At 69.9% G+C, this 56,237-nt stretch carries 51 protein-coding genes and 1 other RNA gene (2 of these 52 running past the window's edge); 17 read left to right on the top strand and 35 right to left on the bottom strand.

Annotated elements, in window-relative coordinates; translation table 11 throughout:
• On the top strand, window positions 1-47 hold the 3' end of the coding sequence (locus ACX9TP_RS11590; RefSeq protein WP_482979765.1) for a tyrosine-type recombinase/integrase. It extends 1,165 nt beyond the left edge of the window; 47 of the gene's 1,212 nt are visible here — the last part of the coding sequence; the start codon falls outside the window, past its left edge; its stop codon occupies window positions 45-47.
• Window positions 48-112: 65 nt separating this feature from the next.
• Here ACX9TP_RS11590 and ssrA read toward each other — a convergent pair.
• Window positions 113-478: a transfer-messenger RNA gene (gene ssrA, locus ACX9TP_RS11585) on the bottom strand.
• A gap of 220 nt (window positions 479-698) precedes the next feature.
• On the opposite strand from ssrA, the gene ACX9TP_RS11580 reads away from it, so the two are divergent.
• The 3 genes from ACX9TP_RS11580 (at window position 699) to ACX9TP_RS11570 (ending at window position 5,575) form a co-directional block, all read left to right on the top strand.
• Entirely contained in the window at window positions 699-2,057 is a 1,359-nt protein-coding gene (locus ACX9TP_RS11580) for a M16 family metallopeptidase (protein ID WP_482979764.1), read from the top strand.
• Window positions 2,057-3,682 carry a M16 family metallopeptidase gene (locus ACX9TP_RS11575; protein ID WP_482979763.1) on the top strand — a complete coding sequence of 542 codons (1,626 nt, stop codon included), beginning with the start codon at window positions 2,057-2,059 and terminating at the stop codon, window positions 3,680-3,682. Before ACX9TP_RS11580 ends, ACX9TP_RS11575 begins: the two co-directional genes overlap by 1 nt.
• 75 nt (window positions 3,683-3,757) lie before the next feature.
• Window positions 3,758-5,575: an OmpA family protein gene (locus ACX9TP_RS11570; protein WP_482979762.1), complete on the top strand. Its 1,818-nt coding sequence runs from the start codon at window positions 3,758-3,760 to the stop codon at window positions 5,573-5,575.
• A gap of 33 nt (window positions 5,576-5,608) precedes the next feature.
• Here ACX9TP_RS11570 and ACX9TP_RS11565 read toward each other — a convergent pair whose 3' ends face one another.
• Window positions 5,609-6,184, bottom strand: a complete 576-nt coding sequence (locus ACX9TP_RS11565; protein ID WP_482979761.1) for a TlpA family protein disulfide reductase — start codon at window positions 6,182-6,184, stop codon at window positions 5,609-5,611.
• Window positions 6,181-7,245, bottom strand: a complete 1,065-nt coding sequence (locus ACX9TP_RS11560; RefSeq protein ID WP_482979760.1) for a CFI-box-CTERM domain-containing protein — start codon at window positions 7,243-7,245, stop codon at window positions 6,181-6,183. The genes ACX9TP_RS11565 and ACX9TP_RS11560 overlap by 4 nt, the downstream gene beginning before the upstream one ends.
• 113 nt (window positions 7,246-7,358) lie before the next feature.
• Here ACX9TP_RS11560 and ACX9TP_RS11555 point away from each other — a divergent pair, with 113 nt between their 5' ends.
• From ACX9TP_RS11555 to ACX9TP_RS11545, 3 genes are all read left to right on the top strand, one after another.
• On the top strand, window positions 7,359-7,640 hold the full coding sequence (locus ACX9TP_RS11555) for a hypothetical protein (RefSeq protein WP_482979759.1): 282 nt from the start codon (window positions 7,359-7,361) through the stop codon (window positions 7,638-7,640).
• Between the two features lie 80 nt (window positions 7,641-7,720).
• Window positions 7,721-8,977, top strand: a complete 1,257-nt coding sequence (locus ACX9TP_RS11550) for a S1C family serine protease (RefSeq protein ID WP_482979758.1) — start codon at window positions 7,721-7,723, stop codon at window positions 8,975-8,977.
• Window positions 8,978-9,132: 155 nt separating this feature from the next.
• Window positions 9,133-9,399: a vegetative protein gene (locus ACX9TP_RS11545; protein ID WP_482979757.1), complete on the top strand. Its 267-nt coding sequence runs from the start codon at window positions 9,133-9,135 to the stop codon at window positions 9,397-9,399.
• Between the two features lie 46 nt (window positions 9,400-9,445).
• Here the strand turns inward: ACX9TP_RS11545 and ACX9TP_RS11540 are convergent, their stop codons facing one another.
• A complete protein-coding gene (locus ACX9TP_RS11540) occupies window positions 9,446-10,186 on the bottom strand; it encodes an RNA methyltransferase (RefSeq protein ID WP_482979756.1) in 741 nt (246 codons plus the stop codon).
• A gap of 53 nt (window positions 10,187-10,239) precedes the next feature.
• On the opposite strand from ACX9TP_RS11540, the gene ACX9TP_RS11535 reads away from it, so the two are divergent.
• Window positions 10,240-10,830 carry a hypothetical protein gene (locus ACX9TP_RS11535; RefSeq protein WP_482979755.1) on the top strand — a complete coding sequence of 197 codons (591 nt, stop codon included), beginning with the start codon at window positions 10,240-10,242 and terminating at the stop codon, window positions 10,828-10,830.
• Between the two features lie 72 nt (window positions 10,831-10,902).
• The gene (locus ACX9TP_RS11530) at window positions 10,903-11,862 is read left to right on the top strand and encodes a phosphoribosylaminoimidazolesuccinocarboxamide synthase (protein ID WP_482979754.1); all 960 of its coding nucleotides are present in this window, start codon (window positions 10,903-10,905) and stop codon (window positions 11,860-11,862) included.
• Window positions 11,863-11,919: 57 nt separating this feature from the next.
• Here the strand turns inward: ACX9TP_RS11530 and purB are convergent, their stop codons facing one another.
• The 21 genes from purB to ACX9TP_RS11425 form a co-directional block, all read right to left on the bottom strand.
• Window positions 11,920-13,233 carry an adenylosuccinate lyase gene (purB, locus tag ACX9TP_RS11525; protein WP_482979753.1) on the bottom strand — a complete coding sequence of 438 codons (1,314 nt, stop codon included), beginning with the start codon at window positions 13,231-13,233 and terminating at the stop codon, window positions 11,920-11,922.
• A 228-nt stretch (window positions 13,234-13,461) separates the two neighbouring features.
• Window positions 13,462-14,967: an IS66 family transposase gene (gene tnpC, locus ACX9TP_RS11520; protein WP_482979752.1), complete on the bottom strand. Its 1,506-nt coding sequence runs from the start codon at window positions 14,965-14,967 to the stop codon at window positions 13,462-13,464.
• 46 nt (window positions 14,968-15,013) lie between these two features.
• Entirely contained in the window at window positions 15,014-15,379 is a 366-nt protein-coding gene (gene tnpB / locus ACX9TP_RS11515) for an IS66 family insertion sequence element accessory protein TnpB (RefSeq protein WP_482979751.1), read from the bottom strand.
• Window positions 15,373-15,699, bottom strand: coding sequence for an IS66 family insertion sequence element accessory protein TnpA (tnpA, locus tag ACX9TP_RS11510; RefSeq protein ID WP_482979750.1), 327 nt, complete (start codon window positions 15,697-15,699; stop codon window positions 15,373-15,375). The genes tnpB and tnpA overlap by 7 nt, the downstream gene beginning before the upstream one ends.
• A gap of 179 nt (window positions 15,700-15,878) precedes the next feature.
• On the bottom strand, window positions 15,879-18,404 hold the full coding sequence (locus tag ACX9TP_RS11505; protein WP_482979749.1) for a protein kinase domain-containing protein: 2,526 nt from the start codon (window positions 18,402-18,404) through the stop codon (window positions 15,879-15,881).
• A 139-nt stretch (window positions 18,405-18,543) separates the two neighbouring features.
• Entirely contained in the window at window positions 18,544-18,957 is a 414-nt protein-coding gene (dut, locus tag ACX9TP_RS11500) for a dUTP diphosphatase (protein WP_482979748.1), read from the bottom strand.
• 137 nt (window positions 18,958-19,094) lie between these two features.
• Window positions 19,095-19,751: a hypothetical protein gene (locus tag ACX9TP_RS11495; RefSeq protein ID WP_482979747.1), complete on the bottom strand. Its 657-nt coding sequence runs from the start codon at window positions 19,749-19,751 to the stop codon at window positions 19,095-19,097.
• Window positions 19,748-20,302, bottom strand: coding sequence for a dCTP deaminase (gene dcd / locus ACX9TP_RS11490; protein WP_482979746.1), 555 nt, complete (start codon window positions 20,300-20,302; stop codon window positions 19,748-19,750). The genes ACX9TP_RS11495 and dcd overlap by 4 nt, the downstream gene beginning before the upstream one ends.
• Entirely contained in the window at window positions 20,299-20,991 is a 693-nt protein-coding gene (locus tag ACX9TP_RS11485) for a dCTP deaminase domain-containing protein (protein WP_482979745.1), read from the bottom strand. Before ACX9TP_RS11485 ends, dcd begins: the two co-directional genes overlap by 4 nt.
• Window positions 20,992-21,112: 121 nt before the next feature.
• On the bottom strand, window positions 21,113-22,123 hold the full coding sequence (locus tag ACX9TP_RS11480) for a M23 family metallopeptidase (RefSeq protein ID WP_482979744.1): 1,011 nt from the start codon (window positions 22,121-22,123) through the stop codon (window positions 21,113-21,115).
• Window positions 22,124-22,137: 14 nt separating this feature from the next.
• On the bottom strand, window positions 22,138-22,935 hold the full coding sequence (locus tag ACX9TP_RS11475; protein ID WP_482979743.1) for a hypothetical protein: 798 nt from the start codon (window positions 22,933-22,935) through the stop codon (window positions 22,138-22,140).
• A 162-nt stretch (window positions 22,936-23,097) separates the two neighbouring features.
• Window positions 23,098-25,266 carry a polyribonucleotide nucleotidyltransferase gene (gene pnp / locus ACX9TP_RS11470; RefSeq protein WP_482979742.1) on the bottom strand — a complete coding sequence of 723 codons (2,169 nt, stop codon included), beginning with the start codon at window positions 25,264-25,266 and terminating at the stop codon, window positions 23,098-23,100.
• Window positions 25,267-25,657: 391 nt separating this feature from the next.
• Window positions 25,658-25,930, bottom strand: coding sequence for a 30S ribosomal protein S15 (gene rpsO, locus ACX9TP_RS11465; protein ID WP_163995723.1), 273 nt, complete (start codon window positions 25,928-25,930; stop codon window positions 25,658-25,660).
• Between the two features lie 123 nt (window positions 25,931-26,053).
• Window positions 26,054-26,377 carry a hypothetical protein gene (locus tag ACX9TP_RS11460; protein WP_482979741.1) on the bottom strand — a complete coding sequence of 108 codons (324 nt, stop codon included), beginning with the start codon at window positions 26,375-26,377 and terminating at the stop codon, window positions 26,054-26,056.
• A 23-nt stretch (window positions 26,378-26,400) separates the two neighbouring features.
• Window positions 26,401-27,270 (bottom strand): tRNA pseudouridine(55) synthase TruB, encoded by an 870-nt coding sequence (gene truB / locus ACX9TP_RS11455; RefSeq protein WP_163995725.1) that lies wholly within the window; start codon window positions 27,268-27,270, stop codon window positions 26,401-26,403.
• Between the two features lie 32 nt (window positions 27,271-27,302).
• Window positions 27,303-27,662, bottom strand: coding sequence for a 30S ribosome-binding factor RbfA (gene rbfA / locus ACX9TP_RS11450; RefSeq protein ID WP_163995726.1), 360 nt, complete (start codon window positions 27,660-27,662; stop codon window positions 27,303-27,305).
• Window positions 27,659-28,297 (bottom strand): DUF503 domain-containing protein, encoded by a 639-nt coding sequence (locus ACX9TP_RS11445; protein WP_482979740.1) that lies wholly within the window; start codon window positions 28,295-28,297, stop codon window positions 27,659-27,661. The genes rbfA and ACX9TP_RS11445 overlap by 4 nt, the downstream gene beginning before the upstream one ends.
• 111 nt (window positions 28,298-28,408) lie before the next feature.
• Window positions 28,409-31,633 carry a translation initiation factor IF-2 gene (infB, locus tag ACX9TP_RS11440; RefSeq protein WP_482979739.1) on the bottom strand — a complete coding sequence of 1,075 codons (3,225 nt, stop codon included), beginning with the start codon at window positions 31,631-31,633 and terminating at the stop codon, window positions 28,409-28,411.
• A gap of 109 nt (window positions 31,634-31,742) precedes the next feature.
• Window positions 31,743-31,937 carry a DUF448 domain-containing protein gene (locus ACX9TP_RS11435; RefSeq protein ID WP_482979738.1) on the bottom strand — a complete coding sequence of 65 codons (195 nt, stop codon included), beginning with the start codon at window positions 31,935-31,937 and terminating at the stop codon, window positions 31,743-31,745.
• A 134-nt stretch (window positions 31,938-32,071) separates the two neighbouring features.
• Window positions 32,072-33,772: a transcription termination factor NusA gene (nusA, locus tag ACX9TP_RS11430; RefSeq protein ID WP_482979737.1), complete on the bottom strand. Its 1,701-nt coding sequence runs from the start codon at window positions 33,770-33,772 to the stop codon at window positions 32,072-32,074.
• 62 nt (window positions 33,773-33,834) lie between these two features.
• Window positions 33,835-34,320 carry a ribosome maturation factor RimP gene (locus ACX9TP_RS11425; RefSeq protein WP_482979736.1) on the bottom strand — a complete coding sequence of 162 codons (486 nt, stop codon included), beginning with the start codon at window positions 34,318-34,320 and terminating at the stop codon, window positions 33,835-33,837.
• 208 nt (window positions 34,321-34,528) lie between these two features.
• Between ACX9TP_RS11425 and ACX9TP_RS11420 the strand changes: the two genes are divergently transcribed.
• From ACX9TP_RS11420 to ACX9TP_RS11395, 6 genes are all read left to right on the top strand, one after another.
• Window positions 34,529-35,332, top strand: a complete 804-nt coding sequence (locus ACX9TP_RS11420) for a carbon-nitrogen hydrolase family protein (protein WP_482979735.1) — start codon at window positions 34,529-34,531, stop codon at window positions 35,330-35,332.
• A gap of 95 nt (window positions 35,333-35,427) precedes the next feature.
• Window positions 35,428-35,877 carry a FecR domain-containing protein gene (locus ACX9TP_RS11415; protein WP_482979734.1) on the top strand — a complete coding sequence of 150 codons (450 nt, stop codon included), beginning with the start codon at window positions 35,428-35,430 and terminating at the stop codon, window positions 35,875-35,877.
• A complete protein-coding gene (locus ACX9TP_RS11410) occupies window positions 35,874-36,767 on the top strand; it encodes a peptidoglycan-binding protein LysM (RefSeq protein WP_482979733.1) in 894 nt (297 codons plus the stop codon). Before ACX9TP_RS11415 ends, ACX9TP_RS11410 begins: the two co-directional genes overlap by 4 nt.
• A gap of 19 nt (window positions 36,768-36,786) precedes the next feature.
• Window positions 36,787-38,493, top strand: coding sequence for an HD domain-containing phosphohydrolase (locus ACX9TP_RS11405; protein WP_482979732.1), 1,707 nt, complete (start codon window positions 36,787-36,789; stop codon window positions 38,491-38,493).
• A gap of 88 nt (window positions 38,494-38,581) precedes the next feature.
• Complete coding sequence (locus tag ACX9TP_RS11400; RefSeq protein WP_482979731.1) at window positions 38,582-38,920, top strand: DUF971 domain-containing protein; 339 nt, start codon at window positions 38,582-38,584, stop codon at window positions 38,918-38,920.
• Window positions 38,921-38,932: 12 nt separating this feature from the next.
• Window positions 38,933-40,810, top strand: a complete 1,878-nt coding sequence (locus ACX9TP_RS11395; protein ID WP_482979730.1) for a protein kinase domain-containing protein — start codon at window positions 38,933-38,935, stop codon at window positions 40,808-40,810.
• Window positions 40,811-40,813: 3 nt separating this feature from the next.
• Here the strand turns inward: ACX9TP_RS11395 and ACX9TP_RS11390 are convergent, their stop codons facing one another.
• The 5 genes from ACX9TP_RS11390 to ACX9TP_RS11370 form a co-directional block, all read right to left on the bottom strand.
• Window positions 40,814-41,344 carry a ClpXP protease specificity-enhancing factor SspB gene (locus tag ACX9TP_RS11390; protein WP_482979729.1) on the bottom strand — a complete coding sequence of 177 codons (531 nt, stop codon included), beginning with the start codon at window positions 41,342-41,344 and terminating at the stop codon, window positions 40,814-40,816.
• Between the two features lie 33 nt (window positions 41,345-41,377).
• Window positions 41,378-41,866 (bottom strand): SsrA-binding protein SmpB, encoded by a 489-nt coding sequence (gene smpB, locus ACX9TP_RS11385; protein ID WP_482979728.1) that lies wholly within the window; start codon window positions 41,864-41,866, stop codon window positions 41,378-41,380.
• A gap of 16 nt (window positions 41,867-41,882) precedes the next feature.
• Entirely contained in the window at window positions 41,883-42,740 is an 858-nt protein-coding gene (gene panC / locus ACX9TP_RS11380) for a pantoate--beta-alanine ligase (protein WP_482979727.1), read from the bottom strand.
• Window positions 42,741-42,742: 2 nt separating this feature from the next.
• Window positions 42,743-43,660: a 3-methyl-2-oxobutanoate hydroxymethyltransferase gene (panB, locus tag ACX9TP_RS11375; RefSeq protein WP_482979726.1), complete on the bottom strand. Its 918-nt coding sequence runs from the start codon at window positions 43,658-43,660 to the stop codon at window positions 42,743-42,745.
• A gap of 165 nt (window positions 43,661-43,825) precedes the next feature.
• Entirely contained in the window at window positions 43,826-44,470 is a 645-nt protein-coding gene (locus tag ACX9TP_RS11370) for a deoxynucleoside kinase (protein ID WP_482979725.1), read from the bottom strand.
• 226 nt (window positions 44,471-44,696) lie between these two features.
• On the opposite strand from ACX9TP_RS11370, the gene ACX9TP_RS11365 reads away from it, so the two are divergent.
• Entirely contained in the window at window positions 44,697-44,975 is a 279-nt protein-coding gene (locus ACX9TP_RS11365; protein WP_205519662.1) for a hypothetical protein, read from the top strand.
• 42 nt (window positions 44,976-45,017) lie between these two features.
• Here the strand turns inward: ACX9TP_RS11365 and rsmA are convergent, their stop codons facing one another.
• The 5 genes from rsmA to ACX9TP_RS11340 form a co-directional block, all read right to left on the bottom strand.
• Window positions 45,018-45,878 carry a 16S rRNA (adenine(1518)-N(6)/adenine(1519)-N(6))-dimethyltransferase RsmA gene (rsmA, locus tag ACX9TP_RS11360; protein ID WP_482979724.1) on the bottom strand — a complete coding sequence of 287 codons (861 nt, stop codon included), beginning with the start codon at window positions 45,876-45,878 and terminating at the stop codon, window positions 45,018-45,020.
• A gap of 16 nt (window positions 45,879-45,894) precedes the next feature.
• Complete coding sequence (gene tsaD, locus ACX9TP_RS11355; protein WP_482979723.1) at window positions 45,895-46,890, bottom strand: tRNA (adenosine(37)-N6)-threonylcarbamoyltransferase complex transferase subunit TsaD; 996 nt, start codon at window positions 46,888-46,890, stop codon at window positions 45,895-45,897.
• Between the two features lie 45 nt (window positions 46,891-46,935).
• Window positions 46,936-49,767, bottom strand: coding sequence for a response regulator (locus ACX9TP_RS11350; RefSeq protein WP_482979722.1), 2,832 nt, complete (start codon window positions 49,765-49,767; stop codon window positions 46,936-46,938).
• A 216-nt stretch (window positions 49,768-49,983) separates the two neighbouring features.
• Complete coding sequence (locus ACX9TP_RS11345; protein WP_482979721.1) at window positions 49,984-55,650, bottom strand: J domain-containing protein; 5,667 nt, start codon at window positions 55,648-55,650, stop codon at window positions 49,984-49,986.
• Window positions 55,651-55,684: 34 nt separating this feature from the next.
• Window positions 55,685-56,188, bottom strand: a complete 504-nt coding sequence (locus tag ACX9TP_RS11340) for a tRNA (cytidine(34)-2'-O)-methyltransferase (RefSeq protein ID WP_482979720.1) — start codon at window positions 56,186-56,188, stop codon at window positions 55,685-55,687.
• Window positions 56,189-56,205: 17 nt separating this feature from the next.
• Here ACX9TP_RS11340 and ACX9TP_RS11335 point away from each other — a divergent pair, with 17 nt between their 5' ends.
• On the top strand, window positions 56,206-56,237 hold the 5' portion of the coding sequence (locus tag ACX9TP_RS11335) for a DUF192 domain-containing protein (RefSeq protein ID WP_482979719.1). 337 nt of this gene lie beyond the right edge of the window; only the first 32 of its 369 coding nucleotides appear in the window; its start codon is at window positions 56,206-56,208; the stop codon falls past the right edge of the window.

The following is a 56,237-nucleotide window of genomic DNA, read 5'->3' as shown; positions in this document are numbered from 1 at the left end:
CCCAGCTCCACGCCGCACCGGGCAGAGACGCCGGAGGGGCCCACTGAGGGCACATGAGGCACCGAGGCCAAAGAAAAAGCCCAGCAACCCGGTGAGATTGCTGGGCTTCTGAATGTGGAGGCGGCGGGAATCGAACCCGCGTCCGAAAGCCTTCTGCTCTTCGACCCTACGTGCGTAGTCCGCGATTTGCTACGTCCCGGAGGCTCCCACGGACGGGATACTCCGAGCCGGTCCTGGGAAGATCTCGCCACCTCGGGTCCAGGCCCCCTTGGCAGCCAGCCTGCATTATGACGGTCTGACCCAACCCCACAGGCCGAGGGCGGGGGGACCGCGCACTAGAAGCTGTTTTTAGGCAGCCAGCGCGAGCTCAACGTTGTCGTTGGCTTTTGTGATTCTGCCGGGTTGAATTTACGAGCTACCAGACAAGCTCGGCACGCGTCTCGAACTTCAATGCCCCCGTCGAAACCAGGTCGCCCCCGGTGGGTGGACTGCTACTGCCACTGCGACTGCCACGCGGTCGGCTTCAACCGCGCTTCCTCACATTAACCGCTGACGGGGGTCCGTCAATCCTCCTGACCGTCCCGGGCCGCACTTCGGCGCACGCCGCCGGACACTCACGTCACAACCTGCACCCCCAACGACCGAGCCGTCGTAGGGTCGCCTCCCCGCCGGGTTGTCTCCCGGCCACGAGGACCCGAATGAGACGACTGCTCCCCCTCCTGCTGCTCCTGCTGGGCTCCGCCCTGCCGGCGGCCGCCCAGTCCGGGCCGACCGCCTCCTTCCCCTACACCCTCAACACGGAAAAGCTGCCCAACGGCCTCACCGTGGTGCGCGTGCCCTACCCGTCCCAGGGCATCATCGCCTACGTCACCGTCGTGCGCGTGGGCTCGCGCAACGAGGTGGAGCCCGGCAAGACGGGCTTCGCCCACTTCTTCGAGCACATGATGTTCAAGGGCACGAAGAAGCACCCCGAAGGGGACCGTGAGAAAATCATGGGGACCTTCGGCTACGACGACAACGCCTTCACCACCGACGACGTCACCGTCTACTACTCCTACGGCCCCGCGGCCGGCCTGCCCCAGCTCATCGAAATCGAGGCGGACCGCTTCCGCAACCTCGAGTACGCGGAGCCCGCCTTCCAGACGGAGGCGCTCGCGGTGCTCGGCGAGTACCACAAGAACGCCGCCGCGCCGTACCTCAAGATGGAGGAGGAGCTGAACGCCGCCGCCTTCCAGCGCCACACCTACCGTCACACCACGCTGGGCTTCTACGACGACATCAAGGCCATGCCCCAGGCCTACCAGTACAGCCGCGACTTCTTCCAGCGCTGGTACACGCCCGACAACACCCTGCTCTTCATCATCGGTGACTTCGACGACGCGAAGGTGATGCAGCTGGTCCGCGAGAACTACGGCCCGTGGGACCGCAAGGTCGCCTCCGTGAAGGTCCCCTCCGAGCCCGCGCAGGGCGGCCCGCGCTCCGCGCACATCGACTGGCCGCAGCCCACGCAGCCCCGCCAGATTCTGGCCTGGCGCACCCCGGCCGCGTCCGCCACCACCATGGACGCCGCGCTGCAGACGGTGCTCGTGGACTACCTCACCGGCCCCACCAGCCCCGCGTACAAGTCGCTGGTGCTGGACAAGCAGCTCGTGGAGGACATCGGCAGTGACTACAACGAGCACCGAGACCCGCACCTCTTCAGCCTCACCGCCACGCTCAAGGACGAGCGTCAGCGCGAGCAGGTGCGGCTGGCCCTCCTCAAGGAGGTGAGCAACCTCGCCGCCGGCCGCGTGGACGCCGCGCGCGTGCGGGCCATCCAGGACAATGCGCGCTACGGCACGCTGATGTCGCTGCAGACGCCGCGCGACGTGGGCATCCGCCTCGCCTGGTACGCCGGCATCCTTGGCACGCCCGACGGGCTCCAGCGCCACCTGCAGAACCTGTCCAAGGTGACGCCCGCGCAGCTCCAGGACTTCACCAAGAAGTACCTCACCGCCAACAGACTCATCGAGCTCAGCCTCACCCCCAAGACGGCCGGCGCCGGAGGGACGAAGTGATGAAGACCCGTGCTCTCGTTTCGCTCGCCGCACTCGTGGGACTCGCCGGCTGCGCCACCACCCAGACGCCGCCCCCAGACACGGACGCACCGCCCCCCGCGGTGCCGTCCTCCGCCGCGCTGGAGCAGGCAAAGCCCGCCGAGCCGCAGCCTCCCGCGCGCCCGGAGTCCGTGCCCGCCGCGCCGATGCGCCAGCCCAAGCCCATGGAGCTGGTGGTGCTGGCCCGCCCGGACACGCCCATCGTCGCCTTCCGGCTCGTCTTCCGCGCGGGCTCGGTGGATGACCCGAAGGGCATGGAGGGGCTCACCGACCTCACCGCCACGCTGATGGCCCAGGGCGGCACGCAGAAGCTCACGTCGGGGCAGCTGCTGGACGCGCTCTACCCCATGGCCGCGCAGCTGGGGGCGTACACGGACAAGGAGTTCACCACCTTCTCCGGCCGCGTCCACAAGGACTTCCTGCCGCGCTTCATGGAAATCCTCACCGACGTCGTCCTCAACCCGCGCCTGGACGCCGCCGAGCTGGAGCGCCTGCGCGCCAACGCCATCAGCGACGTGGAGAACGGCCTGCGCAGCGCCAATGACGAGGCGCTCGGCAAGGTCGCGCTCGACGCGCTGCTCTACCAGGGCCACCCGTACGCGCACTACGTGGGCGGCACCGTGCAGGGGCTGAAGGCAATCAAGCTGGACGATGTGAAGGCCCACGCCAGGCGCGTCTTCACGCAGGACCGGCTCGTCATCGGCCTCGCCGGCCCCGTGGACGACGCGCTGAAGCAGGCCCTCACGCAGCGCCTGTCCGCGCTGCCCGCGCAGGGCGCCCCGCTCGTGCAGCTGCCGCCCGTGCCCACGACGGCCGGCCGCGCCGTCATCGTCCAGAAGTCCACCCTCTCCACCGCCATCAGCATGGGCTACGTCACGCCCGTGCGCCGCGGGGACCCGGACTTCTTCCCGCTCGCGCTGGCCTTCTCCCACCTGGGTGAGCACCGGCAGTTCCTCGGCGTGCTCTTCAACGAGCTGCGCGAGAAGCGCGGCCTCAACTACGGCAACTACGCCTACGCCGAGAGCTTCATCGAGGACCCCGGCTCCACGTACAACCGGACCAACATCGCCCGCACCCAGCAGTTCCACTCCATCTGGATTCGCCCGGTGGTGCCCGCCAACGGCATGTTCGCCACCCGCGGCGCGGTGTACTTCCTGGACCAGCTGGTGAAGGAGGGCATTCCGCAGGAGCGCCTCGAGCTGATGAAGGGCTACCTCCAGGGCTACACCCGCCTCTGGGAGCAGACGGACCAGCGGCGCCTCGGCTACGCCATCGACTCGCTCTACTACGGCACGCCGAACTTCCTGGAGCAGTACCGGCAGGCGCTCTCGAAGATGACGCCGCAGACGGTGCAGGACGCGCTGCGCCGCCACGTCCACCCGGAGGCGCTCAACTTCGCCTTCGTCACCCAGGACGCGGAGGGGCTCACACAGGCGCTGCGCTCCGGCCAGCCCTCCCCCATCACCTACGCCTCGCCCAAGGACGCGGCGCTGCTGAAGCAGGACGAGTCCCTGTCCACCTTCAAGCTGCCCCTGCGCCCGGACGCAATCGAAGTCATCCCCGCGCAGTCCGTCATGGAGAAATAAGACAGGACTGTATCCATACCGGAGGGTGGGTCATTTGCTTCCGCCCTCCGGTATCGAGTGCTAAGAGCCTGAGCCATGCGAGGCATCCTGAGCGGCTCAGTCATCCGACTCGCGACCCTGGGCCTGCTGCTGTTCACGGTAGCGGCCCGCGCGGAACACGACCCCTTCTCCCGTGGCTTCGACGCCGTCCCGGTCAAGCCCACCGCCGCGCAGCACAGCGGCATCGCGCTGGAGGGCGCGGCCTCGGGCGAGCCCGTCGGCAGCTTCCGGGGCGCGCTCCTCTTCGACTTCAACTGGCGCATCCTCGCGCTGAAGCTGGGCGACGAGAAGCTGGGGGACCTGCTGCCCTACCGGCTCGACGCGCACCTGCTCTTCGCGTACCAGCTGCACGAGCGGCTGGAGCTGGCGGTGGACCTGCCCTTCACGCTGTTGCAGGGGGACAACTTCGACCTCTTGCAGGACGCGCTCGACGCGCCGGACTTCCCGGGCGCCGCGGGCGTGAGCAGCACCACGCTGGGCGACATCCGCCTCCTGCCGCGCGTGCACCTGCTGGACCGCGAGAAGTTCCCCGTGGGCCTGTCCCTCGTCGCCGAGGTGCGGCTGCCCACCGGCAGCGCGTCCAGCTTCACCGGCGAGCGCGGCGTGCTCTGGGCCCCGCGCCTGGCGGTGGAGCAGCGCTTCACCTTCCTCCCCATTCCCTTCCGCGTGCTGGGCAACGTGGGCGTGCGCCTGCGGCCCCATGCGCAGTACCTCAACCTGCTCGTGGATGACGAGCTGACGCTGGGCGCGGGTGCCATCGCGGAGCTGCCCAACCTGGGCCGCCTCATGGACGTGGAGGGCGTGGCGGAGATGCACCTGGGCACGCCGCTGGTGCGCCCCTTCAACTTCGACCAGGCGGACTCGCTCAAGACGCCGTGGGAGGTGCTGGTCGGCGCCCGCGCGAAGGTGTGGGGCAACTGGGGCCTGGAGCTGAACGTGGGCCGCGGCATCAACCTCTCCAGCGGCTACGGGCGCGAGGCCCTGCGCGTCATGTTCTCGATTCGCTACGACGAGAAGTTCGTCGACTCGGACGGCGACGGCGTGCCCGACATCCGAGACCGCTGCCCGACCGAGCCCGAGGACAGGGACGGGTTCCAGGACAACGACGGCTGCATGGACCCGGACAACGACGGCGACGGCGTCGTCGACGGCGAAGACGGCTGCGTCATGGAGAAGGGCCCCAAGGAGCGCAAGGGCTGCCCGGAGAAGGACACCGACGGCGACGGCATCACCGACGACTTCGACAAGTGCCCGGACAAGCCCGGCCCCAAGGACTACGACGGCTGCCCGGACACCGACGGCGACGAGGTGCCCGACAACGAGGACGACTGCCCTGACTTGTTCGGCCCGCCGGAGAACAACGGCTGCCCGTTCGACTCGCCGCCCTACGTCTTCGTGGAGTCGGACCGCATCCGCATCAAGGGCAACGTGCTCTTCGAGACGGGCTCCGCCGTCATCCAGAAGCGCTCGTACCCGCTGCTGGACGAGGTGGCCATGGTGCTGCGGAAGAACCCCACGCTGGGCCCCGTGCTCATCGAAGGCCACACCGACAACCGCGGCTCGCGCGCCCTCAACATGGGCCTGTCCGACAAGCGCGCCCGCTCCGTGCTGGAGTACCTCGTGAGCAAGGGCATCGACCGCAAGCGCCTCAGCTCGGCGGGCTTCGGCTTCGACCGGCCCATCGCCACCAACGACACCGCGCTGGGCCGCGCGAAGAACCGCCGCGTCGACTTCCGACTCGTCCGCTCCGAGGTGGAGACCGCGCCGAAGGAGACCGTCGTCCCCGCCGGGCAGCAGCCGCCCGCGGGGAAGACGCCCGCCCCCGGGACGGCTCCGGAGAAGGACAAGAAGTAGTCGAACTGGAGGGGCGCCATGCGCCCCGGCGGCTCACTGCTGCTTCAGGGCGCGCTCGATGCGGCGGCGCAGGGCGTCCTCGGACAGGGAGCCGCGCTGCGCGTCCATCACCTTGCCCTCGCGGTCCAGGAAGTAGAGCGTGGGCAGCGCCGTCACCTGGAAGGCCTGCGCCACCTCGTCGCTCGCGTAGACGACGTAGGGCTGCAAATCAGGCAGGTGGCGATTCATGAAGGTCTCCACCAGCCTGGGCGCCCGGGGCCCGTCGTCGCGGCTGGCCGCCACGAAGACCAGCCCCTGCGGCTCGTACTCCTTGGCCAGCTTCACCAGCGCGGGCATCTCCTCGCGGCACGGCGGGCACCAGGTGGCCCAGAAGTCCAGCATCACCACCTGGCCCTTGAGCTCCTCCAGCTTCAGCGTCCCGCCGCCATGGCGCTCCATCACCAGGGCGGGCGCGGACGTCCCGTCCGGCACCAGCTTCGCGCGCTGCGCCTCCATCACCCCGAGGTACACCACGCCCCCGAGCCCCAGCCCCGCCAGCAGGCCCAGCACCACCTTCGTGCCCCGGCCCTTCTTCGGGGGCGGCGGGGCTCCAATTCCTTCCTGCGTCACGCGAGTCCACTCCTCGTCAGGCGGCCGTGCACCCGCCGCAACACCCACCGCACGCCGCCTCGGGCCATGGGACGGCGCGACACCCATGCCGCCACCCCGGGGCCCCAGCGATAGTAGCCCCGGATGAACACGCGTCCGAGCGCCCTCTTCCTGAGCACGTCGTCCCGGTACGCGCGGAACGCGACGAGCTCCGGCGCGCCCTCGCCGAAGGCCACCGTCGCCACGAAGCACGTGGACGCCGGGCTCACCCACATGAGCTTCTGGTTGGTGAGATTCACCACCGCCTTCAGCTCGCGCGCCTCCGTGTAGAGGAAGGCCAGCAAGTCACGCCGGGCGGCGGGGAACTCCTGGCCGCTCGCCTCCTCGAACTCGATGCGCGTGGTGCCCGCGGGGCCCACCTCGTCCACCGTGAAGAAGTAGCGCTTGGAGCTGCGGCGCACCTCCACCTCCAGCCCGCGCAGCTCGCCGAAGTAGCCCAGGAAGGGCGTGTGGCACACCGGGCAGACGAAGCGGTTGTAGGGGTGGCTCGTGAGGAAGGCGAAGTCGTTCACCCGCTTGCAGCCGGTGTTGGGACACACGAGCTTCACCGTCGCCTGGGGCGCGGAGCGCGGGTCATACCGGGAGACGCGGGAGCCCTTGTCGAACACCGGCGGCGGGCGCGGGGGCGCCGTCACCAGGTGCCGCGTGGGGTGCGCCGCCCGCTCCAGCTCCTGCGCGCGCCGCCAGGCCGTCTCGGCCGCCTCCAGCCGGCCGTCCGCCGTGTGGCACAGCGCCTCGCCATGGGCCAAAAGCGCCTTCACCAGCTTGTCCAGCGCGGCCGTGGCCGCCGGGTCTCTACCCGCCGCCAGGGCCTCCGCCAGCACGCGCTCCATCTCCGGCAGCAGCGCCTGCGCGGCCTTGCGCGTGGGGTCCTCCGCGCGGCGGTACACCGGGGGTTCGGGGATGCGGGCGAACAGCGCGGACGCCGCCGCCCGGACGCGCTCCACCGCCGCGTCACCACGTCCCACGTCCAGCTGCGCCGCCCGCTCACGGGCCGATTGGAAGAGTTCTTCAGGGTGCAAGCCCGCGGACCATAAGGGCCCCACCCCGCCCTGTCAGCGACTTGCGCCCACCCGCGGTCGGAAACTGGCCAGCCGCCTCCAGTCGATGTACGAAGAGGTAGGAGGCTGTGAGAATGGGAGCGTTGAAGTTCATCGTCTGGACGGCCTGCGCGGTGGGACTCGGCATCTTCCTGGCGTCGGGCGAGGTGGATGGCCGCTCGCCGCTGGAGCACATGCAGCGGGCGTGGAAGCGCAACGTGAAGCCGAACGCCGTGGACCGGGTGAAGGACGGGCTGGAGGACGCGTACGAGGATGCGAAGGACGCTGTCTCCCGGCCAACGAATGCGCCGCCGCGCGAGCGCATCAGCGCCGAGGACCGTGCGGCGGTGAACCGCATCATCGCTCAGAAGAAGTAGATCGCCCTCCAGGCCCGCTTCCGCTGGAAATCCCCACTCCCTAGCTTGCGCCCAGGCGGTGTTGGGGCGGAGGCGGGGCCATGGGCAGGGCCGGAGTCAGGGGCGTCGTATTCTTTGCAGCGCTGGTGAGCGCGCTGGTGCTGCCAGCGCAGGCCGCCGGACGCGGGCGTGAGCGGCTGTGGCTCGAGGCCAAAAACCGCACGCTGCACCAGCAGCGCGCCACCTTGAGCGAGGTGGCGCGGCGGGCCATGCCGGCGGTGGTGTCCATCACCACGAGGCAGGAGACGGCGGAGACGGCCGTGTCCGGCGAGGAGCCGCAGAAGGGCATCGGCTCCGGCTTCCTCATCCACCCGGACGGCTACATCCTCACCAGCGCGCACGTGGTGGAGGGCGCGACGGAGGTAAGCATCACCTTGCTGCACCCGCGCGGCGGCGTGGAGGAGTACCCCGCGCGCGTGGTGGGCCAGGATGACCGCACCGACTGCGCCCTCCTGAAGATTGAGGCCCCGCGCCGGCTGCCGGTGCTGAAGCTGGCCTCGGCGACGCACGTGCGCTCGGCGGACTGGATTGTCGTCATCGGCAACCCGTTCGGCCTGACGCACTCGGTGACGGTGGGCGTGGTCAGCTACATGGGCCGCACGGACGTGACGCCCAACGGCCGCGACGGCGACTTCGACTACATCCAGATGGACGCGTCCATCAACCCGGGCAACTCGGGCGGGCCCGTGCTCGACTTGCACGGCGACGTGGTGGCGGTGGCCAACGCCGTCAACGTGGCGGGCCAGGGCATCGGCTTCGCCATCCCCATCGACATCGCCAAGACGGTGATTCCGCAGCTGCGGGCCCACGGCCGCGTGCGGCGCGGGTGGATGGGCATCAGCGTGCAGGACTTCTCGCCCGAGGTGGCGGACGCCTACAACCTGCCGCGCGGCCGGGGCGTGGTGGTGACGGAGGTGGCGGAGGGCGGGCCGGGCGAGCGAGCGGGCCTGCAGGCCGGAGACGTCATCGTCGGCCTGGACGCGCGGAGCGTGTCGCGGGCCCACACCCTGCGCTGGCAGGTGGCCGCCCGGGGCGTGGGCCGCCCCGTGCGCCTCAAGGTCCACCGGCTGGGCCGGCCCATGAAGGTGACGGTGAAGCTGGAGGAGATGCCGGCCGAGGAGACGCCCGCTCCCACCCTGGCTTCCAGTACGCCGCAGCGCCAGCCCACCCGGGGGCAGTCGGTGCTGGAGGACCTGCTGTCGCCCGTCCCGCGCACCAAGGCCTTCCTTGGGCCGCCTCCCTCGCAGGAAGGGGACGCGGACGCCGACGGTTCAGAGGACGGCGCACCCATGCCCTGACGGGGGGCGGGCCCCTCCGGGGCTCCCGGCATTCTCCGGCCTCCTTGCGTTCGGGTGGCATGGGCGCTAGACAGTGCGCCTTTTTCCGTACCCGGCGGCGGGTTCCACCTCGGTGTGGCGCCGCGATTCCGCATCGTTTCGCAGGAGAGTTCCAGATGGCCGAGGCTCAGACGACGAAGCTCACCCATTGGCCGCGCACCGCCAAGGGCAATGGCAAGAAGGCGTGCACGGTGGAGGGCTGCAAGCGCCCCTACCGCGCCAAGAACTACTGCTTCTTCCACTTCAAGAAGTGGCGGCAGGGCGAGCTGCCCCACTCCCGTTACCGCACCTGCTCCAAGGCCGACTGCCGCGTGAAGACGATGAAGGCGGGCCTGTGCGAGAAGCACTACGGCGAGACGTACAAGAAGGAGGCGGCGGCCTAAGGCCGTCGTCGCTTCGCAGTCCCGCGGCGCCGGGGCATCCCCTCCGTCAGGTGGAGGTGCCCCGCGCCACCGCGCGTCCCAGGTGCTTGAAGGCCGTGAGCCACAGCTCCGCCTCGCGCTGGGTGAGCCGCGAACGCATCAACGTCAGCTCCAGCTCGTTCAGCACGTGCTCCGGCGCCTGGGGGTTGAGGAACTCCGCCTTGAGGAGCACCTCGCGCATGCGCGCCGCCAGCGCGTTGAGCGTGCCCAGGCGCGCGCCCTCCACCAGCGTCTCCGCCACCGCGGGCGCGACCGGTGCCAGCCCCTGACGGTGGCAGAGGTACAGCAGCACCGCCGCGGACTGCGCCAGGTTCATGGAGGGCTGCACGTCCGAGGTGGGGATGACGAGCACGTCGGTGCAGCGCGCCAGCTCCTCGTCGGACATGCCCCGCTGCTCGCCACCGAACACGAGCGCCACCCGCCCGCGCTCGCTCTCCTCCGCCAGCTTCCGGACGGCCTCCTCCGGCGTCAGGGCGGTGCGCCCCTTGAGCTGGGTGCGAGAGGTGGTGCCAACGGCATACACGCAGTCCTTCAGCGCCTCCGGCAGATCGCGCGCCACGGCCATGCGCTCCAGCACGGCGTCACTCTTCACGGCCAGGCGCTCGGCGCCGCGGAAGGAGTACGTGGCCGGGTCCGACAGAATCAGCCGTGAAAACCCGAAGTTGGCCATGACGCGCGCCACGGCCCCCAGGTTGTCGGGCGAGCGCGTCTGGTGCAGGACGACGGTGAGATACTCCCCTGGACGCATGCCTCCGAGTTTAGCTGGTTGATCCGGAGGGAGATCGGTATATTCCCGCTCGTATGCGTCGCTGGCTCCCTGGGCTGCTCCTCTCGCTCGTCACCGTCCTCACCGCCTGTGGTGAGGCTGGCGTGCCCGCGCGCGCCACGATGAGCGCCCGACAGGCCCTCACCAACCCGCCGGAGTTCCTGGAGTTCGAGTCCCCGGCGACGCGGCTGGAGCTGTTCCGCGAGGTGGCCCGCCAGTCCGTGGTGGAAGCCGGCCAGGCGGCGCAGGCGCTCGTGCTGTTCCCCATCACCCAGCAGGGGGAGTTGCTCGCGGCGCGGGGCTTCGACGCGAAGATGGACCTCTTCCAGTCTCCAGACGCGGGCGGCGGCATCCAGCTGGTGTTCGATGCGCGCGCCGGCGAGCGTTGGCCGGAGGACCGCCGCGAGGGCCTGCAGGGCCTGTCCGAGCGCGAGGCTGCGGAGCTGGTGGCCCGCACGCTGCTTGCCCACTGGGGCATCCACCCGGAGGGTGCGGTGCAGGTGGACCGGGCCTCGGGCTCGCCGTACGCGGTGGCCTACGTGGACGGAATCCTGCGCATCAACCCGGCCTTCCTGTACCTGGCGGCGGCGTACGGTCCCGCTTCCATGCCGGCGACGCTCCAGTAGAGTCGCGCGCCTCCAACGGAAGGCCCACCTTTCTCTCGCCACTCCCAGCGAGGGGTGGACCTCGAGGCGCTTGTGGACACCTCCGCACTTCACGCTCAGCTCTCCCTCACGCTCCAGCAGACGGACCTGCCGTCGCTCGGCCAGCAGTACCGCGGCAAGGTCCGCGAGACGTACCGGCAGGGGGACAGGCTCGTCCTCGTCACCACGGACCGGCTGTCCGCGTTCGACCACATCCTCACCACCATTCCCTTCAAGGGCGAGGTGCTGAACCGGCTCTCCGCCTTCTGGTTCGAGCGCACGAAGCACATCTGCGCCAACCACGTGCTGGACGTGCCGGACCCGAACGTCACCGTGGCGCGCGCCTGCCAGCCCTTCGCGATTGAAGTCGTGGTCCGCGGCTACCTCACCGGCAGCCTGTGGCGCGACTTCCAGAAGGGCACGCACACCGTCTACGGCGTGCCCTTCCCGGAAGGCATGCGCAAGGACGAGGCCTTCCCCGAGCCCATCATCACCCCGTCCACCAAGGCGGAGTACGGCCAGCACGACGAGCCCATCTCCGAGAAGGACCTGCTGGCGCGAGGGCTCGCCACGCCGAGGGACTGGGCGCGCGTCACCGAGGCCGCGAAGGGGCTCTTCCTGGAGGGCCAGAAGTGGGCGAGGACGCGGGGCCTCATCCTCGTCGACACCAAGTACGAGTTCGGCAAGGTGGGCGACACGCTCTACGTCATCGACGAGATGCACACCCCGGACTCCAGCCGCTACTGGGTGGCGGACGAGTACGAGGCGCGCTTCGCGAAGGGCGAGGACCAGCGCATGCTGGACAAGGAGAACATCCGCCAGTGGCTCATCCGCGAGCGGAACTTCTCCGGCCAGGGCACCCCGCCCGTCATCCCCGACAGCGTGCGCGAGGACCTGGCCACCAAGTACCTCGCCGCCTACGAGCGGATTACCGGCGCGCCGCTGACGCTGGAGCCCGGTGACGTGCACGCTCGAATCGAGCGCAACCTGCGCGCGAAGGGCTACCTCAAGTAGGCCCTCGCGAGGCCGGAGCCCCCGTGGCTCCGGCCCGCTTCCCCCAGGGCCGGGGGACTACTCGCTCCGGCCGAACACGCGGCGGAACACGTCGTCCATGTGCCGCGTGTGGTAGCCCGGGGAGAAGCAGTCGGAAATCTCCTCGGGCGTCATCATCTTCGCCAGGTCCGCGTCCGAGAGCAGGGCCTTGCGGAAGTCGGTGCCCTCCTCGTACAGCTTCATCGCGTTGCGCTGGACGATGACGTACGCGGCCTGCCGGTCCATGCCCTTGCGCGCCAGCTCCAGCAGCAGCCGCTGCGAGTTCACCACGCCGCCGAGCAGGTCCAGGTTCTTCTTCATCTGCTCCGGGTAGACGCGCAGGTCCTCCATCAGCCGCGCGAAGCGCACGAGCATGAAGTCCATGAGGATGGTGGCGTCCGGGCCGATGACGCGCTCCACGGAGGAGTGCGAGATGTCCCGCTCGTGCCACAGCGCCACGTCCTCCATGGCGCTCACCGCGTAGCCGCGCAGCAGGCGCGCCAGGCCGGTGAGATTCTCGGAGAGGATGGGGTTGCGCTTGTGCGGCATCGCGCTGGAGCCCTTCTGTCCCGCCGTGAAGGGCTCCTCCGCCTCGCGCACCTCGGTGCGCTGCAGGTGGCGAATCTCCACCGCGAACTTCTCGATGCTCGAGCCCAGGAGCGCCAGCGCGGTGAAGAACTCCGCGTGCCTGTCGCGCTGCACCACCTGGCTGGAGGCCGGCGCAGGCTTGAGGCCCAGCTTGCGGCAGACGTGCTCCTCCACCGCCGGAGGCAGGTGCGCGAAGGTGCCCACCGCGCCGGAAATCTTGCCCACGGCGATGGTGTCGCGCGCGTGCAGGAGGCGCGTGCGGCCGCGGCGCAGCTCGTCGAACCAGATGGCCAGCTTGTGGCCGAACGTAATCGGCTCGGCGTGGATGCCGTGGCTGCGGCCCATCTGGAGCGTGTGCTTGTGCTCGAAGGCGCGCTTCTCCACCGCGGCCATGACGCGCTCGAGGTCCTTGAGGATGAGGTCCAGCGCGTCGCGCAGCGTGAGCGCCAGGGACGTGTCGAGCACGTCCGAGGACGTCATGCCCAGGTGCAGCCAGCGCGCGCTGGGCCCCACCCGCTCCTCCATGAAGGTGAGGAAGGCGATGACGTCGTGCTTGGTGGTGCGCTCGATTTCCTCAATCTTCGCGGCGTCGGCGGCGGTGAAGTCGCCGGCCTTCTGGAGGCAGTCGGCCAGCGCCTCGCGGGGAGCGAGCCCCGCCTCCACCATGCCCTCCAGCGCGGCGAGCTCCACGTCGCGCCAGCGGCGGTAGCGGGCCTCGTCGGACCAGAGGGAGGACATCTCCTGTCGGCTGTATCGCGGAATCACGGGCAGACCTTCGCGGCAAGGTCCACCGCGCCGTGAGCCGGAGCCACTCCAGCACGGCGTCGGAGGACGGACCTGACTTCCTCGCGGCGGGTCCTACCCCTCCCGTCGCCCCACCGCCAGCGCTTCTGTTCGGTATCCGTACGGCGGACGACGTGCCGGACCGCTTGAGGATGGACGGGCGCTGTGCTCGGCGGTGGGCGTGAGCGGGGCGGACGTGAGCGACGGTGCTCAGGAGGAGTCGGCGGCGCGCAGGCGCTTCCACTCGTGGGGCAGCATCTCGCCGATGCGCGAGTCGGGGTGCGTCTGGACGCGCAGCAGCACGTCCGCGAGGTAGTCCTCGGGGTTGACGTCGTTGGCCTCGCAGGTGGCCACCAGCGCGTAGAGACCGGCGAGGTTTTCACCCGCGGCCTCGTGGCCCACGAAGAGAAAGTTCTTCCGGCCCAGCGCTGCCTTGCGCAGGGCCGCCTCGCTCCGGTTGTTGTCCAAGGGCAGGCGTTCATCCGAGACGAAGCGGCTCAGGGCGTCCCATTGCTTCAGCGCGTAGGAAATGGCCTGCCCCAGCGGCCCCTTGGGAGGATGCCGTGGGGTCTGCGTCTCCAGCCAGGCGCGCAGTTGCGCGAGGACGGGCGCGCTGTGAAGTTGGCGAAGCTCGCGGTGGACGGCCGTGCGCACCACCAGCGCCTCGCGCGCCTGGGCCTCCACCCGGTAGAGGGCCAGGATGAAGTCCAGAGCCTCGCGCGCCTCGGGCGCGGTGGCGAGCGCGTCGAAGAAGCGGCGGCGGGCATGAGCCCAACACCCGACGCGGGTGCGTCCGTCCGGCAGCGTCACCGGGTTGTAGCCGGTGTACCCGTCCACCACGAGCGCGCCCGTGGTGCCGCCCAGCACGTCCTGGGGCGTCTTGCCCCCGCGTCCCATGCTGAAACGGTAGCCGATGAGCCACTGGCCCTTCTCGTTCTGGGTGAGGAAGGTCCAGAGGTAGCCCAGACGCGTCTTCTTCGCGTCCAGCACTCGCAGCGGCGTCTCGTCGGCCCACACCACTTCGGCGGACGCAATGCATTGCAAGAGGTGGCGCGAGAGCGGCAGCAGCACCGAGGCGGACAGGTGGAAGAGGTCCGTCAGGGTGCTGCGGCTCATCGGCACCCCGCCTCTCTCAATCCGCTGAGCGAGCCGATGCAGGGGCATGGCGTCGGCGCACTTGGACGTCACCACGTGGGCGAGGAAGCCGGGGCCGTACTCGCCCCTGTCCACCACCTTGGCGGGCGCGGGCGCCGTCACCACGCCCCCGCCGCACTTGCACGAGAGGACTTCCTGCACGTGCACCTGCCGCTCGAAGCGGGCGGGCAGGTACTCGTACACCTCGGTGGTGCGGCCCTTGCCCAGCGGCTTCAAGTCCTCGCTGCCGCAGGCGGGGCAGTGGCGCTCCTCGGCCGGGACGGCGTGGCGAATCTCGCGCGTGGGCGCCCCCTCGGCCTTGCGGGCCGCTCGCTCGCGCCGCTTCTTCAGTGCCGCCGCCTCCCGCGCGGCCTTCGCCTCCGCCCCCGTCTCTTCCCCGCGCAGCTCGGCTGCCACCGTCGGCAGCTTCTCCGCCTTCTTGCCGAAGACGTGGCGCTGCAGGGCCGCCATCTGCCCCTTGAGGACGTCCAGCTCCCCGCCGATACGGCCCACCTCCGCCTTGAGCTCCTCGGCTTCCTCGCGCCAGGGACAATGGTGGTCGAGGGGAAGGACTCGGGGCACCCACGCGTAACAACGCCTCGGGTAGGGCATTCTCCACGTGACGTGCTCAGCTACCTGTCCGCCCTGGGGGCGTCCAGGCGGGCTGGCGCTTCACCTCGGCCACGTCGATGCCGTCCAGCAGCATCGCCAGCTGCGTGGCGTCCAGTTGCACCGACTGCGCGTCGGCGTCCACGGGCGGTAGCCGGAAGCGGCCCGTCTCCAGGCGCTTGTAGTACAGGACGAAGCCGCCCCGGCTGAAGGTGAGAATCTTCACCCGGTCTCCCCGCCGGCTGACGAAGGCGAAGAGGTGGCCGGAGTAGACGTCCTCGCCCCAGCCCGTGCGTACCAGCGCCATGAGGCCGTCAATGGACTTGCGCATGTCCACCGGCCCGGTGGCCAGCAGGATGCGCACCGAGGCCGGCAGTGTCAGCACGTGGTGCGCCCCAGCGCCGCTACCAGCCGGGCCACGTAGTCCACGTCCGTGCCTGGCCCGAACCGCACCCGCACGCCCCCGGCGATGACAACCTCCAGCGAGTCCTCACCCGAGACGGGCGCGCGGCTCACCTGCACCGGCAACAGGCGCACGGGCGGCTGCGCCACGGCGCTCTCCTGGCGCCTGCGTCGGTAGACCCACGACTGCAAGGTGCTCAGGCGCAGCCCCTGGCGCCCGGCGAACTCCCGCTGCGTCAGCCCGCTCGCTTCGAACTCCTCGGCGACGCGCAGCCACTCAGGCTTCTCAACTCTTTTCCGCACGCCTCGACGGATGACCTGTCTTCGTCATCCGCTCAATGCCCCGCAGCACGTCGTCCGTCGTACGGATACTCTGTTCGAGCGCTTTCGCTGGCGGTCAGGCCGGCGACGTCACACGGACTGTTGGCCATTGGCCGTAGGGCCCGGCGAGCGAGCCCTTCACGGCACAGGAGCACAGAGGCTCAGGGCCTCGCACCCGCGCAGCAGCGGAAGCCCACCGAGCCCGAGCGCTCCGTCGGGGCGCCGTTTCTCCGGGCCGAGCAGCGCGACGCATAGTCCTGCCGGTTGAACGCGCCACCCTTCTGCGTGAAGTCCACCTTGTCGAACTTCGTGGCCGTCCACTCCGCCACGTTGCCGGCCAGGTCCACCACGCCATAGGCGGAGCGGCAGTCCTTGAAGGCGCCGGAGACCGCCACCTTGCGGTCCACCCCCGAGGTGTCCCCGGTGTTGCAGGTGTTCGCGTCGTACGGGTTGCCGTACGGGAAGCGCGCGTTGCCCGGGCCCTTGCAGGCCTTCTCCCACTCCGCCTCCGAGCACAGCCGCTTCCCCGCGCCCTCGCACAGGGCGCGGGCCTCCTCCCAGCTCACCTCCACCTTCGGCGCCTGCCCGGCCTGGTTGGGGTACTCGTACTCGTCGATGCAGAAGGTGGGCACCTGCAGGGTGGTGAGCTGGAGCTCGTCGAGGAACTTCATCGAGTCGTCCGCCGGCGTCCCCATCTTGAACGCGCCGCCACTCACCCGGCGCATCCCCGCGGGACAGTCCCCCACGGGCGCGGCCACGGCGGAAGTCCCCTCGCCAGCGGGAGGAACCACGCCCTCGCGGCCTCCCTGACCGAGCGGCACGGGGCCCGCCGGGTTCGCGGAGGCCAGCGACTGCTGGCGCAGGCGCATCAGCAGATATCCGCCGCCGAGGCCCAGGGCGAGTCCGCCGATGATGAGGAGCACCATCCACAGGGTGGAGCGCGACTTCGACTTCGCCGCCCGCATGACGGGCTGCGTGGGCAGCGCGCCGATTCGCGGGGCGGAGCGCGCCGCGGACGTCGTCGGCGAGTCCAGACGCCGCGCGCCCGAGCGGGCTCCCGACATCGCGGGCGAGGAGTCCAGCGTGCGCGGCCCGGAGCGTGCGCCGGAGACCGCGGGCGACAGGTCCAGGGTGCGCGGCGCCGTCCGAGCAGCGGACACCGCCGGAGTGGCCTCCAGCGTCGGCATGCTGGCGCGCACGCCGGAGACCGAGGGCCCAGCATCCAGGGTGGGCGCGCTGGAGCGAGCCGTCTCCGCCTCCATGCGCGCCGAGGAGGCCCGGGGCTGCGCGGTGGGCGCCTGCGCCGGAGGAGACCGGGGCGCGGGCGGCGATGACAGGGAGGGCACCGGCCCCGAAGGCCGGGGCGCCGGAGACGGCATGGAGGGCACCGGTCCCGAGGGCCGGGGCGCGGGGGCCGCAGGCGCCCTGGGCGCGGGCGGGGTGACGAACGGCAGGGCCTGTTCCGTCAGCCGCTGCGATGGGTGCCCGCCGCCTCCTCCCGGCGGCGGCAGCGCGCCGCCCATGATGGCCGCGAGCGTCGCCGCATCCAGGGGCTGCGTGGCGTCGGGCGGGGGCGGCTCCTCCTCCTCGGGAGGAAGGGGCCTGGGCGCGGCGACACCGGGCGAGGCGACTCTGGGCGGGGCCAGCTCGAGCGGGACGGAGGGAAGCATGCCGGTGGGCACCGGCGGAGGCGGCGGAGGCCGGGACACGGCCTTCGCGGCCTGTGAGCCCGGAGGCGCGCGCTGCGCCGTCACGATGGCGGCCGGCGTGCGCGAGAGGATGCTGGCGAGCTCCGCGTGCAGCTCCCCGGCCGTCTTCGGACGGGCCAGCGGGTTGGGGTTGAGCGCGCGCCGGTAGAGCGCCTCGAAGGACGTCGGCAGGTCCGGGTGGTGCATCGACAGCCCGGGGATGACGCCCTCTTCCGGGAGCAGCCCCGCGACGAGCTCGCCCAGGATGACGCCGAGCGAGTACACGTCCATGCGCGTGTCCAGCTCGCCGCCGGCGATGTACTCCGGGGCGATGTAGACGTCCGCGCGGTGGCCCTTCTGGGCCTGGACGAAGGGCAGGTGCGGCACCGCCAGCCCGAGCCCGTAGTCCGTCACCTTCAAGAGGTCCGGCAGGACGATGACGTTCTCCGGCTTGAGGTCGGAGTGCGGGCCGAAGCGGTGCGCGGCGTCCAGCGCGGCGGCCATCTGGGCCACCAGCGGCTCCACGTCCTTCAGGGAGAAGAGCTGTCCACGCGTGGCGCGCTGCTCCAGCATCCGCCGCAGCGTCATCCCCTCCAGCAGCTGCATGGTGAAGAAGGGCCGGTCTCCTTCCTGGCCCTCCTCGTACACACGCAGGAGGTTGGGGTGGTTGAGCTTCTTGCCCACGCGCAGCGACAGCGAGAACTGGGTGCGCTCCTCCGGCTGCTGCACCAGGCGCGGGTGCACGGCCTTGAGGGCGAGCTCGACGTCAATCTCCTGGTCCTGGGCCCGGAAGACGAAGCCCATGGGGCCGGAGCCCACCACCTCCTGGATGGCGTAGCGGCCGGCGACGACGTCCCCCGGCTTGTAGGGAGCGCCCTCCAGACCCCGCCTGCGCGCGGCGCCGGCCTGGGGGCGCGACGTCGCGTCGTACTTCAGCCCGCAGGTGGGGCAGGTGTCTGTCGTCGGTGGGACGTGACTGCCGCAACGGTGGCAAAGCAAAGCGGTGGGACTCCAGGGGCCAGTCGGGGGATGGCCACCACGGGGGGCGGCTCAACCTCATATTCTGCCCGCTCCCCTGACAGCAAGGAACGACGAGCGGAGTCCGGTGCCTAGAGGCCCGTGACTTGACGAAAAGGAGCTAGTCCAGGACCTCCACTTCGCGCAATACTACATGTGCGACAGGGGCTATCACAAGCTGGGCGACGCGATCCCCCCTTTGAAAAGTGTAGGGCTCCCGGGAAAGATTTATGAGGAGAATCATGATCTCCCCACGGTAGTCCGCATCAACAGTACCTGGTGAGTTGAGGACTGTGATGCCATGATGTAGCGCCAGACCTGAGCGAGGTCGAACCTGCCCCTCGTAGCCGAGTGGGATCGCCACCGCAATACCTGTAGGCACAAGCGTCCGCTCCATCGGATGTAGCACGCGCTCTCCATCAATATCCGCATGGAGGTCTAGCCCTACGGAGTCCCTCGTCCAATAGCGAGGTAGTGGCAGTGGAGTTGGGTGGGTGCTCACACGACGCACTGGCACAATCAGTTGGGTACGCATGCCCTCAAGAGTAGCACGAGCCATGCGGCTGGCTTCGCTGAGTACTCACTCGGCACCCATGTTTCCAAACTACGCTAATTGGCACACTATCGATGCGCCGCACAAAGCAGGCAATGCTCCTCATTAACAATCGAGGGTCACCCGACTTCGCTTCTGAAACCTTCCTTCCTGCCAGTCAAGAACGGCCAATCCAAGAGCAGAGTAGATGACCACGTTTCCAGTTGGTACATCCCGCCACAAAGATAGGAGACATTCTCAAAAGCGGAAGTTCCATCGCGAACTCGAATGGATCCGAAGTCCACACCAACATCACAAACAGCAATAATCCCCAAATGAACGCGGGAGACTTCAGTACTATCATCACGTAAGTAGCCCATCCACTGACTGTCGATCTTCTGCGACGCTCCCTGCCAGTCAATCTCCTCGGCCAACTCACGTTGAACAGCGCGGTCGATTGTCGTCCTCAAATCCACCACTCCGTCTTTTGCTACAACGTCACTCACATTAACATGTCCTCCCAGGCCAATGGAATGGAGCCCCTTGAGTCGAGACTCGCCAGACTTTTCTCGCCTAAAGATAAGAATGCGCTCACCTGAGATAACCACACAGTAAACAACAAGCTGGCGGAACGCCTCTGCGGTCTCCAATACAGACCTAGGGCCGAGCCAAAGATGCCCAGGAGGGATGAGTGCTCCAATCTTGTCGCTTGGCAATCTAGAAAAGCCTTCAGCCAGAGAACGAGCAACCCATGCACTTTCCACACACAAAAGGGTCTCGACAGATGCGTTAGTCATGGCTTGTGCCCCTTCACCTCACGCATAGCGGTTGGGCGTTCGGCGCCTTGGTACCGACCAGCATAAGCATCCGCTTTTCTCAATGCCGTCGAAAGTTTCACGACAAACAACTGGGCAATCGCCATGCCGGGCGCCAACTGAAGCAGGAAGTCGCCGAGATTCACAAGCTCAAACGTTATGCGCCCGCGAAAACCTGCATCGACCTGACCATCACACATATTCGTCATTACAAATGCGCGAGCAATGGAGCCCTTTGTTTGAATAAACCCCATGCAGTCCAGCGGCATCTGCACATGTTCTTCTGAACTGGCAAGGATCTTTGCTCGGGGAGGAAAGTCAAGCAGTTCGCCGTTATTGAGCGTCCGCGATTCCGTCTTGAGTTCTCGGGGAGGAACGAAAGGGTTCTTTGGAAACTCCACGTACCAAGAGAACGTATCATGTAGGTGCAGGGTGATCGACGCAACATCAACCACTGGCTCGTTACTTTGCCGCACAACAAAGCCAGGATTTGATTCAATCAAGGACTGCAAGTCAGGACGCGACAGAATCACTGAGCACTTTCTCCTTCTGGCTTTGCAGTTGGCGCAACGTTTTGCCTGCCATTCCTATCGTCTTGAGAAGGAAGAGTGGGCTGGGAAGCCGATGAAGCGCTCGACGTAGTCCAAGACTGCCGAACTTCCTTAATCACTTCTCCCACGGTCTGCCCAGCACAGCCCGCCACAAGCGTTATTGCGGCGACGAAAATTTGCACACCATGCTTCCGAATAAAATGCCATCGCGGCCGCTTGCCTTGAACAGGGAAGTACACCTTGCGCGGCGCAGCGGCGAAAGACCTTCTCTCTAAGTCAATAAAGTAGAGCGAGGCAAAGGCCATTCCAGTCTTCAGTCGCACAACACTGGCGCCCGAATTGAACACCGGGACAAGCAGATGGTCATCAAACATTGGATCGATTTTTGTGTTTGCAACCACCAATCCTGCAGCGGCGAGGGACCCCTTCGAACACACGACGCCAAAAACCCCATCCGGGATAGCTACTCGCTCCGCCGTGCGAACAACAATGGCCGTCTTTGGCTGCAACACAAGCTCACCCGAGATACTCTGAAAAGTATCCTCGTCTGAGTATCTAAACTCCCCGCCCACCGATATGTCGCACGTGACGAGATCTGCTGATGTCGCAGATTGCGCTCCGCTGACAACTATTCCACGAGCGGCAAAGTTGTCCCTTATGATTACCATCATCCAACTCCAAGAGCAGCCCAGTTAGCACATGAGGGGGCCGTAGCACCGTCAATAGGCGCCTAGCACTCCGGCATCCTCCATCTACACCGGGAATTCCGCAATGGATGTTAGTTACGCCCAATCATGGTCCGAGGGGCCGAGACATGGCATCCAACTTGGTGCGGAACTTCAGCGGGTCCATGGGCCGCGAGGCGAGCTCCAGCTGGTAGTGCAGGTGCGGCCCGGTGGAGCGGCCGGTGTTGCCCGAGCGGGCGACGAGCTGCCCGCGCTCCACCCGCTGCCCCACCGTCACCACCAGCTCCGAGTTGTGGCAGTACGCCGTCGTCACGCCGCGCCCATGGTCCAGCACGAGGACGCGGCCATTCACGGCGTCCTCGCTCGCGCGCCGCACCACGCCCGCGGCCACCGCCACCACGGACGTGCCGGTGGGCACGCTGAGGTCCACGCCGGTGTGCATCTTCCGGGTGCCCAGCACGGGGTGGAGGCGCTCGCCGAAGGGGCTCGACACCCGCGCGCCCTCGTGGACCGGCCACGCCAGGCCGAACGCGGTGGCCAGGGCCAGGGCCTGCGCCGCGCCCACGGACGCGCCCTCGAAGCCGGGAGGCAGCTGCCCCGCCAGCCGCTCCAGCGTGGGCACCCCACCCTCCGCCGTCACCCGCTCCAGCGCGTAGCGCGCGGGCACGCGGCCCACGAACAGCGCCGTCAGCCGCGCCTCGTCCCCGGGGAAGTCCGCCTCCAGCGCCGCGTGCAGCTTCTTCGCGGCGGCCGGCCCCTCCCCCGCGTCGAGCAGCGCCGTGGAGGACACGCCCACCTCCGTGGCCAGCGCCAGCACGGGCTGCCGCGCGCGCACGTCCAGGCCCTTGAGCGCCAGGTGCGTGCCCCAGGCCAGCGCCTCCGCGTCCGTCAGCGGCCTCGCCAGCGGCGCCTCGGGCGCCACCAGGGGCTCGGACAGCGACGTGCCCGTCACGCCGTCGTAGTACGCGAGCAGCGGGCGCGCGGTGCTCCGCGTCCCGGTGGCCCACGCCGCGCCCCGGCGCACCAGCGCGCCCGCGGGCGTGTGGTGGTACGCCGCCCACAGGCACAGCACCGCCATGCAGAAGTCCAGCAGCCCCTTCGCGCGACTCGGGAACATGGACGGGGCCCCAGTCAGCGCAGGAAGGACAGCACCGGAGACGCATCCAACACGGCCGCCATCGCCAGCGGCACCACCACCGCGCACCCCACCAGCCCGCGGCGGAAGGCCCCCTTGCCTCCCTCTTCCTCACAGGCCGCGTCCGCCGCCTGCAGGTTGCGCAGCACCGCGCGCCACCCCAGCGTCACCCCCACGCCCAGCAGCGTGCCCAGGGCCAGCCCCCGCGCCACCACGTCCGCCGCGCCGTCCCCCATCAGCTCGCGCCAGGAGAGGTACACGGTGCCCTGGACGAGCCGCGCCACCGCGCACGCCCCCGCCAGCGCCACCGCCGCCGTGGCCAGCGGCCGCAGCCACCGCATGGGCGTGGGCCGGCGCAGGCACCGCTGCCACAGCGCCTTCCACGAGGGCCGGGCCGGCTGCTGCCCCATCGCCGCGCGCCAGGCCTCCGCCGGCGCGGGCGCCCGCGCCTCCCGGTAGCCGAGCGCGGGCAGTGCCAGCACGAGGTCCGCGGACAGCTCCCACGCCAGCGCGAGCATGCGGGCCAGCCGGGTGCGCGACTCCAGCGACAGCCACTCCACCATGGGCGCGGTGACGTCGTAGCGGCCCACCAGCGCGTCGAAGAGCGCGTCCGCCCGGTCCACCACCGCCAGCAGCCGGTCGTCCAGCGTGTCCGCCGCGGAGTGGACACCCACGGCCACCAGCGCCAGCAGCCCCAGCGGCATGAAGGCCCACCGGAAGCCGCCGAGGAAGCGGGACACGTCGGAGAGGAAGCTCGAGGGCGGCGGCGAGGCGGTGGGCGGTCGGGGCGGCACGAGGCCTCCAGGACGGGGCTCGCACCTCCAACGCACGGCCCCCTGCCCCCGGTCTAAGCCATCCGCGCCCGAAACGAAAACGCCCCCTCCCGCGCGGTGGCGGAAGGAGGCGTCATCCGCTCAGGCCCTCACGGGCCCGAGCCGTCCGGCGTCAGGACCTTTTCAGGCCTTGGCGTCCGGCTGGGTGGCCTCGGGGGCCGGCTGCGCGGGCAGGCCGTCGCCGGCAGGCTGCTGCGCCGCCGCGCGCTCCGCCATCGCCTCCTTGCGGGACAGGCGAATCTTGCCCGTCTTGTCGATGCTGACCACCTTCACCAGCACCTCGTCGCCCTCCTTCAGCACGTCGGACACGCTCTTGACGCGCTTGTCGGACAGCTCGGAGATGTGGATGAGGCCGTCGGTGCCGGGGAACAGCTCCACGAAGGCGCCGAACTCGGCAATCTTGCGCACCGTGCCCGTGTAGACCTTGCCAATCTCCGCCTCGCGCGTGAGCGCCTGAATCATGGCGATGGCGGCCTTCACCGCGTCGCCGTTGGCGCTGGCGATGTCCACGCGGCCGGAGTCCTCGATGTTAATCGCGGCGCCGGTGCGGGCGATGATGTCCTTGATGACCTTGCCGCCCGGCCCGATGACGTTCTTGATGAACTCGGGACGAATCTGGATGGTGGTGATGCGCGGCGCGTACTGGCTGATCTCCTTGCGGGAGGTCGCCAGCGTCTTGAGCATCTCACCCAGGATGTGGATGCGGCCCTGACGCGCCTGCTCCAGCGCGCGGCTCATGATCTCCGTGGTGAGGCCGGTGATCTTGATGTCCATCTGGATGGAGGTGATGCCCTTCGTGGTGCCGCACACCTTGAAGTCCATGTCGCCCAGGTGGTCCTCGTCACCGAGGATGTCCGAGAGGATGGCGACCTTGTCGCCCTCCTTCACCAGGCCCATGGCGATGCCCGCCACCGGAGCCTTGATGGGGACGCCCGCGTCCATCAGCGCCAGGGTGCCGCCGCAGACGGAGGCCATGGACGAGGAGCCGTTGGACTCCAGGATGTCCGACACCAGCCGCACCGTGTACGGGAAGGAGTCGCTCTTGGGGACCATGTTGCGCAGCGCGCGCTCCGCCAGCGCGCCGTGGCCGACTTCACGACGGCCCGGGCCGCGCAGCGGCTTGGTCTCGTTCACGCTGAACGGGGGGAAGTTGTAGTGCAGCATGAAGCGCTTGAAGGCCATGCCGCCCAGCATCTCCAGGCGCTGCTCGTCGTCGCTGGTGCCCAGCGTGGCCACCACGAGCGCCTGCGTCTCGCCGCGGGTGAACAGCGCGCTGCCGTGCGTGCGAGGCAGCACTCCGACCTCGTTCGTAATCGGGCGCACCACGTCGTGGCCACGGCCGCCGATGCGGCCACCGTTGACCGTCATCTCACGCATGTGCTCGTACTTCAGGTCCTCCACCACCGCCTTGGCGTGCTTCTCCACGAGCGGGGTGTAGCCGTCGCCCAGCTGCTCCTTGAGCTTCGCGAGCGTCTCCTTCTTCGCCTTGGAGAGCGCGTCGTAGCGGGCACCCTTCTCCTTGATGCCGTAGCCGGCCTTGATGGAGTCCATGGCCAGCTCGCGCACCTTGGCGCGCAGGCCCTCGTCCACCGCGGGGGGCTTGTCGAAGGAGCGCACCTGCTTCTTCAGCTCGCGGCGCAGCTCGTCCTGCATGTCCAGCGCGGGCTGCGCCGTCTTGAAGCCGAACTCGAGCGCGGCCACCATGTCCGCCTCGGACACCTCTTCCGCGCCGCCCTCCACCATGACGATGGCCTCGCGGCTGACGGCCATGACCAGGTCCAGGTCACTCTGCTCGCGCTGCTTCGAGGTGGGGTTGGCGACGAGCTGACCGCCGACGCGGCCCACGCGGATGCCGGCCAGCGGGCCGTTGAACGGGATGTCCGACACCCACAGCGCCGCGGAGGCGCCGGTGATGCCGTGGATGTCACCCTCGTTCTCCGGGTCCGAGGAGACGACGCTGGCGATGACCTGCGTCTCGTAGGCGTAGCCTTCCGGGAACAGCGGGCGCAGGGAGCGGTCGACGAGGCGGCTGGCCAGCGTCTCCTTCTCCGTCAGGCGGCCCTCGCGCTTGAAGTAGCTGCCGGGGATGCGGCCCGCCGAGTACAGCTTCTCCTGGTACTCCACCGTGAGGGGGAGGAAGTCGACGTCCTTCTTCTCCCGCGCGCTCACCGCCGTCACGAGCAGCATGGTGTCGCCGTAGCGCACCACCACCGAGCCGTCGGCCTGCTTCGCCATGCGGCCGTGTTCAATGCTCAGCTCGCTCTCACCAATCTTGACGCTCTTCTTCAGCATGTCCGTGCCTCTGGGTACTTCAGGGGCGAGGACCCCACCGCACGCACCCGGCCCGCAACAATGCGGCCAGGCACCCCGGGAGGGCCCTCGGGGTGTATGAGCGGTCGCCAGGGCCTGGGACAGGCGCACGACAGGCAACCGCCAGCCTGTACTGCGGGGGGCGCTTGCGGAGCGCCGGAGGGATGTCTCGGAACTTTTGATCCCTGATCGCACCGGCTGACCCTCAGGTCAGCCGGTCCGAACGGAAACCAAAACCTCCGACGGCACCACTCCCTTGCCCGCCACCACCCACCGCGCTTCGACAACGTCACTTCCAACTGCTTCCTACCGCATACGTCTTAAACGCGCGGGGCGCTGGTTGCTGCCAGCGCCCCGTTTGCTGCTCAGCGGACTACTTGCGGATGCCGAGACCCTCGATGAGCTTCTTGTACCGGGTGACATCCTTGGACTTGAGGTAGTCCAGCAGCCGGCGACGCTGACCGACCAGCTTCAGCAGACCGCGCCGCGAGTGGTGGTCCTTCTTGTGCGTCTTGAAGTGCTCGGTGAGCATGTTGATGCGCTCGGACAGCAGCGCCACCTGCACCTCGGGAGAGCCGGTGTCCGTCTCATGCGTCCGGAACTTCGCCACCAGCTCCGTCTTGCGCTCGGTATGCAATGCCGACATGTGTTGCTTCCTTCGCCCACTCCGGTGGAGGACTGCTCGAGGCACCACGGTCCGCGGAGGGGTACAGACCGGGTCTCGTCCTTCTAACGGCGGGGGGGCTTATAAGCTCCGCCCCCCACAGGGTCAACCTTCGACGCCTGCCCGCCGGGCTCCTGGCGTCCTCGACAGTGCGAAGAAATACAGCTTCAGGCCGGCGGATAGTCCCCCGCCGCCGTGCGCCAGCTCCTCGCCTGCCCGCTCGTCCAGGGCGATGTGCAGGTACATCCCGGAGCCGCCCCGCTCGCCCGCCAGGTGCGGCCAGGCCCGGGGGTAGAGCTTGAAGAGAGACTCCAGCGCGTCCCCCACCCCGGCATGGGCGGGCATCCCCAGGCGCAGCTCGCGCCGCCCCTCGAAGGCGCCGCGCAGCGCGGGCGCCACCACCACGATGAGCTCCCAGGCATGGGCCACGGTGGACAGGAGCGTCCCTCTTCCTAGACGAGCACGCGCAGGTAGCGCAGCCGTCCGGCCACCACTTCGGCCACCGCCAGCAGGGCGCCGTCCGGGCCCATGACGCGCACCCGTCCGGGCCGCCCCGCGGGCACCTCCACCGGCACGCCGTGCGACACCCGCTGGGCCTCCGCCGCGCTCACCCGCACCTCCGGCAGTTCCACCAGCGCGTCCGCCATGGACACCAGCCGCGGCGCCAGCGCGCCCTCCTTCGCCAGGGCCGGCAGGTCCGCCAGCGGCAGCGCCTGGGCCAGGGTGAAGGGGCCGCTGTGCGTGCGCCGCAGGGCCTCCAGGTGGGCACCACAGCCCAGCGCGCGGCCCAAATCGAAGGCCAGCGTGCGCACGAAGAAGCCCTTGGAGCAGCGCACGGACAGCTGCAGGCGGTCCGCGGAGTAGTCGCGCAGCACCAGCTCGTACACGGTGACGTGGCGGGCGGCCCGCTCCACCTCCTCGCCGGCGCGCGCCAGCTCGTACAGCCGCTTCCCGGCCACCTTCACCGCCGAGTACATGGGCGGCACCTGGTCGAAGGAGCCCCGGAAGCGCGCCAGCGCGGACTCCAGCAGGGCGGGCGTCAGCGGCGGCACGGGAGCCCGGGCCGTCACCTGGCCCTGCGCGTCCTGGGTGTCCGTCTCCGCGCCCAGGCGCACCGTGGCGTCGTAGGCCTTGTCGCCCTCGGTGATGAAGCCCGCCACCTTGGTGGCCTCACCCAGGCACAGCGGCAGCACGCCGGTGGCCATCGGGTCCAGCGTCCCCGTGTGGCCCACCTTCTTCAGCTTGAGCAGCGAACGCACCTGTCGCACCACGTCAAAAGACGTGGGGCCCGAGGGCTTGTCGATGACCAGGACGCCGTCCATGTCACGCCAATATTGTGGGCCCGGGGCTGGAACTACCAGCCTTCCTTGCTCCGGACCTCGCGAAGGAGACGGTCAATCTTGTCCCCCTCGCCGACGGACTCGTCGAAGGAGAAGAAGATTTCGGGCGACACGCGCAGGTTGACGGTGGACGTCACCTCGCGGCGCACGAAGCCCTTGGCGGCCTCCAGCCCCTTCTGCGTGTCGGCACGCTCCTGCTCGGTGCCAATCATCGAATAGAAGACCTTGGCCACGCGGAGGTCCGGAGAGACCTTCACGCCCGTAATCGTGATGTAGCCGATGCGCGGGTCCCTCAGCATGCCCCGGGCGAGCAGGTCGCCGATGGCCGCCTGGATTTCCTGTCCCACGCGCTCCGGTCGGGAATGCGTCGTCATTTCTTCTCCCAGTCTCGCGGATTGCGAAGGGTGCGGGCCCGGGCCCGCGCCTCGTCCAAGGTCATCCGTCCACCGCCCGACGGAGACGGGCGGCCCATTCCGGGGCCCCCCTCGTTGTCGCCTTCATGCCGGCGCTCCCACTCCCCCAGCCCCTCCGCCTCCGCCAGCGACGCCTTGTCACCCCTCAGGAAGCGGGCGATGGCGGCCTCCGACTGCGCCGCCGCATCCTCGGGCGAGGCCTCCGCGTCCAGGGAGTCCTCGTCACCGTCCTCTTCGTCCACTGAAGCCCTGCGGGGAAGAGGACCCCGCCCGGGCGAGCGGGTGGCCCCGCCGGAGAACAGCTGGTCCCCGAAGCCGAGGATTTCCGTCTCCCGCGCCATCAGCGGAGCGACGTACATCTCCTCGATGAAGTGGATGATCTTCTCCAATTGCTCGTCCACGTGGCGGCGTTCATTCCCTACCACCGCCAGGGCGAGCGCGGCCTTCTGCCAGAGATCCTGATCATCGACCTCGGCCATGGCCACGTTGAAACGGGCCTTCACCCGTTCCGTCACCCGGCGGAGCACCTGCCGCTTGGACTTGAGCGACCCGCTGTCCGGAATCTGGAGGGTGAGGCGTGCGACACCTACGAACATGGAAGTCCCCCGGCCACCGGCGACCGCACCAGCAAGGGCGGCCACCGGGGCATCAGCACCCTGGGAAGATGGGGTCTTCCCAGGGTTTCAAGGAGGGCACTGGACTGTCGACTACGTGAGGCTCTGACGAGTCTCTTCGATCTCGTAGGCCTCGATGATGTCACCGGGCTTGAGGTCGTTGAAGTTCTCGATGCCGATACCGCACTCGAAGCCCTGCGCGACCTCCTTGACGTCGTCCTTGAAGCGCCGCAGCGACGCCATCTTCCCGGAGAACAGCTGCTTGTTCTCGCGCATGAGCCGCACGAACGAGCCGCGCTTGATGACACCGTCCAGCACCGCCGCGCCGGCGATGGTGCCCAGGCGGGGCACGTTGAAGGTGTTGCGCACCTCCGCGCGACCCAGCTTGCGCTCGGTGCGGATGGGCTCCAGCAGCCCCTCCATGTCCTCGCGCACACCGTCGATGAGCTCGTAGATGATGGAGTAGCTGCGCAGCGTCACGTCCTGCGCCTTGGCCGCGGCCTCGGCACCGGACTCGGGGTTGACGTTGAAGCCCAGCACGACGCCCTTGGAGGCCGCCGCCCGCATCACGTCGCCCTCGGTAATCGCGCCCACGCCCGAGTGGACGATCTCCACCTTGACCTTGTGCGTGGAGAGCTTCTGCACCGCCTGCTTGACGGCCTCCGCCGAGCCCTGCACGTCCGCCTTGATGACGACGCGCAGCTCCTTGGGACCGCCGCCCGCCTTCGTCTTGGCGAACAGCTGCTCCAGGGACTCGCGGCTGACCTTGCTGAGCTCGGTCTGCCGCTCCTTCATGTTGCGGTGCTCGGCGATCTGCTTGGCCGCCTTCTCGTCCGCCACCACGTTGATGGCGTCACCCGCGCTCGGCACGCCGGACAGACCGACGACCTCGGCGCAGTAGCCGGGCTTCACTTCCTTCACCTGCTCGCCGCGGCTGTTCGTCATGGCGCGGACGCGGCCGTAGTGAGTGCCGGTGACGACGGCGTCGCCCAGCTTCAGCGTGCCCTCCTGCACCAGCACCGTGGCCACCGGCCCGCGGCCGCGGTCCAGCTTCGCCTCGATGATGGCACCCACCGACGGACGGCTCGGGTTGGCCGTCAGCTCGAGCACCTCGGCCTGGAGGGCCAGGTTCTCCAGCAGCAGCTCCAGGTTCTCCTTCGTCTTCGCGGAGACCGGAACCATGATGGTGTCGCCGCCCCACTCTTCCGGCACGAGCTCGTGGGTGGCCAGGTCCTTCTTCACGCGGTCCAGGTTGGCGCCCGGCACGTCCATCTTGTTGATGGCGACGACGATGGGGACCTCCGCCGCCTTGGCGTGCTTGATGGCCTCCACCGTCTGCGGCATCACGCCGTCGTCCGCGGCCACCACCAGCACCACGATGTCCGTCACGTCGGCGCCACGAGCGCGCATGGACGTGAAGGCCTCGTGGCCCGGGGTGTCGAGGAAGGTGACGTCACCGCGCGACGTGGAGATGCTGTACGCGCCGATGTGCTGGGTGATGCCGCCCGCCTCGCCCGCGGCCACGTTGGCCTTGCGGATGGCGTCCAGGAGGCTCGTCTTGCCGTGGTCGACGTGGCCCATGATGGTGACCACCGGCGGACGGGGACGCTCGTCCTCGGGACGGGCCTCCACCTCGGGCAGGTAGTCCTCCACCTCGAAGCCGACGCGGTCGATCTTCCAGCCGTAGTCGGTGGCCAGCATCTCCGCGGTGTCCGCGTCGACCAGCTGGTTGGCCGTGGCCATCTTCCCCAGGCCCATCAGCTTCTTGATGATGTCCGCGCTGCGCACACCCATGCGCTGGCCCAGGTCGGACACGCTGATGCCCTCCTGCAGCTTGATGACCTTCTTCTCCTCGGCCATCTGGGTGATCTGCGTCTTGGCGCCCTTCTTCGTGGGCTTCTTCTTCTTGCCACGGATGGGGATGGTGACGCGGCCCCAGACCATGTCCGTCAGTTCCTGCTTGGACACGCTGGTCGTATCGCCACTGGTGCGCTTGCGCTGGCCCCGCTCCTTGTTCTTGGAGACGTCCACCAGCTCGCGGCCACGCCCCAGGTGGTCGGGGACGACCTTGTACTCACGCCGCTCGGGGATGCCGTTGCGGCCCGGCGCCATGGGGTACTGCTTGGCCTGGCCGGCCGTGGGCGTCACGCGGCGCACCTGGATGAGCGGGCGCGAGATGACGACGGCCTGCGTGGCCGTGGGACGGGCAGGACCGCCCGCCGTGGGCGTCACCTGGGCGTGGGGCACGCCGCCCACCATGATGGTGGGACCCGCGGGAGCCGCCGTGCCGCCGGCCGAGGCCTGGGCACCGACCCCCGGCGCGCCGGTGGGACGCACCGGCGGCTGACCCGGACGCGCGCCCGGGCCCTGATACGTCTGTCCCTGGTAGCTGGGACGTCCGCCCGGACCGCCCGGACGATTTCCACCCGGACCGCCCGGACCACCGGGACGGCCACCCGGACCACCCGGACCACCCGGACGATTTCCACCCGGCCCCCCCGGACCACCGGGACGGCCACCGGGGCCACCCGGACCGCCAGGACGACCACTCCCAGGACCACCACGCTGGACATAGCCCGGGCCACGGGACACGACGGTCGCGGACGTAGAAGTGCTCGAAGGCGTCCGGACAGTCGGCGGGACCGGTGAGCGAGTGGGGGGTTGGGGCAAGGTGGTGCGCTCCTGGGCAGGGGAAGTGGGCTGCGCGGCGACCGGCGGCTGCACGGCGGCGCGAGGTGCCTCGACCGGGGCCCTGGGGGCCTCGGCGGCGGGCGTGGACACAGCCGCGACGGCGGCGGGGGCCTGGGGGGCCTCCGCGACAGGCGCGGGCTGCTGCGGCGGGGTGGTGGTGACGGCGGGAGCCTCCGGAACCTCCGGGGCGGCCTCCACCGGCTTCGACTCAACGGCCCTCGGCGCCTCGACAGGGGCCGGGGGTACCTCGACGGCGGGAGCCGGCGGCGGCTCCTCGGCCCGGAAGGCGGCCGGAGGTGCTTCGTACGCCGCGGGAGGCGGCTCGTACTGCGAATGGTCGGCCTGCTGGCCCTCGCCAGCATCCGAGGACGCACCACCCGAGGGCGCGCCCACCTTGCGGCGGACGACGAATCCCTTCGCCGTCACGGGCGGCGTGGCCTGCTTCGGCTTGCGCTTGTCCAGGATCTTCTGGACGGCGGCGGTCGCCTGGTCGTCATCGAGTGAAGACGAGTGGCTCTTGACGTCGTAACCGAGCGCAGAGAGCTCGGTCACGACCTCCTTGTTGTCGAGCTCAATGCCGTGGCCCTTGAGCTCCTTGGCGATTTCATGGACGCGCTTCTTCGACATATTGCCCTTGTTGGCCTTCTGCTCCGCCGGCTTCCGGGGCGCAGCACCCTAGTCCAAACCCGAAAATGTGTGCGAGTGGTCCTTAACACCCACTCCCCCCCCACACCCCTTAGCTCCCCGTCCCCGACTCCCACGCCTGCCCGAGCTGCGACGGGTCAACCTGTCCCGCCTTGCCGCGAAAGGCCCTTCCAAACGCCTTCCGCTTCAGCGCCGCCGTCAGACAACCGGCACCGCACAGGTAGGCGCCCCGTCCTGGCAGCCGCCGTGCCCTATCCACCTCGATGGCGCCCCCAGGCCCTATCACGAACCGGGTGAGCTCCGCCTGCGGTCGCTTGGATCCGCATCCGACGCACGTCCGGACCGGACCTGACTCCGCGCTCTGCTCTCCCGACGCCTTGCGGCCTGACGGGCGCCCCACGTTCCCTTCCCTCCCCTAGCTTACGGCGACTTGGTGGCTTCCGCGCCACCGTCCAGGGTCGCCGTCATCGTGCCACGCTCGGCGTTCAGCTCCGCGCGCAGCTTCGCCTCCTCCACGAGGTAGTTCTCCGCCGCGCTCTTCAGCTGGCGGGCCTTCTTGATACCCACACCCGGCACGTCGCCCAGCTTCGCCAGGTCCTTCTCGTTGGCGATGTCCTCCACCGACTTGTAGCCGGCGAGGATGAGCTGCTCGATGGTCTTCTCGCCGACGCCCCTGACCCGCGCCATGCGCTCGGACGGGTTGAGCTCGTCCGGATGGCGCCGGGCCTCGGCCAGCCGGGCCTGCTCCCTTTCATAATCCATGCGCGACAGCTCCGCCTGGTCCTCCACCATCCGCTTACGCGCGGCCTCCTGCATGGAGGGGATGCGGGCGGGGTCGATGCCGGGCATCTGCGCCAGCATCTCCGGGTTCGCGTCCGCGATGTCCCGGGCCTGACGGAAGCCGTGGGCGTAGAGCGTCTCCACCAGCATCTCGTTGATGCCCGGCAGCGAGCCCAGCGAGCGGCTGGCGAACTCGCGCAGCTCCCGCACCCGGCTCTCGCTGTTGATGTCCAGCTTCCAACCCGTCAGCTGGGCCGCCAGGCGCACGTTCTGCCCGCGCCGGCCGATGGCGAGGCTGAGCTGGTCGTCCGGGACGATGAGCTCCATGGCGTGGTTGGCCTCGTCGATGATGACGCGGCTGACCTCCGCGGGGGCCAGCGCCGAGCACACGAAGCGGGCCGGGTCCTCGTCGAAGGGGACGATGTCGATCTTCTCGCCGCGCAGCTCCTGCACCACCGCCTGCACGCGGCTGCCCTTCATGCCCACGCACGCGCCCACCGGGTCCACGTCCGAGTCCCGGCTGGAGACGGCAATCTTGGCGCGGCCACCCGGCTCGCGCGCCGCCGCCTCGATGACGACGATGCCCTCGGCGATTTCGGGCACCTCCATCTCGAACAGCTTGGTGAGCAGGTTGACGGAGGCGCGGCTGAGGACGATCTGCGGGCCCTTGGACTCGCGCAGCACGTCCAGCACGTAGGCCTGCACGCGGTCGCCGGGGCGGTACGTCTCGCGCGGCACCTGCTCGCGCACCGGCAGCACGGCCTCGGCGCGGCCCAGGTCCACGATGATGTTGCCGCGCTCGAACCGGCGGGCGATGCCGGTGACGATCTCGTTCTTGCGGTCCTTGTACTCGTTGAAGACGTTCTCCCGCTCCGCGTCGCGGGTGCGCTGCAGGATGACCTGCTTGGCCGTCTGCGCGGCGATGCGGCCGAAGCCACGGCGGAAGGTCTTCAGGCGGAGGATGTCGCCGTACTGGTCGTCCTGCGCCTTGGCCTCGGCGGCGTCCTCGTCGCGGTAGAAGATCTGGAAGACGAGCTCGTCCCCGGACTCCACCTCCATGCCCTTCCTGTGCGCCTCGGCGGTGGTGATCTGGTTGACCGCCTGGACGGGGTCGACGATTTCATCCATCACCGTGATGGCCTGGAACAGCTCCACCACGCCCTTGTCGGGGTCGTACTTGGCCTCGAGCTCGCGGTCCTGGCCAAAGTGCTTCTTGGCCGCGGTCTTCATCGCGTCCTCGAGGGTGGCAATCAGCACAGCCCGGTCGATGCCCTTGTCCTTGGCGACCTGGTCGAGGACGAGGTTGAGGTTGACGCTCGGGTTGGCTTGTTGCGTGGCCATGGTGTTCTCCTAAAAGGGTCCACGGGCGTCCCCGCTCGGAGGGGCGCCCTGTATGTCGACGTCTAGAACTCGAACTCCAGGTTCGCCTTCGCGATGTCCTTGAAGAGGATGTGGAAGGTTCCGGCACCTTCCACCTCCACCGAGATGCCGTCGCCCGCCACCTCGGTCAGCGTGCCGGTGAAGTTCTTGCGCGGGGGCTCACCCAGCGGCCCGAACGTCTTCACCTTCACCTTCTGTCCCTTCACCCGCTCGAAGTGGGCCGGCTTCTTCAGCGGCCGGTTCACCCCGGGGCTGGAGACCTCCAGGCTGTACTCGTGCGGAACCAGGTCCTCCACGTCGAGCGCGGGGTCCACCGCGCGCGACACCTGGGTGCAGTCTTCCAGTCCCACCCGCCCGCCCGGCTTGTCGATGAACAACCGGAGGACCCAGCCCTCGCGCTCCCGGATGAACTCCAGGTCCACGAGCTCCAGGCCTTCACCCGCGACGATGGGCTCGAGCAGGCTCATGGCCCGCTCCTCCACCGTCTGCTTGAGGTTCTTCTCCGACATATCCGGGAAACAGGTCTCCAAAAACGCGAAAAGCGGGCACGCGGCCCACTTTTCGAGGTCCATCATCGAAAAATGTGGGGCGTCCGTAGCACACGCCCCGTCGGGGTGTAAAGGAAGGACGCACCCTCCTGCTCCGGGTGAAACCTGCCCGACAGGGCAAGGAATTCCCAGGGGTTCCGCGACCCGGACGGGCGTTATAACGGGGTCCATGCACCTCATCGCCGCCGCGCAGATGGTGTCCACCGCGGACAAGAGCCACAACCTGGAGGTCGCCACCCGCCTCGTGCGGCGGGCGGCCGGCCTGGGGGCCCGCCTCGTCGGTCTCCCGGAGAACTTCTCGTGGATGGGCCCGGAGCCCGAGCGCCCCGCCGCCGCCGAGGGACTCGACGGCCCGACGCTCGCCCGCATGGCCGAGCTGGCCCGGGAGCTGAAAGTGACGCTCCTGGCCGGCAGCGTGCTGGAGACGGGCGCGCCGGGAGAGCGGCTCTACAACACCAGCGTCCTCTTCGGGCCGGGCGGGGAGCGGCTGGCCGTCTACCGGAAGATGCACCTCTTCGACGTGGAGGTGGGTGACGGGGCCACCTACCAGGAGTCCGCCGCCGTGGCGCCGGGCACCGAGGTGGTCGCCGCCCAGACGGAGGTGGGCCGGCTGGGCCTGTCCGTCTGCTACGACTTGCGCTTCCCGGAGCTGTACCGGCGGCTGTCGAAGGACGGCGCCACCCTGCTGGCGGTGCCGGCGGCCTTCACCCTGATGACGGGCAAGGACCACTGGGAGGTGCTCCTCCGGGCGCGGGCCATTGAAAACCAGGCCTATGTGCTCGCCCCCGCACAAGGTGGGAGACACTCCGCCAACCGCCTCACCTATGGCCACGCCATGGTGGTGGACCCCTGGGGACTGGTGACGGCGCGGGCGTCGGAGGGCGAGGGGCTGGCGCTGGCGCCGGTGGACCCGGAACTGCAGGCGCGCGTCCGCCGCAACCTGCCCTGCCTGCAGCACCGGCGACTGGACTAGCGTACGCGTGGCCGGGCTCGTTTCCCACGAGTCCCTCCCGCTACACTGCGGCTTCCCGGAACCCCCCACACGTGAACGGACGACGCTGGCCCCCCATGCTGCTCGCGCTCGCGCTCTCGGCCTCGCCGCTCGGCTGCACCGCCGAGGAGACGCCGCCTGCGCCCGCCGCGCCCCCCCGTCCGGCCCTCACCCCGCGCGCGCACCTGAAGGCCCTGAAGGGCGAGGTGCAGATAAAGCGCGCCACCGAGGATGACTGGAGCGCCGCGCGAGAGGGACACCCCCTCTTCGAGAACGACAAGGTGCGCACCGAGTCGGGCGCGGGCGCGGACCTCGTCTTCGCCAGTGACGGCGGCACGGTGCACCTGGGCGGCGACTCGCTCATCGGCATCGCCGAGACGCGGCTGCGGCCCGGCCAGCCGCGCACGGACCTCACGGTGCTGCGCGGCCGCATCGACGCGGAGCTGGAGAAGCCCGCCACCCAGTCCCTCTCCGTCACCACCCCGGCGGCCACCATCCAGGCCGGAAGGGAGATTGTCTTCCAATGAGGATGACGCTCCTCATGCTGATGACGGGGCTGGGCGTCGCCGCGCAGGACACGGCGGTGGTGGGCCCCCAGGAGACGCTGCGCCAGGTGGCGGAGCGCACCGTGGGAGACCCGGCCGCGGCGGAGGAAATCCAGGCGCTCAACCAGCTGACGACGGCCACCGTGCCCGAGGGCACGCGGCTGAAGGTGCCCGGACAGGAGCGCGTGCTCGCGCAGCGGGCCCTGGAGACGGCGCGCACGCTCGTCGGAGACGCGGGCACTTCCCCCGAGGCCGAGGCGCGGCTGAGGGAGGCGGAGTCTCACTTCCGCGCCGCCCGCTATACCCTGGCCTCCGAGGCGGCCAACGCGGCCGGGCGGCAGGTGGCGGCGACACCCACGCCGCAGCCCTCCGCCTTCAGCGTGGAGGTGGGCCCGGACGGAGGCACCACCACCGTCACCGTGAAGAAGGGCCCGCCCGTGCGCGTGGAGGCCGAGGGCGTTACCCAGCCTGTCGCCACGGGAGAGTCGCTCAGCGTGGTGAAGGGCTCCCCGCCGCCGGCGCCGCTGCCCCCCCTGGTGGCGCCGAAGCCGGTATTGCCGGAGGATGGGGTGCTGCTGAAGCTGCGCCCGGACCGGGCCGGCCGGCTGGGGCCGGTGAAGCTGACCTGGGCGGCAGTGCCCGGAGCGGAGCGCTACGAGGTGGAAGTGCTACACGACACGGAAGGCACCCCTGTCTTCGCCCAGGCCGTGGCCACCGTGGAGGTGAAGCTGCCGGTGCTGCCGGCGGGCCGCTACCGGTGGACGGTGCGCGCGGTGGGCCCGGCGGGCCGGTCCGAGCCCGGGGCCTCCCGGCGCTTCGAGCTGGCGTCGGAGCGACTCAAGCTCGAAGTGCAGAAGGGACAGTGGCAGTAGCCACTGGAGGAGCAGCACCGTGCGCCTTTTCAAAGCCATCCTCCTGTTGATGCTGGTGGTGGGCTTCGTCCCCACGCTGATGGTGGGGTGGCTCTCCGTGTCCCATACGCGCGAGCTGCTGGTGCGCGACGCGCAGGAGCTGGCGCAGGAGCGCGTGAAGCAGCTCCAGCTCAAGGCGGAGGACTTCCTGGGCGAGCCCACCGACGCGGTGCTGGGGCTGGCCCGCGTGCCCGGCTTCTTCACGCTGCCCCTGGAGGCGCAGCAGACGCACCTGGCGTCGGTGCTCACACAGCGGCGCGAGGTGCTGGCGCTCACCGTCTTCGGCCCGGACCGCAAGCGGCTGCCGGGCCTGCAGGCCTTCTCGCGGCACGACGTGTCGCCCAGCTCGCTGGCGGGGCACGAGGAGCGCGCCCGCGCGCTGCTGGAGAAGCTGGACGGGCTGCGCTACGCGGACGGGGTGACGGGGCCGGACGGAGACGGGCCGGTGGTGACGATGGCCTTCCCCGTGGGCGAGCCCGTCAAGGGCTACGTCGCGGCGGACCTGTCGCTGGCGGGGCTGCGGCGGATGCTGGAGCAGGAGCGCGTGGGCAGCACCGGCTTCGCATACGTGGCGGACCGGCACGGGCACCTCGTCGCCGGAGGCGGAGGCGTGGCGGGGCTGGGCGAGGACGTGTCCCGGCGCCGCCCGGTGGCGCACCTGATGCTGCAGCTGGAGCGCCAGCCGGAGACGGAGACGTTCCACGTGGGCAACTTCGGCGAGGGCCGGGACGCGGTGGTGGCCGCGTACACGGTGCTGCCGGAGGCCGGCTGGGCCATCATCTCCGAGCAACCGGTGGAGCATGCGTACCGGCAGGTGGAGGCCATGGAGCGCCGCATCCTGCTGGGGCTGGGCGCGGCCATCCTCGTCGCGCTGGTGCTGGCCGCGCTCTTCTCGCGCAACCTCACGCGGCCCCTCAAGGGCTTCACGAAGGTCGCGCTGGAGCTGGCGCGCGGCAAGTTCGGCGTGGAGGTGGACATCCCGCAGAAGAACGAGCTGGGGGAGCTGGCCCAGACGTTCAACTACATGAGCAAGCAGCTGCTCGCGTACGACATGGAGAACCGCGGCCTCTACGAGAGCCTGGAGAAGGGCTATCTGGAGACCATCGTCGCGCTGGCCAACTCCATCGACTCGAAGGACGCGTACACGCGCGGCCACAGCCAGCGGGTGGGCGACGTGGCGGTGCAGATTGGCCGCGAGCTGAGCCTCACCGAGCGCGAGCTGCGCCAGCTCCAGTACGGCGGCATCCTCCACGACATCGGGAAGATTGGCATCGTGGAGTCCATCCTCTGCAAGCAGTCGCGGCTGACGGACCAGGAGATGGCCATCATGCGCGAGCACCCGGCCATCGGCGACGCCATCATCGGCCCGGTGAGCTTCCTCGGCGCGGTGCGCGCGTGCGTGCGCCACCACCACGAGCGCTGGGACGGCACCGGCTACCCGGACCGGCTCCAGGGCGAGGACATCCCCCTGCTGGCCCGCATCGTCGCGTGCGCGGACACCTTCGACGCCTGCACCTCCACGCGCCCGTACCAGAAGGCCATGCCGCTGGAGAAGGCGATGGAGATTCTCGACAACCTCAGCGGTGCGCAGCTGGACCCGCAGGTGGTGCTGGCGCTGCGGCGGGTGCTGGCGAAGCAGGGCGTGCGGCTGGAAGGCCACCGGCTGCCCGTCAAGCTCGCCTCATAGGCGGCACGCGGGCGCGCTTCGACGCGCCACGGGCTTCGAAGGATGGTAGGGAGGGCGCGGCGCTGTTGAGACTTCGAAAGGTGCAACGTTGAGTTTCTGGGACCGCATCAAGCCCGCCGACAAGCCCGTCTCCGGGACGGATGTCCGCGTGGCGCCGGACGGCTCGCGGCTGGAGCTGGGCTGGGACGACGGGGCGAGGACGACCGCCTCCGCGCAGCTGCTGCGCCAGCAGTGCCCGTGCGCCGGGTGCGTGGACGAGTGGACGAACAAGCGCACCCTGGACGCGACGAAGGTGCCCGCGGACCTGCGCATCAAGGAAGTCCAACCGGTGGGCAACTACGCGCTGGCCTTCGTCTTCAGCGACGGACACACCACCGGCATCTATCCCTGGAAGTTGCTGCGCGAGGTCACCCAGCCCGTCACCTGAGGAAGGCCGTCCGTGAACGAACGCTATCGGCTCGTACGGCAGCTGGCCTCCGGAGGCATGGCGGAGCTGTTCCTCGGGGTGGCGCGCACGGAGGGCTTCGAGCGCGCGGTGGCCATCAAGCGGGTGCTGCCGCAACTGGCGCGGGAGCCGGACATCGCGCGCATGTTCGTCGCCGAGGCGCGGCTGGCCATGCTGCTGCAGCACCAGAACATCGCCACCGTGTACGACGTGGGCCAGGGCCCCGGCGGCCTCTTCCTGGTGATGGAGCTGGTGGACGGTTGGGATTTGGGCGTGCTGCTGCGCACCGCCGCGCGGCAGGGCGCACGCATCCCACCGCACCTGGCGGCCTTCATCGTGCTCCAGGCGCAGGCGGGCCTCGCCCACGCGTACCGGAAGCTGCACGAGGGGCGCCCGGTGATGGCGGCCCACCGCGACGTGTCCCCTTCCAACGTCCTCGTGTCGCGCGAGGGCGAGGTGAAGGTGACGGACTTCGGCATCGCCCGGCTCGAGGGCGGCTCGCTCACGGAGCCCGGCGTCTTCCGCGGCAAGGAGGCCTACAGCGCGCCCGAGGTGCTCCAGGGCGCCCCGGCCAATGCCCTTAGCGACCAGTTCTCCCTGGGCATCGTCTTCCACGAGCTGCTCGTGGGCCGGCATCCGTTCCATGACGTGAAGGAGCCCATGGCGGTGGTGTACGCCATCCTGTCCCGCGAGGTTCCGCCGCTGCCTCCGGACGTGCCCGCGCCGCTCGCCGACGCCGTGCTGCGCATGCTGGCTCGGGCCCCTGAGCAACGCTTCCCGACGCCCGAGGCGCTGAGCGAGACGCTCGCGCGCTGGCTGGCCCGCTCCGGCGAGCCTGCCACGTCCCAGGCGCTGGCCGACTTCATGCGGCAGCTCTCCCTGCCCCCCACCCTGCGCGAGCAGGCCGAGGCGGGGACGGACGCGAAGTCGGCCCCGGCGGGCGCCACACGCCCGTCGAGTCCGGGGCCCTTCGCGCTCGTGGCGGAGGGAGAAGAGGTGGCGCTCGAGCCCGGAGGGACGGCGCTCAGTGCCAGCGGACGGCTGACGCGCAACTGCGCGACGTGCGGAATGCCCCTGTCCGCGCCGCAGGCGCCGTGCGACTTCTGCGCCGAGGAGCCCTCTGTCACCGATGACGTGGAGGCGCTCCCCACGGCGGCCCCGCCCGGCTCGGCGCCGGCTCGCACCGCCACGTATGGCACCCCGGTGCATGTGGCGTCCCCGGGGGCTGGGGGCCACGCGGGTGCTGTGACATCCGCGCGCGGAGCTCCCGCATACGCAGCGACGGGTGGCGCTTCGACACCTGCGCCGGCTCCCGGTAGCTCCGGAGTGCCCGGCCACTTCGGCACCGCGCCTTCCACGTCGTCAGGCCGGGCCCGCCAGGGCATGCCGGCTCCGCAGCCGGAGCCCGTGCCTCCCCCGGAAGCCCCCCCACCGCGGAGCCTGCGTGAAACTCCCGCCGACGAGCTGGAGCTGGAAGCGCGCACGCCGCGGCCGGAGAGCGACTGGGTGGAGGAGCAGGACATGCCCCGCCCTCGTGGGCGCTGGGTGCGGACCGCCGTCGCGCTCGGCGTGGTCGCGGCGCTGGTCGGCGGTGGCCTCTGGGTGCTCACGACGCGCTCGTGGGTGGTTCCCATGCTGCTCGCGAAGCTGGGCGTCCCGATGCCCTCGCCCCACCTGAGCATCATCAGCAACCCACCGGGCGCCACGGTGCTGGTGGAGGGCCAGGAGGTGGGCACCACGCCGCTCGTCGTGGACAACCTCTACCCGGCCAGGCCCATCTCCGTGCAGCTCAAGCTCAAGGGCCACCGCACGTGGAAGGGAACCTTCCGCGGCGGCGAGCCCGTCGAGTTCAAGGTGGCACTGGAGCGCTGAGCGTCACTTCACCAGGCGCAGGTGGCCCCGTCGCGGCGGCGGCGGGTCTTCCGGCGGCCCGTCCGGCGCTGCCGGAGGCGGAGCCACGTCGGAAGGCTCGCTGGAGCGCTCGCTGGCGGTGGGCACCTCGCGCAGGAAGGTGCGCGGGCGCTCGGCGGCCACGGGCACCACCGGCATGGGCTGCGGCGGACGCGCCGACGCGGGCTGCTGGAGCAGCTCCGGCGGCATGTCGTCCGGGTACATCCAGAACTCCTTCGTCACGTGGCTGGCGATGGCGAACAGCGCCGACCAGGGCACCGCCACCGTGAAGCGCGAGCCGGAGAAGCTCAGCGTGCAGCGCACGCCCCACTCGCCCACCGTCAGGTCCGGCGGGTCGAAGCGGTAGGAGAGGTTGAGGCGCAGGTGGGCCTCCCCCCTGATTGAGGCGGGGACGAGCACGCCGGGGCGGCGCGCGTCCAGGTGGATCATCACCATCCCCTGGTCGAGCGCGGCCAGCAGCCGCTCCTTCTTGTCGAGACCCTTCTTGTCGTCCATCGGTGTACGGCGAGAAAAATTCGGGCGCCCCTCTCAACGTCGGCGCATCGCCCGGTCCATCTCCCGCTTCGTCTCCCGCTCCTTGATGTCCTGGCGCCGGTCTCCGTGGTTCTTCCCGCGGCAGAGCCCCAGCTCCACCTTGGCCCTTCCGTTCTTGAAGTACAGCACAAGCGGGATGATGGAATAACCCCGCTCCCGCACCTTCGCCGCCCAACGGTCAATCTCGGCCCGGTGCAGCAACAGCTTCCGGCCCCGTGTGGGCAGGTGGTCGAAGAGGCTGGCGGCCTTGTACGAGCCGATGTTGGCGTTGAGGAGGAACAGCTCGTCTCCCTTGGGAAGCGCGTAGGCGTCCGACAGGTTGGCGATTCCCTCTCTCAGCGACTTCACCTCGCTGCCGGTCAGCTCCAGACCGGCCTCCAGCTTCTCGTCCACGGTGTAGTCGAAGCGCGCACGCCGGTTCTCGGCGATGACCTTCACCCCGGGCTCACCGCCGGGTCCCTTCGACTTGCCGCTGGATGTCATACGCGTCCCGCGTCTCCTAACCGGCCAGAGGCATGTTGTCGATGAGGCGCGTCGTTCCGCTGAAGGCCGCGACGAGCAGGCGGGCGGACTGCCCGGGCGCCACCGAGGCCAGGGCCGTCAGCCGCGCCGCGTCCACCAGCTCCACGTAGTCCTCGCGCAGCCCCGCCGCCTCCAGCTCGCGACGGACGGCGCCCACCAGCGCGCCCGCATCCCGGTTGCCCTCCCGCAGGAGCGCCTGGGCGGCCTTCAGCCCCTTCGAGAGGGACAGCGCCCGCTTGCGCTCCTCGGGGGACAGGTAGGCATTGCGGCTGCTCATCGCCAGCCCGTCCGGCTCGCGCACCGTCGGCATGCCGACGATGTCCGCGCCCAGGTGCAAGTCGCGGTTGAGCGCCTTGATGACCTGGAGCTGCTGGTAGTCCTTCTCCCCGAAGAGCGCCACGTCCGGCCGGAAGAGGCACAGCAACTGCGTGACAATGGTGGCCACGCCACGGAAGTGACCGGGTCGCCGCTCGCCGCACAGGCCCTGGCTGACCTCCGTCACCTCCACGTACGTCTGGTACCCCGGCGGGTACATCGCCTGGGGGTCCTCCGGCGCGAAGACGACGTCCACGCCCGCGCTGGCGCACTTCGCCACGTCCCCGTCCAAATCCCGGGGATAACGCGACAGGTCCTCTTTCGGGCCGAACTGGGTGGGGTTGACGAAGATGGACGTCGCCACCACGTCGGCGCGGGAGCGCCCCTCGCGCATGAGCGAGAGGTGCCCCTCGTGCAGGAAACCCATGGTGGGCACCAGCGCGAGCCGGCGCCCCTCACGGCGCAGCCCCGCCGCCCACGCCTTCACTTCCGCCACGGTGCGCAGGACTGCGGTGGCCATGGCTAGACCGGAACCCCGTAGACGGGGCCAATCTTCTCCCCGCCCTCGGCGGTGGCGGTGGACGACTCCACGCGCGGCGCCGCGGGGCTGCCCGCCACGAGGCGGATGTTCTTGTTCGACTTGAAGGAGTGGTCCTCGTCCGGGAACGCGCCCTTGCGGACCTCGGAGAAGAAGGCGCCGGCCGCCTCCGTAATCGAGCCGTGCAGGTTGGCGTAGCGCTTGACGAACTTGGGCTTGAAGTCCGGGTTCATCCCCAGGAGGTCGTAACAGACGAGGACCTGGCCATCACAGTCCACGCCCGCGCCGATGCCGATGGTGGGGATGGACAGGCTCTGCGTCACCGTGCGCGCCAGCTCCAGCGGCACGCCCTCCAGCACCAGCGCGTAGGCCCCGGCCTGCTCCAGCGCCAGCGCGTCATCGAGAATCTTGCGGGCCTGGTCCTCGTCGCGGCCCTGCACCACGTAGCCGCCCATCTTGTGGACGGACTGCGGCGTCAGGCCCAGGTGGCCCATCACGGGGATGCTGGCGCGGGTAATCGCGCGCACCGTCTCCGCGAACTCGGCGCCGCCCTCCAGCTTGATGCTGCCCACCCCCCCCTCGGACACCAGGCGGCCCGCGTTGCGCACCGCCTCCTGGGGCGACACCTGGTAGCTCATGAAGGGCAGGTCACCCACCACGTGGGCCCGGCGCGCGCCGCGCGTCACGGCGGCGGAGTGATAGACCATCTGGTCCATCGTCACCGGCAGCGTGGAGTCATGGCCCTGAACGACCATGCCCAGCGAGTCACCCACCAGCAGCACGTCCGCGCCCGCCTGGTCGAGGATGTGGGCGAACGTGGCGTCGTAGGCGGTAACCATGCAGATCTTCTGGCCGATCTGCTTGAAGCGCTTCAGCGTGTGGATGGTGACCTTGTCCTTCACGGTTCACCTCCTGTTGTCCGACGGGTTGAACGGCCGTTGCGGACCCCTTCGCCCCTCGCCGTCCCTTTTGGGATCGCCGGAAGCCTTCGAGTCCTCACCGCACTCTAACGCCCTCCGGGCGGCCGTGGGGGCCTGGAGGGCATGCGTCCCGCCGGGAGCCTGGACTCAGGCCCGCCGGGAAGCCTTTGGAAGGTAATGCTGGGTCCCCGGCTTCGCCTTCCGGATGGTGGCCAGCAGGTCCTCCCGGTCCGCCTCGTTGTTGACGAAGTCGATGTCCGAGGTGTCGACCACCAACAGGGGCGTCTCCGTGTAGTGGAAGAAGAAGGTGTTGTAGGAGTGGACGAGCCCCTCCAGGTACCCCGAGTCGAACTTGCGCTCGAACTCGCGGCCCCGCTTCTTGATGCGTTGCAGCAACACGTCCAGCCGGGCCTGGAGGTAGACAACGAGGTCCGGCTTGGCCACGCGGGGCCCGAGCGCCTCGAAGACGCGCTCGTAGAGGGCGAGCTCGTGGGCGTCCAGGTTGAGGTGGGCGAAGATGCGGTCCTTCGCGAACAGGTAGTCGCTGACCGTCATCGAGCTGAAGAGCTCCTGCTGGAACAGGTCCTGCTGCTGCCGGAAGCGCGACAGGAGGAAGAAGATCTGCGTCTGGAACGCGAACTTCTGCCGGTCCGAATAGAAGCTGGAGAGGAAGGGATTCTCCTCCACCACCTCGAGGATGCGCCGGCCGGACAGGCGCTCCGCGAGGATGTTGGAGAGGCTCGTCTTGCCCACGCCAATGGGCCCCTCGACCACGATGTACCGGTAGTCCATCCGCCGAGGCCTCCCGACCGCGGAATGCGCCACTCGAGGCCGCGCGCGCACCTGCGCGAGGGCACGGCCACGCACCCGGGCGGATAACACAACACGGGCGCTGGAATCCGGCAATTTTCCACGGCCGCACCGAGCGTCCGGGATGCTCGCGCTCCCTTGACGCTCCGGAGGGCATCCCCTACGGTCCGCGCGACTTCATGGCGTGTGCGCGGGACGGTCTCCGGACATGAGTGGCAGGCAGCGGGTGAAGACGGTGGTGTTGCTGGAGGAGGCACGCCAGAGCACCACCTCCAAGTCCACACCCGCACCGCCGGTGGAGCCGGATCCTCTCTACGGCGTGGTGCTCCTGAAGACGGCGCTGGAGCTCAAGCGCCGGCAGGACGGCACCGTGGAGGAAATCCTCCGCGGCGTGCTGGCGCGCATGCGCATTCCCGAGGCCGAGTTCTTCGCGTACCTGGAGCAACAGGGCGGCCTGCTCCAGGCGCTGGGACTGCGGGAGCGCTGAGCCGCACGCAGGCCGGGCCAGCGCGAGCGCCAGCCCCCTGCCCTACTCCTCCTCCAGCTTCGGAGGCGGCACCTTCTCCACCACCGGCCCGAGCGCGCGCTCAATCGCGGCGAACTCCTCGGGCGCGAGCGTTTCCGCGCGCCGCTGCGGGTCGATGCCGGCCGTCTGCAGCGCGGCGAGCAGCACCTCCGGCGAGCCGAGCGTGGTGTCCGACTTGATGGAGTTGAGCAGCGTCTTGCGCCGGTGGGAGAAGGACGCCTTCACCACGCGGATGAAGCGGGCCTCGTCGATGATGGGCGCGCGCGGGGCCTTGCGGCGGGTGAGGCGCAGCACCGCGGAGTCCACCTTCGGCGGCGGGTGGAAGCGCCAGGACTCCAGGGTGAGGATGTTCTCCGCGTCGAAGTGCAGGCCGAGCAGCACGGTGAGCAGGCCGTAGTCGCGGTTGCCGGGCACCGCGGCGAGCCGCTCCACCACTTCCTTCTGCAGCGTGAAGACGGCGCGCGACACGTGGGCGCGCTGCTCCAGCACGCGGAAGAGAATCTGGCTGGACAGGTGGTAGGGCAGGTTGCCCACCACCGCCACGTCGGGCGCGCCGGCCACCTCGGCGAAGTCCACCGTGGCGGCGTTGCCGGCCACCACGCGCACGCCGGGGATGGCCTCCTTCTCCAGCACCGTCAGCATGTCGCGGTCCCGCTCCACGGCGGTGACGCGCGCCTTCGTCGCGGCGAGGAAGCGCGTGAGGTGGCCGAGGCCGGGCCCCAGCTCCACCACCGGCTCGCCCTCGCGCAGATTCACGGCGTCGGCGATGGTCTCCAGGGCCTCTTCGTCCCCGAGGAAGTTCTGCCCCCAGCTGTGCTTGGGGCGCAGTCCATGACGCTTGAGGATGTCTCGCGGCTGTTCCACCCGGTCTCCCTTCCCGCTACATGCGCCAGGCGGGGTCCGCCGCCAGGCGGAAGTCTCCGCGCAGGCCGCGGCGGTACGCCTCATACCCCGCCACCGCAATCATCGCCCCATTGTCCGTGCACAACCGCACCGGCGGCAGGAACATGTTCAGCCCCCGCTCCTCCGCCCGCGCCTTGCACAGCGCGCGCAGCCGCGAGTTGGCCGCCACGCCCCCGCACAGCACCAGGTTCTTGTGGCCCAGCCGGCGCGCGGCGGCCACCAGCTTCTTCGACAGCACGTCCGCCACCGCCTCCTGGAAGGACGCGCACAAGTCGGACAGGGCCTGCCCTTCCGGCACGCCGTGCTTCTGCACGTGGTGCAGCACCGCCGTCTTCAGGCCGGAGAAGGAGACGTCGAAGTTGTCGCCGGGCAGCGCGCGAGGGAAGCGGATGGCGTCCGGGTTCCCCTTCTGCGCGAGCTGGTCGATGGGCAGCCCGCCCGGGTACGGCAGCCCGAGGATGCGCGCCGTCTTGTCGTACGCCTCGCCGGCCGCGTCGTCGCGCGTGCTGCCCACCAGCCGGTAGCGGCCATAGGCCTGCACGTCATAGAGGCTGGTGTGCCCGCCGGACACGACGAGCCCGAGGAACGGCGGCTCCGGGGCCTCCTCGATGAGGCGGATGGCCAGCAGGTGGCCCTCGAGGTGGTTGGCGCCGACGAAGGGCTTGCCGGTGGCGAGGCTCAGTCCCTTGGCCACCTGCAGGCCCACCAGCAGCGCGCCGATGAGGCCCGGGCCGGAGGTGACGGCGATGAGGTCCACGTCGTCGAGCGTCTTCTGCGCGCGGGTGAGGGCCTCGTGGACGACGGGCATCACCTGGACGATGTGGTTGCGGCTGGCCAGCTCCGGCACCACCCCGCCCCAGCGCCGGTGGATGTCCACCTGGGTGGAGACGACGTCCGACAACACGCGCCGGCCGTCCTCCACGAGGGCGGCGGCGGTTTCATCACAGGAGGTTTCCAGTCCGAGGACGAGCAAGGCGGCTCACTTCTCCGAGGCGGTGGGAGCCGCCCGCCTGCCCGCTCAGTTGCCCAGGCTCTTGAGCAGCGAGCGGACCTCGTTGGCGGAGGCTCCCGTCGGTTCCAGGAACAAGTATCGCTTGTAGGCCTCGGCCGCCTGCGAATTCCGACCGGTGGACTGGTACGCCATGCCGAGCGACAGCCAGGCACGCGCATTCCGGTCCTCCTCCTTGACCACCTCCTGCAGGAGCTTGGCGGCCTCCCGGTGCGCGGACGGCGCGACGGAGCCGTTCACCAGCGAGATGCCCAGGCCGGCCTTCGCCTCCATGGAGGCCGGCTTGAGCGCCAGCGCCTTGCGGTAGCTGATGGCGGCGGACATGTGCCGGCCACCGACGATGGCCACCTTCGCCGCCTTCACCAGGTTGGCGTACTCGACCTCCGGGTCCACCGGCGGCGTGTTGACGGCGGCGGCGTCCGCACCCTCGGGCTTCGGAGCCTCCGCGGTGGCCGCCCCTGCATCCGGCGCGGCGGCAGGCGGGGGCGGAGAAGTCACGGCTGCGGTGGTCGTCCCCGCGTCGACGGCGGCCGCCGGCGTGGCGGTCTCCGTCGGAGGAGGCGTCGGGTCCTTCTGGGGCGGAGGCGGCGGCTTCACCGTGTCGACGGGGGTGGGCTGCTCCACCGGAGGCTTCGGCGCGGGGTCCTGCCCCTTCCCGCTGGAGCCCGAGCCACCGCCCACGACGACCGCGGCGACGGCGCCGATGAGCAGCAGGCCGGCGGCCACGTACAGGCCGGTGCGCTTCGGACGGACGGACTGGGCCAGCGCGGCGTCGGAGAGGTCCTCGTTCGACGCGGAGGCGGGCTTCACCTCGGCCGGCTTCGGGGCCGGCGCGGGCCTGGCCTCGACAGGCTTCGCTTCGACGGGCTTCGCTTCCGCGGGCTTCGGCTCGGCGGGCGCCGCGGTGACGGGCATCGGCGCCGCGGTGACGGGCGTCGGCGCCGCGCTCGGCGTCCGCGGCTCCTCGGAGAGGGCGGGCGCGGTCGGCGCGGGAACGCCATGGCCGGGGTACGGCGGCAGCGCGAGCTGCTGGGGCGGAGGCGAAGGGACTTCCTCGACCTCGAGGACGGGCTCGTCGGCCGCGGACAGCGGCGCCACCGGCGGCACGCTGGAGCCGGACTGGGACGGAGCGCCCCGGCCGCTCACCAGCGTCACCTCGGACGACGGCGGCGCGGGGGTGGGCGGCGGCACGGGCGGCAGCGGGTTGGGCCCCACGGCGGCGCCGCCGAAGATGGGCGCGCGCGAGGCGGCCGACTCGGCGGCGGCGTTGCCCTGACCGAACGCCGGAGCCGAGGCGCCCTGGCCACCGGCGCTCCCGAAGGTGCGCGGCGAGGGAGACCAGAGCGAGCCCGGGCCCCACGTGGACGCCGAGCTGATGCCGTCGGTGTCCACCCGGCTCCAGTCCAGCAACAGGCTGCGGTGCGCCTGCTCCACGGCGCGGTGGGCCGGAGGCGGCTCCACGAGGAACGACGAGCCCTCCTCCGCGGGAGGCAGCGGGGGCGCGGCGGCCGGCTCCTCGGCGGCGCCGTTGCGCCGGGGCTTCGCGGGGAAGACGACGACGTTGGCCGGCTGGGCCGGGCCCGTCGCGGCGGCGGGCTCGGACGGGTCCTCCACGCCCGCGGGCGGCGCGAGCACGCTCGGCGGCATCGCGCGCGGCGCGGTGGGGACCTCCACGGGCGCGACGGCCACGGGGACGCTGGGGACTTCCACGGGCACGGCGGCCACGGGCGCGACGGCCACGGGGACGCTCGGAGGCGGCTCGGGGGCCACGGGCGGCGGCTCGGGGGCCACGGCCACGGGCGCGGCGGGCGCGGGCTCCACCGGAGCGCTCGGGGGCGGCGCCGCGTTGAGCCACTGCTCGATGCCGGGCTTGCTGCTCTGCACCGGCTCCAGCGGGGCGTTGCCCAGCTCGCGGATGAGGCCCTCGAAGTACAGCTTGCTGATGATGCCCAGCGCGGCGAGGTCCTCGAAGTCCGAGTCCTCCACCACGCGGCTCAGGGTGCGCTTGCCGTCGAACAGGCGCAGCAGTCCGTTGACCTCGTCCGGAATCTCCGAGAGGCGGTCGGCGAGCTGGTGGTAGTCGATCTCGAACACCGTCTCGAGCGGCGGCAGCTGCTCGAGCATGCGTCCCCACTCGTCCAGGCGGCGCATGCCCTCCATCAGCAGGCCCTGGGTGGAGATTTCGATGCGCTCCGGGCGGTCCAGCGCGCTGAACTGCACCTCGAACTGGCCCTCGAAGGTGTTGAGCATGCGGTAGAAGGCGTTCTCGCCCTTCAGCCGCCCCAGCTCCGCGTCGATGACCCGTCCGTCCTTGAAGTAGACGGTGCCGGTGCGCTCGCCCTGGATGTTGATGAGGCCCGTCTTGCGGCCAATCTCGAACGTCTGCACCAGGTCCACCACGCCCATGTCGGCGAGGCTGCCGGCGAAGCCGCCCTTCGTCGTCTCCCGCTTCTCGATCCTCTCCTTCTCCGCCTTCTGGAGGATCATCTTCACGCGGGTGACGATCTCTTTGATGTAGATCGGCTTGGTCAGATAGTCGTCGCCACCGAGCTCGAGGCCGCGCACCTTGAACTCGACCGACTTCTGGTTCGTCAGGAAGACGTACGGGATGAACTTGAAGCGCTCGTCGGACTTGAGCGCCTTGCACAGCTCGAACCCGTCCATCTCCGGCATCTTCGTGTCGGCCAGCACGAGGTCCGGTGGGCTGATTTGAACCTTCTCCAGCGCATCCTTGCCGTGGATGGCCGTCGTCACGGAGAAGCCAGCCTTCTTCAGGCTGACCTCCATCACGCGGAGGCTCTTTGCGTCACCATCGACCAGGAGCAGGTGCTGCTTGGCCACGATACTTGCCTTTCGTCACTGCGGACTTCTACAGAGAGCCTGACGCGGGAGCATCCTGCCCGCTTTCCAGGCATGTCAATGGCTTGGGGCGGCGGGGCCTCTGGCTGGCTCCCTGCTGGACAGGCGACAGCCAAGCCCTGTTCCAGGAAGGGCCGAGAAGGCCCGCCGCAAAGGCACCCGCACGATGCGTGAGGCTCGCGGGGGCCCGTGGGCGGGTCAGCGGAAGAAGCCGCCTTTCTTCGGCGGGTTCTTCTTGCGCATCTCGATGAGGCGCAGCTCCTGGTTGGCTTCCAGGTGCTTGGAGTTGGCGCGGACCGCGTCGCGGAAGTGGCGCTCGGCACGGTCCATGTCGCCCTCGACGCGGGCGATGACGCCGAGCTGGTAGTGGGCGCGGTCGCAGTTGGGGTCGGTGCGCACGGCATCCGCCATCATCTGCTTGGCCTTGGCCATGTCCGCCTTGCGCGCCGGGTCCATGTAGATGGCCCAGGCGCGGGCGGCGAGGTACACGGGCTTCGCGTCCATCGAGTAGGCGCGCTCGTAGTGGTCCGACGCGGTGGTGAAGTCCCGCTTGCGGAAGAAGACCTCGCCCATCTTGTAGAGGTCGTCCGGGCTGCTGTCGGGGCGCCCCGCGGCGCGAGCGGCCGGACTGGCCTGCGTGGCCGACGGCGTGGGCGGCTTCGGCAGGGCCTGCTGGGACTGGAGGGTCTGCAGGTACGCCTTGCGCCGGGCGTCGTCGTAGAGGACCTCGTAGGCCTCGCGGATGGCCTCGAAGACGGCGGTCATCTTCGGCGCCAGGTGGGGAATCGTCGGAGGCAGCCGGTCCGGGTGGAAGACCTTGGCGAGACTGAGGAACGCCGACTTCACCTGGTCGCGCGGGGCGTCCTGCGGGACGCCGAGCACGAAGAAGTGGTCCCGCTTCGCCTGGATGTCGGCGTAGCGCTGCTCGATCTGCTGGGCCAGCCGCGCCTCGTCCGGCTTGGGAGGCTCTGAGGCGGACGGGGTGGGAGCGGCCTGGGAGGGCTCGCCCGTGGGTGCCACGCCCACCGCGGCGGGAGGACGCGAGCCGAGCACGCCCATGTTCTCCATCGCACGGCGCAGCAGGCGCTGGCGCCGGAGCTTCGCTGCCTCGTCGGGGTTGGAGGGGTCTGCCGCCACGTCGTCCTCGTCGAAGTCCCAGTCGTCCAGGTCTCCGGACGGCTCGGCCCATGCAGTCTGTCCAGTTGGCCCGGTGTTGTCACCGGGGAAGGTCCCCGGATCCAGAGGTGCCACCGGTTCGATCGTCGCTTCAACAATGGCCTCCACGGGGGGCTCGTTGAAATCGACGCTCGCCGGATTGACATCCGAGCGGACGAGCGATTCCAGGTGTGAGTCCACCTGCATGAGGGCCGCCTCGAAGGAGGCCGTGAGGTTGGCGGCGCCCTCGTCCTTGTCGAAGGCGACGATGCGCCACAGGTCATCATCCCCCGCCTTGGGCGAGGCAGGCCCCAGCCGGAGCGGCGGCGGAGCGGACTGCGGCGCCGGACGGGTGGCCCACAGGCTGTCGTCCTCCGTGGGCGAAGTTTCCGCCGTGAGCGGGACTGGAGGGGTGGGCGTGAGGACGGGAGGGGTGCCGCCACGAGCGGGGGGCGGTGCGGCGGACGGCGTCAGGACCGGAGGCCCTGCGGCAGGAGCACGGGCCGGAGGCGCGGGCAGCGGGTCCGAGGCGGGAACGGCGTCGTCCCAGGCCTCGGGTTCGACCTCCAGCAGGGGCAGGTCCTCAGCCTCCGCCAGAGGGGACTGGGAGGAGTCGCGCGCCTGCCACGGCTCGTCCTGCACGGGGACGAGGTCCTTCGTGCGGGTGGGCGGAGTGGTGCGGGGAGGCTCCTCGGCGAGCCAGGGCTCCAGTGGCTGCGTCCGCGAGCGGCGGAGCGCCTCCTCCATGTCGTGAAGGAGCGCGGCCTGAGCGAGCTGGCGGGCAATGCGGAGGGTGTCCGGGCTCTCGGGCTGGGAGGGGAGCTCCAGGGAGGCGGCGGACGGTGGGATGGCATCCGCCCACGAGTCGGTGACAGCGGCCTTCGGAGGCTCGGGGTCGGCGGCGATGATGTCACCGACGTCGAGGGTGAGGGCGTCGGCGTCATCCGGGGTGGGCGCGGAGGAGAGCGGCAGGGACTGGCGGGCTTCCTCGGCGAGGCGGGCTTCTTCCTGCCGACGCTCCTCTTCGAGGCGGGCCTCTTCGGCGAGGCGGGCCTGCTCCGCGAGACGTGCCTCCTTCGCGCGACGGACCGCTTCAGCGCGACGACGCTCCACCTCGAGCCGAACCTCCTCGGCATGGCGGGCTTCTTCGGCCAGGCGGGCCTCTTCCGCGAGGCGAGCTTCCTCGGCCTGACGGGCCTCTGCCACGAGGCGGGCTTCCTCAGCGACGCGAGCTTCCTCAGCGACGCGAGCTTCCTCAGCGACGCGAGCTTCCTCAGCGAGACGCGCCTCTTCTGCGAGGCGAGCCTCCTCGGCGAGACGCGCCTCTTCTGCGGCGCGAGCCTCCTCGGCCTGACGGGCCTCTTCCGCGAGCCGAGCTTCCTCTGCGAGGCGAGCTGTTTCCGCAGCACGAGCTTCCTCTGCAAGGCGGGCCTCTTCGGCCAGACGCGCCTCTTCAGCGATGCGTGCTACCTCAGCGAGGCGGGCCTCTTCCGCGAGACGAGCTTCTTCGGCCTGACGGGCCTCTTCAGCGACGCGAGCTTCCTCTGCGAGGCGGGCTGCTTCCGCGAGGCGGGCCTCTTCAGCGACGCGAGCCTCTTCAGCGACGCGAGCCTCTTCAGCGACGCGAGCCTCTTCAGCGAGGCGGGCCTCCTCTGCAAGGCGAGCTTCCTCAGCGACGCGGGCTTCCTCCGCGACGCGGGCTTCCTCAGCGACGCGGGCTTCCTCAGCGACGCGAGCCTCCTCGGCGAGGCGGGCTTCCTCAGCGACGCGAGCTTCCTCAGCGAGGCGCGCCTCTTCAGCCCGACGGGCCTCTTCGGCGATGCGAGCTTCCTCAGCGAGGCGGGCTTCTTCCGCGACGCGAGCTTCCTCTGCGAGGCGGGCTTCTTCAGCCCGACGGGCCTCTTCGGCGATGCGAGCCTCTTCAGCCAGCCGGAGCTCTTCAGCTCGACGTGCTTCCTCTTCAAGCCGAGCCTGTTCCGCGAGCCGACGCTCCTCCTCCAGCCGCGCCTCTTCCGCGAGCCGAGCCGCCTCTGCGATGCGCGCCTCTTCCGCGAGCCGGTTCTCCTCAGCGATGCGCCGCTCTTCCGCGAGGCGCATCTCTTCAGCTAGGCGGGCCTCTTCAGCGACGCGTGCTTCTTCGGCGAGGCGAGCCGCTTCAGCGGCACGTGCTTCTTCCGCGAGTCGGGCTTCTTCGGCGACACGTGCTTCTTCCGCGAGTCGGGCCTCTTCGGCGACACGTGCTTCTTCAGCAAGGCGAGCCTCTTCAGCGAGACGACGCTCTTCTTCGCGGCGAGCTTCTTCAGCGAGGCGCACCTGTTCAGCGAGGCGAGCTTCCTCAGCACGACGTGCCTCTTCCGCGAGACGCGACTCCTCAGCGCGGCGGGCCTCTTCTTCCGCGAGGCGAGCCTCTTCCATCAATCGCGCTTCTTCGGCGAGGCGCAGCTCTTCTTCTGCGATCTTGCGACGCACCTCCTCGGCCCGACGTGCCTCCTCGGCGAGCCTCAACTCCTCTTGGCGCCGAGCCTCCTCTTCAACCCTCCGCTGATCGGCAGCCCGAGCCTCTTCAGCCAACCGGGCTTCTTCGGCGAGACGCGCCTCCTCCGCGAGTCGCTCCTCCTCACGCCGACGCTCATCCTCCAGCCGGGCCACTTCCGCGAGCCGAGCCACTTCCGCAAGTCGGGCCGCTTCCCGCTGGCGCTCCTCTTCGATGCGGGCCTCTTCAGCGAGCCGAGCTTCTTCTGCGAGCCGAGCCTCTTCAGCCAGCCGAGCCTCTTCAGCGAGGCGGGCTTCTTCCGCAAGACGGCGCTCCTGCTCCTGACGCGCCTCTTCCGCGAGCCTCAGTTCCTCCGCGCGACGGGCTTCCTCATCAAGGCGGCGCTGTTCAGCAACGCGGGCCTCTTCAGCCAGCCGTGCTTCTTCGGCCAGCCGAGCCTCTTCGGCCAGACGCGCCTCTTCGGCACGACGTGCTTCCTCAGCCAGCCGAGCCTCTTCGGCGAGCCGAGCCTCTTCAGCCAGCCGTGCTTCCTCAGCCAGCCGAGCCTCTTCGGCGAGCCGAGCCTCTTCAGTCAGTCGGGCCTCTTCGGCGAGCCGAGCCTCTTCAGCCAGTCGGGCCTCTTCGGCGAGCCGCGCCTCTTCGGCCAGCCGCGCCTCTTCGGCCAGCCGCGCCTCTTCGGCCAGCCGCGCCTCTTCGGCCAGCCGCGCCTCTTCGGCCAGCCGCGCCTGTTCAGCCAGTCGAGCCTCTTCTGCGAGCCGAGCCTCTTCGACCAGCCGCGCCTCTTCAGCAAGGCGCCGTTCCTCTTCCTCGGCGCGGAGTCGAGCCTCCTCTGCGACGCGGCGTTCCTCAGCGAGTCGAGCTTCTTCTGCGAGACGAGCCTCTTCAGCCAGTCGAGCAGCCTCTTCTGCCTGGCGCCGCTCCTCTTCGAGCCGGGCCACTTCTTCGGCGCGACGACGCTCTTCCGCTAGCCGTGCTTCCTCGGCGAGCCGAGCCTCCTCCTCAGCCCGGATCCGCTCGGCTTCAAGCCTTGCAGCCTCAGCAAGGCGAGCCTCCTCTTCGACCCTGCGGCGCTCCGCTTCGCGACGGGCCTCCTCAACCAGTCGAGCCTCTTCGGCGAGCCGAGCCTCCTCAGCCAGTCGAGCCTCTTCGGCGAGCCGAGCCTCCTCAGCCAGTCGAGCCTCTTCGGCGAGCCGAGCCTCTTCGGCGAGCCGAGCCTCTTCGGCGAGCCGAGCCTCTTCGGCGAGCCGAGCCTCTTCAGCCAGTCGAGCCTCTTCGGCGAGCCGGGCCTCCTCAGCCAGTCGAGCCTCTTCGGCCAGCCGAGCCTCCTCAGCCAGCCGAGCCTCTTCGGCCAACCGAGCCTCTTCGGCCAGCCGAGCCTCTTCGGCCAGCCGAGCCTCTTCGGCGAGCCGAGCCTCCTCAGCCAGTCGCGCCTCTTCGGCCAGGCGCCGCTCTTCTGCCAGCCGCGCCTCCTCAGCCAGCCGAGCCTCTTCAGCCCGGCGACGCGCCTCCTCCTCCGCGATGCGACGCGCCTCTTCCTCCGCCCTCCGACGCGCCTCCTCCTCCGCCTCCCGCCGAGCCTGCTCCCGCGCCTCCCACTCCTCCACCGACAGCGCCTGGATGCACCCCTCGCGCTCCAGCACGAGCAGCAGTGCCTCCTGCGCGGCCGTCAGCCCTTCCGGCTGCCGGAACTCCCCCAGCGTCTCCAGGAACTCGCGCTCCGCCGCATCCGTGAGCCACGGTGCGCACCGCGCCACGTCCTCACAGCGAAACACCCTCGCAACCCGGCTCCCTCCGACGGGCGCCTCCAGCGCCGCGCGCACCACCCGCGCGCCCGCAATCGGCCGGAAGTCCTCCTCCACCGCCCCGGGCTCGAACGCCGCGCGCTCGGCCAGCTCGCTCAGCCTCCGCACATGGGCGAGCACCTGCTGCTCCACCACCGCGTCCGGCTCCAGCCCGTACTCCTCCAGCAGCTCCTCGTCCGGCGTCCCGGCCCCGCCCCGTGCCCACAGGGCATCCAGCGCGTCCGCGCCCAGCATCCCGCTCTGCAGGAGCGCCTGCGCCGGGCTCTGGTAGCCGAACCCCAGCTGCGTGCCCACGAGGTTCCCCTCGCGCAGCAACAGCCGCGACTCACGCCCTCCCGCGGAAAGCGTCAGCCTCCCGGTGGCTCGGGTCTTGTGGGCGGAGTACAGCGCTTCGGCGGCCTGCGACGGAGTCATCCTCCGCCGCAGTGTAGTCCCTCCGCACCGCCCCTCAACTTGCCGGGGGTGCCTGCCTGCCCGCTGTGCTGAAAGCCACTTGCCTCAGGGCCTCATACGCCCCGATGCCCACCGCCGTGGACAGGTTCAGGCTCCGCCGCTCCGCCAGCATCGGAATCGTCACCGCCGTCCCCGTCCCTCCGTCCATCACCTCGGGCAACAGGCCTGTAACTTCCGAGCCGAACACCAGGTGGTCTCCCTCCTGGAACCGGGCCTCGTACAGCGACGTCTCCGCCCGCGCGGAGAACAGCCACCGCCGGGCGTCCGGGAAGTCCGCCACGTACGCCGCATAGGTGGGATACAGCTTCAGGAACACCTTGTCCCAGTAGTCCAGCCCCGCCCGCTTCAGGTGCTTGTCGTCGATGGAGAAGCCCAGCGGCTCCACGAGGATGAGGCGGCAGCCCGTCACCGCGCACAGGCGGGCGACGTTGCCCGTGTTGGGCGGAATCTGGGGGGACACCAGGACCAGGTGCAGCGGACGCGCCAGGGGTTCGAGCATGGGATAGAACGCGCTACATGCGCTGGAGGGTGAACAACGAGACGCGGCA

Source organism: Pyxidicoccus sp. M15, from assembly GCF_056858435.1.
This window is presented reverse-complemented; position numbering and strand designations above follow the sequence as displayed.

What these genes read in the sequence shown, in the direction of transcription:
- ACX9TP_RS11390 (WP_482979729.1), bottom strand. Translation starts at nt 41,344, where the DNA reads ATGGACGACAAGAAGGGTCTCGACAAGAAGGAGCGGCTGCTGGCCGCG.
- pnp (WP_482979742.1), bottom strand. Translation starts at nt 25,266, where the DNA reads ATGCTGAAGAAGAGCGTCAAGATTGGTGAGAGCGAGCTGAGCATTGAA.
- ACX9TP_RS11570 (WP_482979762.1), top strand. Translation starts at nt 3,758, where the DNA reads ATGCGAGGCATCCTGAGCGGCTCAGTCATCCGACTCGCGACCCTGGGC.
- ACX9TP_RS11420 (WP_482979735.1), top strand. Translation starts at nt 34,529, where the DNA reads ATGCACCTCATCGCCGCCGCGCAGATGGTGTCCACCGCGGACAAGAGC.
- infB (WP_482979739.1), bottom strand. Translation starts at nt 31,633, where the DNA reads ATGTCGAAGAAGCGCGTCCATGAAATCGCCAAGGAGCTCAAGGGCCAC.
- ACX9TP_RS11340 (WP_482979720.1), bottom strand. Translation starts at nt 56,188, where the DNA reads ATGCTCGAACCCCTGGCGCGTCCGCTGCACCTGGTCCTGGTGTCCCCC.
- ACX9TP_RS11575 (WP_482979763.1), top strand. Translation starts at nt 2,057, where the DNA reads ATGAAGACCCGTGCTCTCGTTTCGCTCGCCGCACTCGTGGGACTCGCC.
- ACX9TP_RS11410 (WP_482979733.1), top strand. Translation starts at nt 35,874, where the DNA reads ATGAGGATGACGCTCCTCATGCTGATGACGGGGCTGGGCGTCGCCGCG.
- smpB (WP_482979728.1), bottom strand. Translation starts at nt 41,866, where the DNA reads ATGACATCCAGCGGCAAGTCGAAGGGACCCGGCGGTGAGCCCGGGGTG.
- ACX9TP_RS11365 (WP_205519662.1), top strand. Translation starts at nt 44,697, where the DNA reads ATGAGTGGCAGGCAGCGGGTGAAGACGGTGGTGTTGCTGGAGGAGGCA.
- ACX9TP_RS11580 (WP_482979764.1), top strand. Translation starts at nt 699, where the DNA reads ATGAGACGACTGCTCCCCCTCCTGCTGCTCCTGCTGGGCTCCGCCCTG.
- rpsO (WP_163995723.1), bottom strand. Translation starts at nt 25,930, where the DNA reads ATGTCGGCATTGCATACCGAGCGCAAGACGGAGCTGGTGGCGAAGTTC.
- panC (WP_482979727.1), bottom strand. Translation starts at nt 42,740, where the DNA reads ATGGCCACCGCAGTCCTGCGCACCGTGGCGGAAGTGAAGGCGTGGGCG.
- dut (WP_482979748.1), bottom strand. Translation starts at nt 18,957, where the DNA reads ATGCGTACCCAACTGATTGTGCCAGTGCGTCGTGTGAGCACCCACCCA.
- ACX9TP_RS11425 (WP_482979736.1), bottom strand. Translation starts at nt 34,320, where the DNA reads ATGTCGGAGAAGAACCTCAAGCAGACGGTGGAGGAGCGGGCCATGAGC.
- ACX9TP_RS11555 (WP_482979759.1), top strand. Translation starts at nt 7,359, where the DNA reads ATGGGAGCGTTGAAGTTCATCGTCTGGACGGCCTGCGCGGTGGGACTC.
- ACX9TP_RS11485 (WP_482979745.1), bottom strand. Translation starts at nt 20,991, where the DNA reads ATGATGGTAATCATAAGGGACAACTTTGCCGCTCGTGGAATAGTTGTC.
- ACX9TP_RS11545 (WP_482979757.1), top strand. Translation starts at nt 9,133, where the DNA reads ATGGCCGAGGCTCAGACGACGAAGCTCACCCATTGGCCGCGCACCGCC.
- ACX9TP_RS11345 (WP_482979721.1), bottom strand. Translation starts at nt 55,650, where the DNA reads ATGACTCCGTCGCAGGCCGCCGAAGCGCTGTACTCCGCCCACAAGACC.
- ACX9TP_RS11535 (WP_482979755.1), top strand. Translation starts at nt 10,240, where the DNA reads ATGCGTCGCTGGCTCCCTGGGCTGCTCCTCTCGCTCGTCACCGTCCTC.
- ACX9TP_RS11495 (WP_482979747.1), bottom strand. Translation starts at nt 19,751, where the DNA reads ATGACTAACGCATCTGTCGAGACCCTTTTGTGTGTGGAAAGTGCATGG.
- ACX9TP_RS11445 (WP_482979740.1), bottom strand. Translation starts at nt 28,297, where the DNA reads ATGTTCGTAGGTGTCGCACGCCTCACCCTCCAGATTCCGGACAGCGGG.
- rbfA (WP_163995726.1), bottom strand. Translation starts at nt 27,662, where the DNA reads ATGACGACGCATTCCCGACCGGAGCGCGTGGGACAGGAAATCCAGGCG.
- ACX9TP_RS11370 (WP_482979725.1), bottom strand. Translation starts at nt 44,470, where the DNA reads ATGGACTACCGGTACATCGTGGTCGAGGGGCCCATTGGCGTGGGCAAG.
- ACX9TP_RS11550 (WP_482979758.1), top strand. Translation starts at nt 7,721, where the DNA reads ATGGGCAGGGCCGGAGTCAGGGGCGTCGTATTCTTTGCAGCGCTGGTG.
- ACX9TP_RS11480 (WP_482979744.1), bottom strand. Translation starts at nt 22,123, where the DNA reads ATGTTCCCGAGTCGCGCGAAGGGGCTGCTGGACTTCTGCATGGCGGTG.
- truB (WP_163995725.1), bottom strand. Translation starts at nt 27,270, where the DNA reads ATGGACGGCGTCCTGGTCATCGACAAGCCCTCGGGCCCCACGTCTTTT.
- ACX9TP_RS11540 (WP_482979756.1), bottom strand. Translation starts at nt 10,186, where the DNA reads ATGCGTCCAGGGGAGTATCTCACCGTCGTCCTGCACCAGACGCGCTCG.
- ACX9TP_RS11415 (WP_482979734.1), top strand. Translation starts at nt 35,428, where the DNA reads ATGCTGCTCGCGCTCGCGCTCTCGGCCTCGCCGCTCGGCTGCACCGCC.
- nusA (WP_482979737.1), bottom strand. Translation starts at nt 33,772, where the DNA reads ATGGCCACGCAACAAGCCAACCCGAGCGTCAACCTCAACCTCGTCCTC.